Genomic DNA, 53,896 nt, shown 5'->3' on the forward strand with positions numbered 1-53,896 from the left:
TCCGGCTCATCAAACGTCAGTTTGGCTTTGTGAAAGCACGGTACAAGGGGCTGCGGAAGAACGACAACCAACTGGCGATGTTGTTTACGCTGGCGAATCTGTTTCGAGTGGAGCAGATGATACGGGGATGGGGTAGCTGCGTCCAAAATGCGAGGTAAGCCCCGAAAAGGGGGGGGTAATGGAACAAAAAGTCAGATTTGGGAGTAAATACGTCCGAATTTTGAAGTAATGAAATTTTAAAATGTGGGCATATTACTCATGATGAAGGTGCGATCCACTTGTTCGCACCTTCCCTAGTTTTTCCGGCTCGCCGTGGTCGCAACAAGGATGATCCCATGCCGTCAGCAACCCTCTCTTCGCCCGTCGGGGCCGAGAGTACCCGCGCGCTCTGGTGGCGCGCCTCCATCGATATTCTGCCGCTCTCCGTCTCGGTGATCCCCTGGGGGATCCTGTGCGGCGCCCTGGCGCTGCAGGTGGGGCTGAGCCCGCTGCAGGCCCAGCTGATGTCGCTGCTGGTCTATGCCGGCGCAGCCCAGCTCTCGGCCACCACCCTGTTCGGGGCGGGGACGCCACTGCTGCCGATCATGGGCTCCACCTTCGTCATCACCTCCCAGCATCTGCTCTACGGCTTCACCTTTCGCCGCGACGTGCTGCCGCTCTCCCTGCGCTGGCGCGCCAGTCTGGCGTTCTTTCTGACCGACGAGATGTTCGCGGTGGCGCTCAAAGACCGGGAGCGCAGCGGTCGCTTCGATCCGGCCTACGCGCTCATTGCCGGCTTCGTCTTCTATCTGTTCTGGAATGCGGCGACCCTGCTCGGCATCGCTGCCGGTCAGTACATCGACGGGCTGGATCAGATGGGGCTGGACTTCGCCATTGCCGCCACCTTCATCGCCATGACCATTCCCGCCATGAAGAACCTGCCCATGGTGGCGGCCACCCTGGTGAGCGGTGCCATGGCGCTGCTCACCAAGCCGCTGCTGGCGGAGGTCTACATCATCATCTCGGCGCTCTCCGGCATGCTGGTGGGCTATGTACTGCACCGGATGAGGAGGTAATCATGAGCTGGCTGATGATAGGCCTGCTGGCCCTGATCACCTTTTTCAACCGCTTCGCCTTCTTCTCGCGGCTGACCCGCTATCAGCCGGGCGCCGAGATGGGGGCCTTCCTGAGCTTCTCGGCCCAGTCGGTGCTGACCGCCATCTGGTTGCCCATCGTCTTCAGCTACCAGCCGGGCATTGGGCTGAGCTGGGATCCGGACTATCTGGTCGCCACCCTGCTGGTGACGGCGCTGACCCTGCTGCGGCTGCCGACCCTGCTGGTGGTGGTGGTCGGCATGGGGGGCTTCTTCCTGCTGCGCTGGCAGGGGGGCGTGGCCCAGCTGCTGCCCTGGCTGGGCTAGGCCCGTGATCCTGCATGGCGGATGTCTTCATTGGATATCCGCCATGTTGTGAATGTCACTTCAAAAAACACCTCTAAAGTGTGAGGATTTAGCTCCCATCCGTCGAGGAGCGAGCCATGTCCTTCACCGAAACCTGCCAGCGCATCGTGCGCGATCCCCTGTTGTCACCAGCCCAGAAGAGCCATGCCCTGGCGCTGGCCGCCGAGAATGCGCTGCCCTATCCCGCGCTGCCCGCCGAGGTGAGCGAGGCGATGGCCAAGGGCTTGGTCTGCGACATGTTCGAGGGGCACGCTCCCTACAAGCCGCGCTATGTGCTGCCGGATTACGAGAAGTTTCTGCGCCAGGGCTCTGCCTGGCTGGAGCTGGCACCGCCGCAGGATTTCGATGAGGCGCTCGATGCCCTGCGCATCCTCTACCACCACGTGCCCTCCGTCACCGGCATGCCGGTCTGGCTGGGCCGGCTCGATCAGCTGCTGCTGCCCTTCGTCGGTGAGCTGGATGACGAGGCCCTCTATCGCAAGCTGAAGGGGTTCTGGATCTACCTGGACCGGGTGCTGCCGGATGCCTTCATGCACGTCAACATAGGGCCGGATGACAACCGGATCTGCCGGCTGATCCTGCGCATCGACGGCGAGCTCAAGCAGGTGGCCCCCAACCTCACCCTGTTCCACGATCCGGCGCAGACCCCGGACAGCCTGCTGCTGCAGGGGGTACAGAATATAGCGGCCTGCAGCAAGCCTCATATCGCCAACTACCCGCTGCATCGCAACACTTTCGACGAGCGCGGCTTCGGCATCGTCAGCTGCTACAACGCCCTGCCCCAGGCGGGTGGCGCCAACACCCTGGTGCGGGTCTCCCTCAAGCGGGTGGCCGAGCAGGCCCACGGCATCGACGACTTCCTGGGCTGCCTGTTGCCCCACTACTGCCGCCTCGCCTCCCGCCTGATCGAGGCGCGTGCCGCCTTCCTGCACCAGGAGTCCGGCTTCTTCGACAGCTTTTTGGTGCAGGAGGGGCTGCTGGAGGAGGATCGCTTCGTGCCCATGTTTGGCATCTACGGCATGGCCGAGGCGGTCAACCTTCTGATGGACAAGGAGAATCTGCCGGAGCGTTACGGCCGGGACGAGGAGGCGAACCAGCTGGGCTATCGCATCTCGGCCCAGCTCGCCCGCCACGTGAGCGAGACGCCGCAGCGCCACGCCTGGGGCGGCCGCGCCCTGCTCCACTCCCAGGGCGGGCTCAGCGTGGATCGCGGGGTGACCCCCGGGGTGCGCATTCCCTATGGCGAGGAGCCGGATCCCGCCAGCCATGTGCTGGCGCTGGCCCCTCACCACGGCTTCTATCACTCCGGGATCAGCGAGATCCTGACCCTGGATCCCACCATCCGCCAGAACCCGCAGGCGCTGCTGCAGCTCTGCAAGGGGGCGCTCGCCATCGGCATGCGCGAGTTCACCGCCAACGTGGCGGACAGCGACCTGGTGCGGGTGACCGGCTACATGATCCGCAAGAGCGACGTGGCCCGCTTCGCGGCAGAAGGCTCGCGCCTGCAGACCACCTGCCTCGGCGCCGAGGCGAGCGAACTGACCGGGATCCGCCAGCGGGCGCCGCGGGTGGTGGGGCGCGAGGCAACCCTGTGTGACTACTGAGTGCGGCAGGCGGGCAGGGGCGACGCGCAGCGCGACGGTGAGCCGCTGGCTGCCCTTCTCCTGCGTGGACGGCCCCGGCAACCGGCTGGTGCTGTTTCTGCAGGGGTGCAACTTCGCCTGCCCCGGTTGTCACAACCCGCACACCATCGGCCTCTGCGATCACTGCGGTGAGTGCGTGCCCGGTTGTCCGAGCGGGGCCCTGACCCTGCAGGAGGGGCGGGTGAGCTGGCAGGCGGCACGCTGCACCGACTGCGATGCCTGTCTCGATGTGTGCCCCCGCAGCGCCAGCCCCAAGACCGCCACCATGACGGTGGCCGAGGTGCTGGCCCTGCTGCGTCGCTACGGCCCGCTGCTGACCGGCATTACCGTCTCCGGCGGTGAGGCCACCACCCAGCTGCCGTTCGTGATCGCGCTGTTCATGGCCATCAAGGGGGCGCCGGATCTGGCCCATCTCGGCTGTCTGCTCGACAGCAACGGTTCACTCGCCGAGGCAGGCTGGCAGCGGCTGCTGCCGGTGCTGGACGGCGCCATGATCGACCTCAAGGGGTGGCGCGACTCTGTGCATCACACGCTGACCGGCTATGGTCGCGAGCGGGTGCTGGCCTCGCTGCAACTGCTGGCGCAGGCGGGCAAGCTGGCGGAGGTGCGCCTGCTGCAGGTGCCGGGGCAGAGCGATTATCTCGCCGCCGACGGCAGGCTGGATGGCGGGCTCGCCGCCTTCTTGCGCGCTCTCGGGCCCGTGCCCATCCGCCTCAACGGCTTTCGCCATCACGGCGTGCGCGGGGCGGCGCAGGGCTGGCCACAGGCGACGCGAGAGGCGCTGGAGCAACTGGCTGCTGCGCTGGCGGCGGCGGGGCTTGGCCCCGTCACGCTGCCGCCTCTGCTCTGAGTAGCCGGATGCTAATTAGCTGATCGCAAAGGGATTTAATACTACAAGGCAAGATTGGGCGGCGAACTGACCGGTTCGGCGTGGCTTTTTTGCTGCCTGAGTCTTGAGATGACGTAACTGTGATTGCTGTCTATTTGAGCTGTGCGAGGGGGCGGCTAGAATGGGTCAATCGCCCACCATCAACAGACGAACATGAGTGAATCCAACGCCTTATATCGAGTGCAGTTCATTTGTCACAACGAGCGTTACGAAGTCTATGTCAGGGAAGTGAGCCAGGGTCAGCTGTTCGGCTTTATCGAGATCGCCAACTTCGTGTGGGACAACCACACGGCGCTTATCGTCGACCCCAGCCACGAGAAGTTGAAGAGTGAGTTTGCCGACGTCAATCGCACCATGATCCCCATGCACCACGTGCTGCGGGTCGATCAGGTGCGCAAGCAGGGGGCTGCCCGCATCACCGAGCTGGGCAGCAACGTCTCTCCTTTCCCCGGTCCCATCTACACCAAGAAACCCTGAGTACGGTCGTACCCGGCACAGGTTGTGCCGGGTACGGCCCTCATCATGCCAGCTCGCGGGCCAGCTGCAGGATCCGCTGGCGAAACCAGCGCCGCGCCGGCTCCTCTCCGGCCGGGCCGTACCACACCAGGCTGTGGGTGACGGCGCCGTAATCAAACGGTACCGGCTTGCTCACCAGATCGTGCGGGGCCGCCTGCTCGGCCCAGCCGTTGACGGCGGTGAGGATCAGATCGCTCTGGCGCAGCAGGGTCGCCGCACTGCCAAAATCGGGCAGGATGGCGGCGATCTGCCGGCGCACCTGCAACTGGGCCAGGCTCTGCTCGAAGAAGGGGTTGGCCAGCTCCTGATCGCGAATGGCGATATGGCGCCAGCTCAGGTAGGCATCGAGATCCCAGGGCCGCGCCAGCGCCGGGTGATCCGCGCGCAGCAGGCAGACCAGCTTGTCCTCTCGCAATGTCTCCCACACCAGCCCTTGCTGGCGGGGCAGCGGCTGGCTCTGATCGTGGGGCAGGATCACGAAGTCCAGCTTGCCCGCCGCTAGGGCCGCCAGCCCCTGCTCATCCTTGTTGCGAATGTCGGGCACCAGGCCCGGCACCTCGCGCATCAGCTGCGCCAGAATGGGTCCCATGGGCCAGACCATGCCGCTCTCGCGCAGGGCGAATTTCAGCTGCCCCTGCCAGCTGGCAGGATCGAAGCCGCCCTGGCCGGTGAGGCCGTTCAGCTCGCTCAGCAGCCGGTGCAGGGTGGGGCCGAGCCGCTCGGCGAACGGGGTCAGCAACAGCTGGTTGCCCTGGCGGTAGAGCAACTGATCGCCGAGCAGATCCCGCAACTGGTTGAGGGTCTTGCTGACGGTGGAGGGGGTAGTGCAGAGCCGCTCGGCGGTGCGGGTGACGCTCTGGCTGTCGAGCAGCAGATGCAGGGTAACCAGATGGCGGCCGCCGAGGCGGGAGAGGGCAATGAGATCCATAAGGGTTCCACGAGCAAACGGGACAAACAAAAAGCCCCGCCTGAGCGGGGCTGCGGGCTTAGCCCTTGAGCACGGCGGCCATGGCGTCGGCCACGTAGTCGACGTTGCGGCTGTTGAGGCCCGCCACGCACATGCGGCCGGAGCGCACCAGATAGACGGCGAACTCTTCGCGCAGGCGATCCACCTGCTCCGGGGTGAAGCCGGTGTAGCTGAACATGCCGCGCTGGTTGATGAAGTAGCCAAAATCGCGGCCCGGCACCTTGGCGCTCAGCACCTCGAACAGCTTCTGGCGCATGGCCTTGATGCGGGTGCGCATCTCGGTCACCTCGCCGACCCACATGGCGTGCAGGTCGGGCTGGCTCATCACCGCCGCGGTGATCTGGCCGCCATGGGTGGGGGGGCTGGAGTAGTTGCGGCGCACGGTGGCCTTCATCTGGCCCAGTACCCGACCTGCCTCTTCGGCATCCTGGCAGATGACCGACAGGCCGCCGCAGCGCTCGCCGTAGAAGGAGAGGTTCTTGGAGAAGGAGTTGCTGACGAAGAAGCTGACGCCGGCGGCCACCATGGCGCGAATGGCGTAGGCATCCTCTTCCAGCCCGTCGCCGAAGCCCTGGTAGGCGATATCCATAAAGGGGATCAGCTGGCGTTCAACCACGAGTGTGATGACCTGGTCCCACTGGGCGCGGGAGAGATCCACCCCGGTCGGGTTGTGGCAGCAGGGGTGCAGCAGCACGATGCTTTTCGCCGGCAGAGCGCTCAGGCAGTCGATCATGGCGTCGAACTGCACGCCGCCGGTGGCCGCGTCGTAGTAGGGGTAGTCGTGCACCTTGATGCCGGCGCCCTCGAACATCGCCTTGTGGTTGTCCCAGGTGGGATTGCTGACCCACACCTCTGAGGTCGGGAAGTAGCGCTTGAGCAGGTCGGCGCCGATCTTCAGCGCGCCGGAGCCGCCGATGGTCTGGATGGTGGCGATGCGACCGGCCTTGACCGCTTCGTGCTCGGCACCGAACAGCAGGTGCTGCACCGCGGTGCGATAGTTGGCGGCGCCTTCCATCGGCTGGTAGGGGCGCGGGGCCGGGGCGGCGGCGCGCTGCGCTTCGGCCTGCTGCACCGAGGCCAGCAGCGGGATGCGGCCCTGCTCGTCGTAATAGAGGCCGATCCCCAGGTTCACCTTCTGCTCGCGGGTGTCTTTGTGAAAGGTCTCGACCAGGGTCAGGATGGGGTCGCCAGCATAGGCATCGACGTGTTCAAACATGGGGGGTCCTTGCGAAATGGAATCCAGGGTATGGCGATCAATGATCGGCGGTCATCATGGCGTAAAGCCGGCGAGGGCTCAAGTCTGAAAGGGGCGGGGGCTGGCGGAGCGATGCTGCCCAGCCGTAAACGGGATGATGCGGGCCGCGCGCGGCCCCTCCACCGGCCTTACTTCAGATAGGATCGCAATACCCGCACCACCTGATCCTGGTCCTCCAGCCGCTCGGCCGGGGTCGCCTCTTCGGCGCCGAGATGCTCGCGCATGTGCCCCTCCAGCACCTCCAGCATCAGGCCGTTGACGGCGCCGCGAATGGCGGCGATCTGCTGCAAGATGGCGGCGCAGTCGCTCTCCTGCTCCAGCGCGCTCTCCAGTGCCCCTGCCTGCCCCTTGATGCGGCGTACCCGCGCCAGCAGCTTCTTCTTGTCGTGGATGGTGTGTGACATGCAGGATCCTCTCGATCAATAAAACTATACTGGGGTATAGTATATCGCATTGTCGTTCTCAGGAGAAATCCATGTCCTCTTTAGTCTCATCCCATTGCCACCAACCCGTCGTCCACGAAGGGAATCCGCTGGCGGAACAGAAGACCCGCTGGGCCGTGCTGCTGACCGTCATCATGATGGTGGCGGAGATCGGCGGCGGCTGGTTCTACAACTCCATGGCGCTGCTGGCCGACGGTTGGCACATGAGCTCCCATGCGCTGGCGCTCGGCCTGTCGGTGCTGGCTTACCGTGCCGCCCGCCACTTCGCCCGCGACCACAGATTCAGCTTCGGCACCTGGAAGATCGAGGTGCTTGGCGGCTTCACCAGCGCCCTCTTGCTGGTGGGGGTGGCCGGCATGATGCTGTTCGAGTCGGTGTTCCGGCTGCTGGATCCCAGCCCGATCCGTTATCAACAGGCCATCGCCATCGCCCTCGTCGGCCTGCTGGTGAACCTGGCCTGTGCCTGGCTGCTCAAGGACGATCACGGTCATCACCACCATCACCACGACCATCAGGATCTCAACCTGCGCGCCGCCTACATCCACGTGCTGGCGGATGCGGCCACCTCGGTGCTGGCCATTCTGGCGCTGGTGGGGGGCATGCTGTGGGGGGCCGACTGGCTCGATCCCCTGATGGGCATAGTGGGCGCCGTGCTGGTGGCGGTGTGGGCCTGGGGGCTGCTGCGCGACTCCGGCCGGGTGCTGCTGGATGCCGAGATGGATGCGCCGCTGGTGGCAGAGATCCGCGAGGTGATAGCCGACTTGCCGGAAACCGAGATCCGCGATCTGCACGTCTGGCGGGTGGGCCAGCAGCAGTATGCCTGCGTGCTCTCCCTGCTGATGGCGGCGCCGCTCTCCGCCAGCGAGATCCGCGCCCGGCTCGCCATTCACGAGGAGCTGGTGCACGTCACCATAGAGGTGGGCACCCCCTGATCCTGGCCGGTTGGCCGCAACAGCAGGAAGGGGCCAAGGCCCCTTTCTGTTTGTCCGGCTCAGTGCGGCGGGCCCTGCACATCGTCCGGTTTGTGCTGCCAGATGGCGCCAAGCAGCAGCTTGAGCAGCAGCCCGGGTGGATTGTCCAGCAGCCGGCCCGACTCCAGCTGCAACTGGCCGTCGGGATGAAAGCCGAGGCTGGCGTGGACGGTGCCATCCTCGCCGCACACCTGGATGAGACCGCTCAGGCTGCCGCGCTCCCCCGGCTGGCAGCGCAGCCGCAGCTCCCGTGGCTCCCCCAGCAGGGTGAAGGCGCGGGCGAGGGGCGGGGTATCCTCGTAATCCGGCCAGTTGAAGAAGTGGTACTGCTCGGCCAGGGTGCCCGCCTGCTGGCAGAACTGGTCGAACAGCTGGGCAATCCCCTGATACTCCTGATCCAGCCGCCTGGCCTGCTCCTCAATCCGTTTCATCTCCGGTTGCTCCTTTGCTCGCTCTTGTTCACTTATCCATTTGATCGGAAATCTTTTTTTCCGAAGTTGGACGTGCCTTCCGCTGGTATGGGCCGAAACGGACGACGGGTCTGTGAGCCCGATCCGATTTTCGTTATGAAAACGTTATCTTGTTGAAAGAGGTTAACTTTTTTGCCTTCCTGCTCACATTTGAAACGATTTCAGCTGATTAATATGGCCCCGCTCGGCAATGACCGGGTACTCGAATATCGAGACTAACTACAGCGGGAATTATAAAAAAATGGATATGAAAAAGACCAAGGTGGCGCTGGTAACAGCCTCACTGCTCGCGCTTTTGTCCGGCTGCAATGACAACGGCTCTTCCCCCACCCCGGAACCCTCGGACGGCCCAGTCGCCCGTCTGCCCAATGTACAACCCCCGGCCGAACAGCTGGTGGCAGGGCCCGATCAGGCGGTGATCGCCCTGGTGGATACCCAGACCAGCGCCGCCCGCGGGGTCACTGGCCCCTTCGCCAACTACAGCCTGCACCTGTGGAACAACGACGCCTGCAACGCCACCGCCGAGAGCGGCCTCAACGCGGGCTGGGACGACAAGGCCAACACCCCGGCCGCGGTCGACGGCTTCGGTCCGAGCTGGGTGGTGCCCCTCAGCAAGGTGGAAGGGTGCATCAACTTTATCGCCCGCAACGGCGATCTGGCCAACCTGACCGGCAGCGACATGAAGGTGGTCTTCAGCGATCACCCGGATCGCACCGTGGCCATCGTCGCCGGCAAGAACGAGATCTTCGGCAGCCGGGCCGAGGCCTTCACCGCCGCCTTCGGCGTGGCGGGGGCCAGTGCCCACCTGATCGACGGCAACACCCTGATCTGGCAAGGGGGCAAGGACAAGCCCCATGTCCGTCTCTATTACACCGACTCCGGCACCATCAAGGCCAACGCGGAAGGGGTGTTCGACTTCCCCTACATCACCCTTACCCCGACCAGCCTGACCGCCGAGCAGCAGGCCAAGTATCCGCATCTCAAGGATGCCGCCGCCTTCGCCCTGCCGGCCGGCAAAGATCTCAAGCCGCTGCTCAAGGGTGAGCTGGTGGCCATCGGCACCGACGCCGACGGCATTCTGCAGGGGGCGACCCTGGTGCAGAGCGCCGGTGCCCTCGATGCCCTCTACAGCGAGGCGGCCACCAAGCTGACCTATGGCGCCGTGGTGGAGGGGGGCAATGTCACCTTCCGGCTGTGGGCGCCGACCGCAAGATCGGTCAAGCTGGCGCTGTTCGACGAGCAGCACAAGTCGCTCGGCGAGCGCACCATGACCCTGGACGAGGCCAGCGGCAGCTGGAGCGTGCAGGGCGGCAGCGAGCTGGTGGGCAAGTTCTACCGCTACGACATCCAGGTCTATCACCCGGTCAGCCGCAAGCTGGAATCCTATCAGGTGACCGACCCCTACTCCCTGAGCCTGGCGATGAACTCCGAGTTCAGCCAGGTGGTGGATCTCGACGATCCGGCCCTCAAGCCGGAAGGGTGGGACAGCCTGAAGGCGCCCCACAGCCAGCAGAACCCGGCCGACATCACCATCTATGAGGCCCATGTCCGCGATCTGACCGGCAACGACGACTCCACCCCGGCCGAGCACCGCGGCAAATTCCTCGGCCTGACCGATACCGACACGGCGCCGGTCAAGCACCTGCAGGCGCTGGCCAAGAGCGGCGTCAGCCACCTGCACCTGCTGCCGGTGTTCGACATCGCCACCGTCAACGAGGATCCGGCCAAGGTCGCCAACATCGGCGACGACTTCGGCAAGCTGTGCCAGGTCAACCCCGAGGTGCAGAACTCCAAGTTCGCCGGCTACTGCAGCAGCGGCCAGACCATCGAGGCCGTGCTCGGCGATCTGCAAGGGGGCGACCGCAAGGAGAACCCGCAGGTGCAGGAGCTCTACGGTTACCTGCGCGGTGTCGACTCCTTCAACTGGGGTTATGACCCCTACCACTACACCACCCCAGAAGGCTCCTACGCCACCAACGCCGAGGGCAGCCAGCGCATCCTGGAGTTCCGCGAAATGGTCAAGGCCATCAAGCAGAACATCGGCATGAACGTGGTGATGGACGTGGTCTACAACCACACCAACGAGGCGGGCCTGGGGCCCAAGTCGGTGCTCGACAAGATAGTGCCTTGGTACTATCAGCGCCTCAATCCGGAGACCGGCTCGGTGGAGAACTCCACCTGCTGCTCCAACACGGCGCCGGAGCACGCCATGTTCGCCAAGCTGATGGATGACTCGCTGGTCACCTGGGCCCGCGACTACAAGATCGACGCCTTCCGCTTCGACCTGATGGGCCACCACCCGAAAGATCAGATGGTGCAGGCGCTGGCCGCGGTGAAGCGGGTCAACCCCGAGATGTACTTCTACGGCGAGGGCTGGAACTTCGGCGAGGTGCAGGATGACAAGCGCTTCGTGCAGGCGACCCAGAAACACCTGGCCGGCACCGGTATCGGCTCCTTCTCCGACCGGCTGCGGGATGCGGTGCGCGGCGGCAGTCCGTTCGACGGCGGCGACACCATTCGCAAGACCCAGGGCTTTGGCAACGGTGCCCTGGTGGATGCCAACGAGATGGACGGTGTCGATCGCGCCACCGCCCTGCATCAGAGCGACCTGGTGCGCCTAGGCATGGCCGGCAACCTGAAGGACTTCATTCTGACCGACAAGGACGGGATGCCGAAGAAGGGGGCCGACATCGACTACAACGGTCAGCCGGCGGGCTATGCCCAGGATCCGACCGAAATCCAGAACTACGTCGACAAGCACGACAACCAGACCCTGTTCGACAACCTGATCTACAAGGCGCCGCAAGGGGCCGATCTGGTGCGGATGCAGGGGGTATCGCTGGCCACCGCCATGCTGGGGCAGGGCATTCCCTTCACCCACGCCGGTGTCGAGCTGCTGCGTTCCAAGTCCATGGAGCGGGACAGCTACGACTCGGGTGACTGGTACAACCGGGTCGACTATACCCTGGCCGACAACAACTTCGACAAGGGGCTGCCGCGCAAGGACAAGGATGGCGACAACTATCCGCTGATCGAGCAGGTGCTCGGCAAGCACGTCAAACCGAGCGGTGCCGACATGGCGACCATGGTGGGCTTCTATCAGGAGCTGGCGGAGCTGCGTCAATCCTCCCGTCTGCTGCGTCTGGGCAGCGGTGCCGAGGTGATCAAGCGGGTCGATTTTCGCAATACCGGCCCGGATCAGGTGCCCGGCCTCATCGTGATGACGGTGGATGACGGCGTCAATGCGGGTGCGGATCTGGATCCGGCCATCGACGGCCTGGTGGTGATGATCAACGCCACCAATGCTCCCCAGAGCATCGGTGACTTCCGTGACGGCAACGATCAGCCCATCGACCTGACCAGCCTGCAGCTGAGCCCGGCCCATCACGCTGGCGAGAGCATCGCCCGCGATGCGGCCGTCAATGGCGGTACCCTGACCCTGGGGGCCTGGTCAGCGGCGGTGTTCGTCAAGCCACAGAGCGGTGCCCAGGGCAGCGGCCTGCCGGTCGGCAAGAAGACGGATCTGAGTACGTTACCGCCGTTCGGTGACACCGCCGTCTATCTGAAGGGGTTCCTCGATGAGTGGGGCAACACCAACCAGATGACCTTCAGCAGCAACTTCATGTACGAGTTCACCACCGAGGTGAGCAGCGACAAGCTGGGCACCACCAATGTCAAGATCGCGGACGCCAGCTGGGGTCCCCTCAACTACGGCAGCTGCAACGCCGGTGACAAGCTGGTGGTCGGCACTCCGCTGACCCTCTGCAAGGGTGGCGATACCGGCAACATCGGGCTCGATCTGGCCAAGGCGGGCAGCTACAAGTTCGTCTTTACTGCCATGAACAAGGAGAAGCCCACCCTGAGCGTCAGCTTTACCGAGCCGGTGCAGAGCTGCAAGGTGCTGGACACGGTAGCGGGCAATCCGCTCGGCTACAACCTGTTCGTCAAGGGTGAGCTCTCCGGCTGGAATGCTCAGCCCCAGTACCAGTTGAGCTACAAGGGAATGGATGGCGATCTGGCCATCTATCAGGCGGCCTTCAACTACAACGGCAGCACCGAGTTCAAGGTGGCCAACGAGGACTGGAGCAAGGAGTACCTGCTCAACGGCGGCGGCGCGCTGAAGGCGGAGACCGGTTACCCGTTCGCCTTCTCCCAGGCGGGCAGCGCCAACAACAGCATCACCTTGCCGCAAGGGCTGTGGAGCGTGCTGGTGAAGGTTGACCCGGCCGGTGCCAAGGCCGGTACCGCCGTGATCCAGGAGTGCAGCGCCAAGTAGTCATTCCCATCGAGCCCGGGGCTGGCTCGGCAGCCCAGGGTTGAATTCCACCTCGCCAAGGGTGGGATAACACCGAGAGAGTAAGCAAAGCGCGACTGCCGACCGGCAGCCGCGCTTTTTCTTTGCTCGTGGGCGAGGAAATAAAAAAGCCGCCCCGTTGGGGCGGCTGTTGGTTGTGCCGTCAACGGCCGGCTTAGCGCTTGCGCAGCAGGCGCAGGGCGTTGGCGGTGACCAGGGCGGTGGCGCCGGTGTCGGCCAGCACCGCAATCCACAGGCCGGTGATGCCAAGCAGGCTGGTGACCAGGAAGATGGCCTTGAGCCCCAGCGCCAGCGCTATGTTCTGGTGGATGTTGGCGAGGGCCGCGCGGGAGAGCCGGATCATGGCGGCGACCCCGCCGAGCTGGTTGTGGGTCAGCGCCGCATCGGCGGTCTCCAGCGCCACGTCGGTGCCGCCCCCCATGGCGATGCCGATGCTGGCCCGCTTCATGGCCGGCGCGTCGTTGATGCCATCGCCGATCATCGCGACCTTTTGCGTGAGGCCGAGCTTGGCGATCTCATCGACCTTGCCCTCCGGCAGCAGGCCGGCGCGCCAGCCCATGCCGAGCTCGCCGGCGATGGCCTCGGCGGCGCGGGGGTTGTCACCGGTCAGCATGATGCTTTGCAGGCCAAGCTCGCTCAGCTCGCGCAGGGCCGGGGCCGCCTCGGGGCGGATCTGGTCGCGCAGAGCCAGCAGGGCGGCCGGAGCGGCATCAGGCTGACCGAGCACCACCACCGTCTTGCCTTGCTGCTCCAGGGTGGCAACCCGGGCCTGCATCGCCGCATCCAGGGTGGCGACCCGGCTCGGTGCCAGCAACTGCCAGAGGGTGCCGTCGATGCGACCCTCCACCCCCATGCCGGGCAGGGCGCGCAGATCCTGGGCCGCAGCGGGGCTGAGGCCCCGTTCGCCGGCCGCCATCACCACGGCGCGGGCCAGCGGGTGGTGGGAGCCCTGCTCGATGGCCGCTGCCAGTACCAGCAGTTCGGCCTCAGGCTGGCCATTGAGGCTCACCAGTTCGGTCAGCTGCGGCTTGCCCAGGGTCAGGGTGCCGGTCTTGTCAAAGGCCAGGGTATCGATGTGGGCGAGGCGCTCCAGCGCGGCGCCCCCCTTGATGAGGGCCCCCTGCCGGGTGGCTGCCGCCAGCGCCGAGGTGACCGCCGCCGGAGTGGAGATGACCAGGGCGCAGGGGCAGCCGATCAGCAGCAGCGCCAGCCCGCGATAGACCCACTCGTCCCAGCTCTGGCCGAAGGCGAGCGGCGGTACCAGCACCACCAGCAGGGCGACCAGCATCATGGCCGGGGTATACCAGCGGCTGAAACGGTCGATGAAGCGCTCGATGGGGGCGCGCTGGGTCTCGGCCTCTTCGATGAGATGCAGGATGCGGTCGATGGCGTTGTTGCCGGGCTCGGACACCACCTCGAGGCGCAGCACCCGATCCGCCGCCAGGCTGCCGGCGGGCACCTTGTCACCCTGGCGGCGCTCCACCGGGATGGATTCGCCGGTCAGGGCGCTCTCGTCAAAGGCGCCGAGGGCGTCGAGCAGGCGGGCATCGGCCGGCAGACGGGCGCCCGGGGCGATCTCTATGATGTCGCCTGGACGCAGTTCATCGGCGGCCACCTCTTCCCGCACCTCGCCTTCTGTCGTGGTGCGGATGCGCAGCGCCTTGTCGGGCACCAGCGCCATCAGGGCGGTGACCCCGGCGCGGGCGCGGCCGGCGGCGTAGGCCTCCAGGTGTTCGCCCAGCATGAACAGCAGCAGCACCATGGCCGCTTCGGCGGTTTCACCGAGGAACAGGGCGCCCACGGCGGCGACCGTCATCAGGGTCTCGATGGCGAAGGGGGAGCCGCTTCGGGTCAGTGCCCACGCCTTGCGAGAGATGGGCCACAGGCCCCAGAGGGTGGCCAGGGTAAACAACGGCTGGCCGATCTGGCCCGGCAGCAGGGCCGCCACCAGCATCAGGCCGGCCAGCGACAGCGGTTGCCAGTATTTGCCGAGAATGTTCATCAGCGGACTGCTCGGGGCGCTGTGTGCCGCGCTCTGAGCGACGCCCTTGAGCTGGAAACCGGCGGCCAGCACGGCGGCGGTGACGGGATCGGGGGAGAGGCCGGGGGCCAGATCCACCACCAGCTTCTCGGTGGCAAACAGCACGCGGGCCTGTTGCACGCCGCTCACCCGGCTGACGGCCGTATCTATCTTGCGGGCGCAGCTGGGGCAGTCCATCCCCAGCACCTGCCAGCTGTGGCGGCGGCTGTTCTGCTCGGGGGCGTCCAGCGGCGGCTCGTCTGCGGTGGAGGCGTGATCGTGCGCATGACCCTGCTCATGGTGATGGTCGTGTTTGGTGTCGGTGCAGCAGCCCCCTCTGGGGGGCTCTTCGTCGCCGGGGACGTCGGCGACCCCGCGCGCCTGATGATCGTGGGGAGCCGTGGTGGCCGCGCAACTGGCCGTTGCCGTGTTGTCACAGCAATGGCTGGTGTGGCTGTGCTCGGCCTGGGAGGCGGCCGCCTTGCTGACGGCCTTGATGGGGGCGGCGTGCTGATGGCTGCAGCAGGATTTGCTCATGGTGCGTTCCTCTTGAGGGACCCCGCCCCTGAGGGATCCTGGATGACTGAGCCGAGTGTAAACCTTGGTGTTAAGTCCAAGGTCAACCCCCTTTCTCTCTGCTCCTCCAGACGGGTGCTTTGGCGATCCTATATCCCTGTGCTTGGCGGGTGTTTGTCCCCGCCCGGCGGGCCTATACTGGAGGCCCTGATCCTCCCTCGATAATCAAGGACATAACATGAGCAATACCGTTACTCTGCAAGGCAACCCGGTTTCCGTCGCCGGTCACTTCCCGGTTGCCGGCGAACAGGCCAAGCCTTTCTCCCTGGTGGCCAAGGATCTCTGTGACGTGACCCTGGCGAACTTCGCCGGTCAGCGCAAAATCCTGAACATCTTCCCGAGCGTTGACACCCCGACCTGTGCCACCTCAGTGCGCAAGTTCAACGAGCAGGCAAGCAGCCTGAACAACGCCGTGGTGCTGTGCATCTCCGCCGACCTGCCGTTCGCCCAGGCCCGCTTCTGCGGCGCCGAGGGTCTGGACAAGGTGGTGAACCTGTCCACCCTGCGTGGTGTTTCCTTCCTGCAGGACTACGGTGTGGCCTTCTCCTCCGGCCCGCTGGTGGGTCTGGCTGCCCGTGCCATCGTGGTGCTGGATGAGCACGACAAGGTGCTGCACAGCGAGCTGGTGGCCGAAGTGGCCGACGAGCCGAACTACGCCGCCGCCCTGGCCGTGCTGTAATAGCATCGGGTCGACAAAAATCCCGCCGGGGCCATGCCCCGGCGGGATTTTTTTATGGGCGGTTGCCGTCAGGGGGAGGTGGCGACCGGCTGTGATGGGGGCTTGGGTTGCCACTCCACATAGGGGCGGTGCAGCCTGGCGTAGATCTCGGCCAGCTTGCCGGAGGCGGCGAGCCGGTCAATCGCCTCGCCGAGGAAGCGATCCATCTCGTCGCCGGCGGGCCCCTTGGCGATGATGAAGACATCCTCGAAATCCCCCAGATGTTCCCGGTGGATGTTGGTGAGCTTGAGCCGGCGCAACATCAGGTCGGCCTCCTCCTGGGCCCAGATGAAGGCATCGATGCGACCGCGGGAGAGCTTGCGCAGGGACTGCTCTATGCTCATCGACCGCTGCAGCGGAATGGGCAGAAAGCCGGGGGTGGCCTCGATCAGCAGATCCCGCTTGGTGGGCACTATGCCGTAGGCCATGTCGGGGGTGACGATGTGGTCGGTATTGCTGTAGAGCACGTGGGTCACCTTGCCGAAACTGCGGGTGCTGAAGCGATAGGGCAGCAGGTCGGCATCCTGCAGGTTGCGGATGGCGGGCAGGCTGAAGTCGGCGGTGCCGGCGATCACCCCGGCCATGGCCCGGGCGAGGGGATAGATAGTGATCCGGATGCTGATATCCGGATAGAGATCGTCGATGGCGCGCACCAGATCGACGAAAGGACCCGTCTTGTCGGCATTGATCAGCCCAGGCAGCTCGCCGAGGTGGGCGTTGATGATGCGCACCGGTTTGGCGGCGGGGGCGGCCTGGGGATCGGCGCGGGAGAGCCCCAGGCTGGTCAGCCCCAGCAGGGCGAGCAGCAGCAAGAGGGGCAGGGTGGGGGATCGGGTCATGGTCGGGTAGCTCCGCCTTGAGAGGTTTTCTGAAGTGTAGCCAGCGGCACCCTGTCGCGGCGGGGCGGCCCGGAACCGGCACCTGGGTGGATTGGGTTTTACTTATGGGCCCCCGCTCACTAGACTTCGCCCTCCCACTTGTTTATCCGTACCGTGCCATGACCTTTGACCAACTCGCCCTTGCCCCCGCCTTGCTGGCGGCTCTGCCAACCAATCTTCAGCACCCGACCCGAGTACAGCAACTGGCCATTCCCGCCGCGCTGGCGGGACGGGATCTGCTGGCGCTGGCCCGCACCGGCAGCGGCAAGACCCTGGCGTTCGGCTTGCCGCTGCTGCAGCGGCTGGATCCCGCCCTGGCAGAGGTGCAGGGGCTGGTGCTGGTGCCGACCCGCGAGCTGGCGGTGCAGGTGAGCGAGGCGTTGCAGGGGCCGGCCGCCGGGCTGGGTCTGCGGCTGGTGACCCTGTGCGGCGGGGTGGAACAGGCGCAGCAACAGGCCGAGCTGGCGCTGGGGCCGCAGCTGCTGGTGGCGACCCCGGGGCGGCTGCGGGATCTGTTGGGCCAGCAGCTGCTGACCCTGGCCGGCCTGCGCACTCTGGTGCTGGACGAGGCGGACCGCCTGCTGGAGATGGGGTTCTGGCCCGATATTCAGTGGCTGATGAAGGCGATGCCGGACGTGCGGCAGCAGATGCTCTTCTCCGCCACCCTGTCGGCCGAGCTGGAGGCGTTGGCCACCGGTCTGTTGAAAGAGCCCGCGCGGGTGGAGGCGGATCCTCGCAACAGCGTGGCCGACGACATCGAGGAGCGGCTCTATCTGGTCAACAAGAGCAGCAAGGTGCCGGCGCTCATCAGCCTGCTCAAGGCTCACGAGTGGCCGCAGGTGCTGGTCTTCATCAGCGCGCGGGACGACGCCGACGGGGTGGCCCGCAAGCTGGCCAAGGCGGGCATCGCGGTGGCGGCCCTGCACGGCGAGAAGGAGCAGGCGGTGCGTGAGCAGGCGCTTGGCGACTTCAAGGCGGGCAAGGTGCGGGTGCTGGTGGCCACCGATCTGATGGCGCGCGGCATTCACGTGGAGGCGCTGCCGCTGGTGATCAACCTGGACTTGCCCGCCAGTGCCCCCGTCTACGTGCACCGTATCGGCCGCACCGCCCGGGCCGGGCGCAGCGGGCTCGCCATCTCCCTCACCTGCCATGGCGAGGCCGACACCCTGGCGGCGATCCGCACCCTCACCGGGCGTGAGCTGCCGCTGGCGGCGCTCGCCGGCTTCCCGGTGACCGACAAGCCAGCCAGCGGGGAGGGCAAGCGCGCCCCCCGCGACAAACAGGCCAACCGTCGCACCCAGGCCAAGCGCAGCGTCAAGCAGTTCAAGGGCAAGGCGTAGCGCTCCCCGCCATAGCCGGTGTGACAGGCCGGTTCATCGCAGCGCCAAACAGAAAGGGTCGGGGCCAAACCCGGCCCGCTCTGTTTGCCCACCTGGTCACTATCAAATAGTGGTCGCTTCGCTATGCTCCATGGGTTTCACCATGGAGGGATGACGAATGACCAGTCTGGTAATGGGCCCTCTGCTGGGCCTCGAGTCAGAGACCGAGTACAGCATCTGTTTTATGGCGCAGGCCAGCGGCAAGAGTGCTGCCGTGCGGATCAACGGCGAGCTGCTGGCCGCCAGCAAGCAGGCGGATACCCCGAGAGGCGGCTTCTGGCGGCTGGTCTGGCAGGCCAGTCCCAAGAGCAAGGCCGGCACCCCCGTCGACTACGAGGTCCTGCTGGACAACAAGCCGGCGCAGGATCTGGCGGGATACGACAAGTGGCAGTTCCATCTGCCGGGCAAGAAGGAGCCGGTGCGGATAGGCTACGCCTCCTGCAACGGCTTCTCCGACTTCAAGCTGCTTACCTCCACTCCGGCCCCCTACGTCATGTGGGACAAGCTGGCCGCGGAGCACAAGGCCCATCCCTTCTCCCTGTTGCTGATGGGAGGAGATCAGATCTATGCGGACTCCCTCTGGACGAGCGTGCCGACCCTCAAGGCCTGGAACGAGCTGGACCGGGCAGAGAAGGTCAAGCGCAAGGCGACCCGGGCCATGGTGGAGCAGCTCGACCGCTTCTATTGCGATCTCTATTGCAAACAGTGGGGCCGCCTCGAGGTTGCCTTCATGCTGGCCCGGGTGCCGAGCGCCATGATGTGGGACGACCACGACATCTTCGATGGCTGGGGCAGCTACCCCGAGGATCTGCAGCGCTGCGAGGTCTATCAGGCCATCTATGCCGCCGCCACCAAGTACTTCCGGCTGTTCCAGCTGCGCACCGGTGCCAACGGGGCGCTGCTGGACAAGACGCTGAATCACCACTCCTGGCGGCTCGGTTTCAGGGGCTACCAGATCCTGGCGCTCGACAACCGGGCCAACCGCACCCGCGACCAGGTGATGAGCCCGTCCCAGTGGGATCAGGTCAACGCCGCGCTGGCGGCCTGCGACACGGGCCACCTGCTGGTGCTGGCGGGGGTGCCCGTGGTCTATCGCGACTTCTCCTTCACCGAGGCGGCGTTCGATGCCACCCCCTGGGAGGAGGAGCTGACCGACGATCTCAAGGATCACTGGCGGGCCAAGGCCCATCAGGGGGAGCGGGCCCGCCTCATCATGCGGCTGTTGGACAACGCCAGGCAGCGGCGCCAAAAGGAGCCTGGCTGCAAGACCCTGATCCTCTCAGGCGACGTGCACGTGGGTTGCCTCGGGGTCATTCAGGACAAGCGGGAGGGGCTCAACGTGCACCAGCTGGTCTCCTCCGGCATCGTCCACCCCTGTCCCACCCAGTTCCAGTGGATGGGGATCCTGGCCATGACCAACGACGATCCCGAATACCTCGACGAGAGCCGGCTGATCCGCGCCGAGCTTATCAAGCCGTTCGGCGCCCCCGTCTACCTGCGTACCCGCAACTTCGCCACCCTGCTGATGGGCAGCGATGACAAGTTGTGGGCCAACTGGCATTGCGAGAACGGACTGGCGGCCAGCTACCCGCTGGCCTGATGGCCGGGGAAATACGAAGGGCCCGTCAGGGCCCTTTTTTCATTGCGTTGGTGTGGCGGTGTCACGGGCGAAGAAGTCGCGCCGGAACTGGCCGAGCACCGCCTCCCTGTGCTGCTGCCAGCTCGCCTCGTCCATGTTGCCCCGGCTGGCTGCCAGCTGCTGCTCGAGCTCGGTCAACTGCTGCTGGTAGCGGCTGCGCTGATCCAGCTGCTGCTGGCGGCTGGCGGCAAACTGCAGGGTCGCCTCGGCCTGTGCGGCTGGCAGGAAGTGGCGGGCCAGGGTGGCGAGCTCCTCGTCCCCCCACAGCTGGCGCGCCTGCTGCAGCCGGGCCGCCGGGTTGAACAACTCAGTCGCCAGATCCGGGTGCTCCGCCACCCACTCATCCTGCAAGCGGGTGAGGGCATCCAGCCGCTCGGCCAGCGGCAACTGCTCGCTCTCCTGCGCCAGCTGCTCGAGCGCCAGGGCGTAGCGCCCCTGCAGCCGAAACAGACTCTCCCCCTCGCCAAGCCAGCTGGCCTCAGCGCCTTCCAGATTGGCGAGCCGCTCGGCCAGCGGCAGATCGCTGTCGCTTACCTCGCTGGCGAGCTGCTGGCTCAGCGCCTCCGGCATGGCCCGCCAGCTGGCGGGAGGCGGCTCGGAGCCGGCCTGTGTGGCGGCAACCGGCAGGGCAACCGGCGAGGCGAGCGCCGGGGAGCCTGACAGCTGTGTCGGCACGGGTGCAGCAGCGCCCGATGGGGCCTGGCTGGTGGGGGCCGAGCGCGCCGGTTCCTCCTGTGCGCCCAGGTTGAGCAGCAACAAGGCCAGCAGCGCCAGCGCCAGCAAGCCGTAACGGCGCTTCATCGGCTGATCTCTCCCTTGACCGGGAAGTGATCGGAGAGGTTGCTGGCAGGCCAGAGGCTGCCGTCGCTGCTGCGCGGGATCCAGACGCTGTTGAGGTTGTGGCTTGCGGCGCCGTACTCCCGGCTCACCACCAGATAGTCGAGGTACTCCACGTTGGCGCCGCCGGAGAGTGGACCGCCGGCATAGGGGTTGATCCTGGGATCGAAGGTGGCCTCGGTGTAGCCGCCGTAGGCCGGCTCGTCGGCGTCGAGATTGGCCAGCATGCCGGCGTAGTCATCGGTAAACTTGCGCTTGTTGACGTTGAAGTCGCCGCCGTAGATGACGGTGTCACTAGCGGGAATATTGAGGCTGGCGGCCAGGGTGCGCATCTGGCCGAACTGGATCTGGCGCAGGCGGCGCGCCTCGTCGGTGTCGAAGCTGGCGGTGTGTGTGGCGAACAGGTGCCAGGCCTTGCCCCCCTTGATCACCTCCGCATACATCACCCCCTTGTCGGCGAAGCAGTCGGTGCCGGTGCACTGGGGATAGACCAGCTGGGCCTCGCGCACTATGGGGTAGCGGCTAACGATCACCACGCCGCCGTCGTGGATGTTGACCCCCGGCTTGTCGAGCACCTTGGTCTGGTAGGGGTACTCTTTGGCCAGCGCCTGCAGGAAGCCCTCGCGGCGGCCGTCGAACACCTCCTGCAGCAGCAGGGCGTCATAGCCCTTGAGGTGTTCGGGCAGCAGCGCCAGCCGCTCGCCGATGCTGGAGGCGATCACCGGCAGCGCCCAGACGTTGTAGCTGGCCACCTTCAACCTGGTTTCGGCAGGTTCGGGCTGCTCCACCTGCTTGGGCGGGGTCAGCATGTAGTGCAGATCGTCGTAGCGGCCGGTGAACTTGGCGGCGAAGGCCAGCTCCTGCGGCCCGTTCAGGCGGTGGATGGCGCGATCGCTCTGCCAGCCTGAGCTGTCTGCCGGCGTCTCGCCGCCGTGTTGCAGGGTGCTGTTCCACCAGGTGCCCTCCATCCGCTGGTTGAGGCGATAGGTGTCACCGTTGGGGGTGGTGACCCGGGTTTCGAACAGATAGCTCTTGCCCGCCTTCACCCCCTCGTAGCGGTTGAAGCTGAGCACCATGGCGCTCTCCCAGGGGCCCAGCTCAGTCCTGTGCTGGATCCACTGGCTGCCGGCCTGCAGCTCGCCGGAGCCGCTCTGGCGGATCTCCAGCTGGACCGGATCCGGGCTGTTGTTGGTGAGGTAGACATCGGTATCGGCCAGCGCCTGCAGCGGAAACTGGCTGGCCAGCAGCAGGGCGGCATAACTGACGGGCTTGTGCATCATGAAGTCCTTTTGGTTGAGACACGCAGGAAAGTGACTGTTATGGCGGGCACAGAGGTCATTTCATTTACATTTTTGTTACAAATAAATGAAAGGCCCCATATGGGGAGGCAGGGCGAGCGGACAGGTTGGCGAAGAGGCGGGGCGTGCCGGTTGGCACGCCCCCGAGGGGATCAGCGGCTGGCCAGCGGGTAGGTAAAGAGGGCCAGGTGAGCGAAGTTGAACAGGAAGTGGATCGCGATGGCGACGCTGAGGCGCCCGCTCAGCAGGAACGCCAGGCCATAGCAGGCCCCCGCCAGCGCGGCGAACAGCACCAGCAGCGGGCCGCCGGCCAGGTGGGCGGCGCCGAACAGCAGGCTGGCTACCAGCACCCCAAGCCAGCGCCGGCTGTGTGCGGCGATCCCCTGCTGCAGGAAGCCGCGAAACAGCGCCTCTTCCGCCACGCAGGTGAACAGCAGGTTGTTGATGGCAAACAGCCACCACCAGCCGGGCAGGCCCACTTCGGGCTTGAGGGCTCCCAGCTGCCAGGCGGCGATCAGCAGGGCCGCCAGCGGCACCAGCAGCAGTGCCAGCCTGCGCCACTGAACGGCGCCGCCCGGGCCCAGCAGGGCGGGCCATGCCAGCAGCAGGCCGAAGAAGACCAGCGGCTTGTCGAGGTTGAGGTACATGTTGAAGGGCACGCTGGCGGGGCCGGCCTGCACCTGATCCAGCACCTTCAGGTTGGTGAAGCCGGGGATGAGGTGCAGCATCAGCGCCACCGCCCACAGCAGCACGGCGCCCAGGGCGACGGCGCGCCATGGCTGGGGCAGGGAGGGGGTGCGCCAGGCCAGCAGCAGGCCCGCCGTGCTGGCCAGCACGGCGATTGGGCTCAGGTGGCCGAGGCCGAGAGCCGCCAGCAGGGCGACCGCCAGCATGATGACGCCGGGCAGACGCTGCCGGGCCAGACAGAGCAAGACGGCCAGCGCCAGTGCTCCCCAGATGAGTGAATCAGGTAGAGGTAACATTGAGTCTCCAGGGCCGATGAAAGTGCCGCACCTTAACAATGGGACATCCCATGAGACAAGGCTCAATAAGCTGGTCGGATCCCCGCGCGGCAGGAGGGAGCAGGCGAGCAACCATAAAAAAACCGGAGCTGGGCTCCGGTTTTGGCAAGGGTGCGACGCTATCAGCGGCCGGATTCGGCGATCACCCGAGCGATGATGTCGGCCCGCAGGTTGGCGTCCAGCTCGCCCAGGGCGATCAGGCCGGCCTTGAAGATCACGTTCTTCGGCAGGCTGACGTCGTCCAGGGTGGTGATGGCCTCCACGTGCAGGCCGTTCAGGCGGCTGGCATCGCGCGGGCTCAGGTTGACCTGGGTGTTCAGCACCTGCTTGCCCTTCTTCTTGGGCTGGGCGGGTTTCTTCGGCTGCTCTTCCAGCTCGTCTTCCGGCAGTTCGTCATCAAAATCGTAAATAGACATAGTCAATCCTGTTGGTTGGGCGAGGGGCCTTGAGCCCGACGTGGTTGCTCCGATGGGGTCAATCAGCCCATATCCTCGTTGCGGATAAAGGCGCGCCAGGAGACGAGCACCTGGGCAAAATCTTCCAGCCCGCACATGGCCAGCTGTTCATCATCGTAGTAGGCGAGATCGTCGAGATCCTCATCCTGCTCGATATTGAGGACGTTGGCCTTCACCTCGGCCTCCTCGTGGGTCAGCAGCAGGGAGTAGTCGCCGCCAAGCAGCCGGTATTCGGTGCGGGCCCGGCTGGAGAGCTGATCGATGATGGCGAACAGCTCGTCGAGTTTCTCCTCGTCCTTGCCCACTTCGTCGATCAGCCACTGACCGATGGCCTCGTGGCCCATGGAGAACCGGGCGCGATAACCGCCGAACGGGTCGCGGCGAAATTCATAATCCATAGTTCAGTCCATAGCGGAAGGGTGAGTCGTCATGGGCAGGGGAAAATCCTGCTCCATGGCGGGGCGCATATAGCGTAAAGTGGCCTATTCTAGCGAGCCCCCCCTCGCTTGTCTTGAAGATGTGGCATCTTTGCCCCGGTGCAGGCGCTTTGTGGCCGGTCCGGCCCCCGCTTTGGAGATGTGATGCAGCTAAACGATACCCTCGCACGCCAGATAGTCAGTCGAGCGATACAGATCCTCTCTGTTTCGGTCAAGGTGATGGACGAGCCACAGAGACTCATCATCGCCTCAAGCTATGCCCGGTTCGTTCAGCGGAGTACCTATGCAGCTCAATGACACCCTCGCACGGCAGATTGTCAGCCGGGCCATGAAGATCCTTTCTTTCTCGGTCAACGTGATGGACGAGCACGGCCTGATCATCGCGTCCGGCAACCCGGAGCGGCTCCATCAGCGCCATGAGGGGGCCGTGCTGGCGCTGACCGAGAACCGGGTGGTGGAGATCAGCGACGCCACCGCCCGCGAGCTCAAGGGGGTGCGCCCCGGCATCAACCTGCCCATCGCCTATCAGGGAGAGCTGCTCGGGGTCATCGGCATCTCGGGCGATCCGGACGAAGTGCGTGCTTACGCCGAGCTGGTGCGGATGACCGCCGAGCTGATCCTGGAGCAGGCGGCGCTCACCGAGCAACTGCAGTGGGACAAGCGCCACAAGGAGGAGCTGGTGCTGCAGCTCATCCGTGGTGAAGGGCGCGAAGATCAGCTGCAGTAGGCGGCCCGCTTCCTCGGGCTGGATCTGGCCCAGCCGCGGGTGGTGGCTGGGCTGGCGCTGGAGGAGGCCGACCCGGCCCGGCTGCGGGAGCTGGTACACCTGCTGGAAAACCCGGAGCGGGACAATCTGGTGGCCATCAACGGCCTGGACGAGATAGTGGTGCTCAAGCCTGCCCAGCTCAGCGACGGCGTCTGGCAGTCAGAGCAGGAGCGCAGTCGCATCAAGCAGTTGCTGGCCCGCATCCCCCACTTTCGGGTGCGCATCGGGGTGGGTGATTACTTCGCCGGCACCGACGGGCTGGCGCGATCCTACCAGACGGCGCGGGACACCTTGCGCCGCGGCATGCGGCAGGCGCCGCGCAAGCAGGTCTATTTCTTCGAGGATTACCGGTTGCCGGTGCTGCTCGGCAGTCTGGCGGACTCCTGGCAGGCGGATCAGCTGCGGGCTCCGCTGCACAAGCTGGCGCAGGAGGATACAAAGGGAACACTGCTGAAGACGCTGCGCCAATATTTCTTGCAGGATTGTGATCTGCATCCCTGTGCCGAAGCCCTGTTCATCCACCCCAATACCCTGCGCTATCGGCTGACCCGGATCGAGCAGATAACCGGGTTGAATTTCAACAAGTTAGATGACAAGTTTCTGCTCTATCTCGGGCTCAATCTCGACAGCTGATTTGTTCATATATACAGAAAGTTGCATTTTTAAAAGCTGATATTTGGTTTTTTGACCAAAGCATTCCGATCCCGGATCACCATAATGGCCACCATTCACTCACTAGAAAGGTGCCCGTCATGACCCCGGTTACAGCCCTTGGCGCCCTCGCGGCGCTCTCCATCGCCATCTTCCTGATCCTGAAGAAGGTGCCACCCGCTTACGGCATGATCGTCGGCGCCCTGGCCGGCGGCCTGATCGGCGGTGCCGATCTGACCCAGACCGTCGCCCTGATGATCGGCGGCGCCCAGGGGATCACCACGGCGGTGATGAGGATCCTGGCGGCGGGCGTACTGGCCGGCGTGCTGATCGAATCGGGCGCCGCCACCACCATCGCCGAGACCATAGTCCGGAAGCTGGGCGAAACCCGCGCCCTGCTGGCGCTGGCGCTGGCCACCCTGATCCTGACCGCGGTCGGCGTGTTCGTGGACGTGGCCGTCATCACGGTCGCCCCCATTGCGCTGGCCATCGCCCGCCGTGCCGATCTCTCCAAGGCGGCCATCCTGCTGGCGATGATCGGCGGCGGCAAGGCGGGCAATGTCATGTCGCCCAACCCCAACGCCATCGCGGCGGCGGACGCCTTCCACCTGCCGCTCACCTCTGTGATGGCGGCCGGCATCATCCCGGGCCTGTTCGGGCTGGTGATGGCCTACTGGCTGGCCAAGCGCCTCAACAACAAGGGCAGCAAGGTCGCCGCCGACGAGGTGGTGAGCTTCGATGGCAGCAAGCTGCCGGGCTTTGCCGCCGCCATCAGTGCGCCCCTGGTGGCCATCCTGCTGCTGGCCCTGCGCCCCATCGCCGGCATCGTTGTGGATCCGCTCATCGCACTGCCTCTCGGTGGTCTGGTAGGTGCCCTGATGATGGGCAAGTTCGGCAAGGTGAACCAGTTTGCCGTCTCCGGTCTCGCCCGCATGGCGCCGGTGGCCATCATGCTGCTGGGTACCGGTACCTTGGCGGGCATCATCGCCAACTCCGGCCTCAAGGATGTGCTGATCAGCGGCCTGACCGCCTCCGGCCTACCCTCCTACCTGCTGGCCCCCATTTCCGGTGCCCTGATGTCGCTGGCGACCGCCTCGACCACCGCTGGTACCGTGGTAGCCTCCAATGTGTTCAGCGCCACCCTGCTCGAGCTTGGTATCAGCAGCCTGGCGGGGGCCGCCATGATCCACGCCGGTGCCACCGTATTCGACCACATGCCCCATGGCTCCTTCTTCCATGCCACCGGCGGCAGCGTCCACATGGGCGTGGGTGAGCGGCTCAAGCTCATCCCCTACGAAACCGCAGTTGGTCTGACCATCGCCGTTGTCTCCACCCTGATGTTCGGCGTGTTTGGCCTCGCCTAAGGAATTGATATGAAAATTGTTATCGCCCCCGATTCATTCAAGGAGAGCCTGAGCGCCATGGCGGTGGCCGATGCCATCGAGGCCGGTTTCAAGCAGGTGCTGCCGGATGCCACCTACGTCAAATTGCCGATGGCTGATGGCGGCGAGGGGACTGTGCAGTCCTTGGTGGATGCCACCGGTGGCCGCATTCTGCCCTTCCATGTGACCGCACCCCTTGGCAACAAGGTACAGGGCTTCGTCGGTCTGCTGGGGGATGGCGAGCGTGCGGTCATCGAGATGGCGGCGGCCTCCGGCCTGCATCTGGTGGCGCCTGAGCTGCGCAATCCGCTGCACACCTCGAGCAGCGGCACCGGCGAGCTGATCCTGGCGGCCCTCGACATGGGGGTGAAGCATCTGATCCTCGGCATCGGCGGCAGCGCCACCAATGACGGCGGTGCCGGCATGATCCAGGCGCTCGGCGGCAAGCTGCTCAAGCGCGACGGCACTTCCATCGCGCCGGGCGGCGCCGGTCTGGCCGAGCTGGCCAGCATCGATCTGAGCGGGCTCGATTCACGCCTCGCCAAGATCACCATCGAAGTGGCCTGCGATGTGGATAACCCGCTGTGCGGGCCGAAAGGGGCCTCCGCCGTGTTTGGTCCGCAGAAGGGGGCGACCCCCGCGATGGTGGCGCAGCTGGACGCCAACCTGGCCCACTACGCCGACTGCATCGAGCAGGCGCTTGGCAAGCAGGTGAAGGAGATTGCGGGGGCGGGCGCCGCCGGTGGCATGGGGGCGGCCCTGGTGGGCCTGCTCGGCGCCGAGCTCAAACCCGGCATCCAGATCGTCATCGAGGCGTTGAAGCTGGCCGAAGCGGTGGCCGACGCAGATCTGGTCATCACCGGCGAGGGGCGCATCGACAGCCAGACCATCCACGGCAAGACGCCAATCGGTGTCGCACGCTGTGCCAAGCTGTTCGGCAAGCCGGTGATCGGTATCGCGGGTTGTCTGACCGACGACTGCGGCGTGGTACACGAGCACGGGCTGGATGCGGTGTTTGCCGTGGTCAACCGCGCCATGTCCCTGCCGGAAGCGCTGGCCACCGCCACCACCAACCTGCAGCTCACGGCCCGCAACGTGGCGGCGCTCTATCTGTTGCGATCCTGACTCTCTTCTGGCCGCTGCCTGGCGCCGGCCAACCCCGCCCCGTGTCGCGGTGACGACCTGCCCCGCTGCAGGTCTGCCCGAAACACCTTGCCGATCAGATGATCGGCTTTTTTCATTATCCTGCTGTATCCCCAGTGCTTTTCTGCGGTTTCTGTATTCTGGCCGCCGACTTTGCGGCATAGTGATCCCCCATAGTACAAGGAGCGACCCATGATCTTGCTGACCCTGGGGGTACTGCTGTTTACCCTGACTCACCTCTATCCCTGCTTCGCGCCCGACCACAGGATCCGGCTGCGCGAGCGGTTGGGGGAGCATCGCTACAAGGGACTCTTCTCGCTGGTGCTGTTCATCGGCATCGCCTGCATCATTGCCGGCTGGCGCACCTCCAGCCCCTTGCCGCTCTATTTTCTGCCCGCCTGGGGACCGACCCTGATGATGGCGGTGATGCCCATCGCCCTGATCCTGTTCTGCTCCGGTCAGGGCCCCAACCACCTGCGGCGCTGGCTGGTGCATCCCCAGCTGCTCGGTACCCTGCTTTGGGCCGGCGCCCATCTGGCGGTCAACAGCGAGGCCCGCTCCCTGGTGCTGTTTGGCGGCATCGGCCTGTGGGCACTGGTGAGCATCGTCTGGATTTCGGTGCGGGACTGGCAGCGCCATCCCCGTCCGGCGGCCAACTGGTACGGCACCGGGCTCAGCGTGGGGGCCGGGCTGGCGCTCACCGCCCTGCTGATCTTCTGGGGACACGGCATGCTCACCGGCATCCCCCTCTATTGAGCCGGTGAACCGGCCGGCGTGTTCGCGCGTATGTCATTCATCTGCCTGACAGGAGTCACTCGATGAAAAGGATTGTCTTGTTGCTGACGCTGGCATCCGGCATGGCCGGCGCTGCCTGCCCCGACTACTTCAACGTGGAGATGCGGGAGCTCAACAGCACCCAGCGCCACAACCTCTGCCAGCTGACCGAGGGCAAGGTGGTGCTGGTGGTCAACACCGCCTCTTATTGTGGCTACAGCGGCCAGTTTAGGGATCTGGAGCGGCTCTATCAGGGCTACAAGGAGCAGGGACTGGTGGTGCTGGGCTTCCCCTCCAACGATTTTTGGCAGGAGGCGGGCAACGAGAACAAGACCGCCGAGGTGTGCCGGCGCGACTACGGGGTCACCTTCCCCATGTTCAATCGGGTGGCGGTGCGGGGTTCGGATGCGGTACCCCTGTTCAAGGGGTTGGCGGCGGCAGCCGATGGCGATGCCCCCAACTGGAACTTCCACAAGTACCTGGTGGGGCGCGACGGCAAGCTCATCGGCAGCTACGGTGCCAACCAGAATCCGGCGGACGATCCCCTGCAACAAGAGGTCAAACGAGCGCTCGGCCTTTAGCGCTACCCCGCGGCGGGCCGCTCTGGAATAATGGGGGCCCGCTCTTCTCTCTGGTAATCCCGTGCTGCAACGTCTGCCCCAAATGGTGATCTTCGATCCCTGGTCCGTGAACAGGGGATCTCTGCCGCCGCCCGGCGGCTCGGCGTTTCCAAATCCCACATCAGCAAGCAGCTGGCCCAGCTCGAGGCAGAACTCGGTGCCCAGCTGGTGCAGCGCACCACCCGCCGCTTCTCCCTCACCGAGCTCGGTCAGGAGTATGCCCGCCACTGCCGTGCCCTGGTGGCGGTGGCGCTGGAGGCGGACTCCATGGTGGCGGAGCGGCGCGGCAAGGTGAGCGGCGTGCTCCATCTGGGGGTCGGTCAATCCTTCGGCCGGCTGCACGTGATCCCGCGCCTCAAGGCGTTTCAGGATCGCTACCCCGAGCTGGAGCTGGAGGTCTCCCTGTTCGATCACCGCACCAATCTGGTGGATGAGGGGCTGGATCTCTGGATCACCACCTACGAGGACAAACCCGAGGCACTGGTGGGGCAGCGGCTGGCGGACATCGGCTTCGTGCTGGTGGCCTCGCCGGACTATCTCTTGAGCCACGGCACCCCGCTCCATCCCAAGGATCTGGCCCAGCACAACTGCATCACCTACCAGAGTCGGGAGCGGCGCTACCACGAGTGGTCGTTTCGCCAGGGCAAGGAGCGCCAGACGGTGCAGGTGGCCGGCAACTACCGGGTGGATCTGGCGGAGGCGGTGCGCGACGCCGCCTTGGCCGGGCTCGGCATCGCCTACGTAGCCAATTACCTGCTGGACAAGGAGCTGCAGTCCGGCCTGCTGATCCCGCTGTTGCCCCAGTGGCGACCAAACCAGAAGATGGCGGTACACGCCGTCTATGCCAGGCGCGAGCACCTGGATCCCAAGATCCGGCTGTTCATCGATTTCCTCAAGGAGGGTTTCGGCCCCCATCCCTACTGGGAACAGCGGCTGGCCCCCTGGCTCGGCGGCAAATTGTCCGGTACAGAGGAATAATCGTTTCCATATAAGAACACTGGCTTTCGCTTGATACCAAAATCGAGCCAAATCAGCCAGTTGCCGCAACCGGTATCGTGAAAACGTTTTTGCTAACAGGGCTGTAACCAACTGGACTTGCAGTGGCGAGGCAGGGAGCGCAGAATCCGCGCCCATCTTTTGCCCCACCTGATGGAGTCCCTATGATTGCCCTGCTCGGCATCCTGAGTATCCTGGCCCTGGCCACGCTCTGCTCTGATAATCGTCGTCGTATCCCGTTGCGAACAGTGGGCCTGGCCCTCTGCCTGCAGATCCTCTTCGCCGGCCTGGTGCTCTGGCTGCCCGCCGGTCAGCACGTGCTGAACGGGGTGAGCGAGAGCGTGAGCAGCGTGATCGGTTACGGTCAGGAGGGGATCGCCTTCCTGTTCGGCGATCTGGCCAAGTTCAAGCTGGGCTTCATCTTTGCCTTCAACGTGCTGCCGGTCATCATCTTCTTCTCCGCGGTGATCGCCATCCTCTACCACATCGGCCTGATGCCGAAAGTGATCGCCCTGCTTGGCGGCGGCCTGCAGAAGCTGCTGGGCACCGGCCGCGCCGAGAGCCTCTCCGCCACCGCCAACATTTTCGTCGGCATGGTGGAGGCGCCGCTGGTGGTCAAACCCTATCTCTCCAAGATGTCCGATTCCCAGTTCTTCGCGGTGATGAGCTGCGGCCTCGCCTCCGTGGCCGGCGGTACCCTGGTGGGTTACGCCAGCATCGGGGTCGAGCTGAAATACCTGATCGCGGCGGCCTTCATGTCGGCACCGGCCGGTCTGGCCATGGCCAAGATCCTGGTGCCGCCTGCCGCCGAAGAAGAGGACCATCATCAGGACGTGGTGATCCCGCGTGCCACCAACGTGATTGAAGCGGCCGCCGATGGTGCCATGTCCGGTCTCAACATCGCGGTTGCCGTGGGGGCCACCCTGCTGGCCTTCGTCGGCGTGATCGCCATGCTCAACGGCCTGCTGGGCTGGGCCGGTGACCTGGTGGGGCTGGAGCTGAGCTTCCAGATCATCCTGGGCTGGCTGTTCGCTCCCGTCTCCTGGTTGATCGGCATCCCCTGGGAGCAGGCTCAGGCCGCCGGCGCCCTGATCGGCACCAAGATAGTGGTGAACGAGTTCGTCGCCTTCATCGCCCTGGTGCAGGATCAGACCCTGAGCGAATCGAGCAAGGCCATCGTCACCTTCGCCCTGTGCGGTTTCGCCAACATCTCCTCCATGGCGATCCTGATCGGCGGCCTGGGTGCCATGGTGCCGGAGCGCAAATCCTTCATCGCCCGTTACGGCATGCGCGCCATTCTGGCGGGGGTGCTGGCGAACCTGATGAGCGCCTCGCTGGCCGGCCTGTTCCTCGCCCTCTGATTGACCCCAGAAGTTAGCACCTTCCGGTCAGAGCCCGCTTCGGCGGGCTTTTTTGCGCCCGTCTGCCGGCAAAAAAAAAGCGCCTCAGGGAGGCGCGGGGAAAAAGACAGATTGGAAGCGTCACATGGGTGCCACTTGAATGAGGGATGAGCCATGCCATCCAAGTGTGAAGCCATGATGCCTGAGGCTGTCTGAAGCCCTTCTGAGGCGATTCTTCATACTATGTTCATTTTGCTAAACGCAATGCGGGCTGGCTGGTCAGTGGCTCAGGGAGGCAGCGCGACGTTGTCTGCGGTCTGCTGTTCCAGCGCCGGCAACCAGATTGCTAACGGGATGCCGGCCGCGGCTCAGGGGGTCAGCACAAAGTGATCGGCACTCTGCTGCTCCAGTGCCAGCAGCCAGCGCTTGATGGGGATGCCGCCGGCATAACCGGTCAGCTCGCCGCTGCGGCCGATCACCCGGTGGCAGGGCACTATGATGCTGAGCGGGTTGCGGCCGTTGGCGGCACCGACTGCCCGTACCGCCTTGGGATTGCCGATGGCCTGGGCTATCTCGAGGTAGCTGACGGTCTCACCGTAGGGAATGTCGCCCAGGGCGCGCCATACCGATTGCTGAAAAGGGGTGCCCCGGGCGGCGAGCGGCAGATCGAAGCGGCGCAGGCGACCGGCGAAGTAGGCAGCGAACTGCTCGACGAAAGGGGCGAGCGCCTGATCGTCCCGCTGCCACTGGTCGGTCGGGGTCACCGGCTGCTCGCCTCGCACGAACTCCACGTAGCGCAGCCCGTCCCGATCGATGGCGATGAGCAGGGGGCCGTGGGCGCTGTCGCAAAAACTGTATTGCATGTCGTCATCCTCGGGTGTCGGGCAAGGGCCCGGTTAGTCAACTACCGGCTTGCCGCGGGTCGATTTGATCTCCCCCTTGCGCTTCTTGGCATCGACCCGCTTGCGCTGGGAGCTGCGGGTCGGCTTGGTGGCGTGGCGGGCCTTGGGGCGCCATGCTGCTTTTTTCAGCAGCTCCACCAGGCGGCTCATCGCCTCCTTGCGGTTCATGTCCTGACTGCGATGGGTCTCGACCCGGATCAGGATGAAGCCGTCGTGAACACGGCTGTCGCTCAGCTTGTCGAGCCCCTCCTTGTAAAGCGGGGTGAGGCTGGGGGAGCTGCGGTAATCGAAGCGCAACCAGACGGCGGAGTCGGTCTTGTTGACGTGCTGGCCGCCGTTGCCCTGTGCCCGCATGGTCTGGAATTGCAGCTCATGCCAGGGCAGGGTGACGCTGTTGGAGATGACTAACATACTGCTGTGCTCTTGTTTGGTGCAGCGGCGCTGGCTGGTTCAGCTTGGTGCCTCATAATGGGGCGAGCTGCGCTCCCTTGGTGATGTCGGGAGAGTCCTGCTCCAGACGTAAATGCTATCTTTTTGAAATTAAACAATAAAAAGACTTGGCACAAGAATTGATTCCCCATTCATGACATACCATGGATTGGGAGCAACCAGATGAAGCTGATTACTGCGATTATCAAACCCTTCAAATTGGATGACGTGCGCGAGGCCGTCGCCATCCTGGGGGTCGAGGGTCTGACCGTGTCCGAGGTCAAAGGGTTTGGCCGCCAGAAGGGGCACACCGAATTATACCGGGGAGCCGAGTATCAGGTCGACTTCCTGCCCAAGGTCAAGCTGGAGATCGCCACCGCCGATGACAACGTCGAAGGGGTGATCGAGGCGATCTGCAAGGCCGCTTACACCGGCAAGATAGGTGACGGCAAGATCTTCGTCTACGACCTGCTGCAGGCCGTGCGCATCCGGACCGGCGAGAACGACGACGAGGCGCTCTGACGGCCCTGACGGGGCTGGTGGTCGATGGGGTGTCGCTGATTGACTCCATGGTGGGGCTGGATAGGATTCTATCCGGCCCCTTTGTTTGAACGGCGTTTAAATATGTGATCCCGCAACGTCAGGATTTCTTGATCCCGCTGTCGAGCTCAATGCAAAATGCAAACAGCAATGGTTCTCACTCGATATAGCAACTCAAGGAATGGATGATGAAAATGAAGATGTTGGTACTGGCTTTCTCTGCGTTGGCGGCTCAGTCGGCGTTTGCCGCAGGGGAAGTGAATGTCTACTCCAACCGCCAGGATGAGCTGATCAAGCCCATCATCCAGCAGTTCGAGAAAGAGTCAGGCATCAAGGTCAACGTGGTGTTCGCCAAAGAGGGTCTGAACGAGCGTCTGGAGCGGGAAGGCAAGCTTTCCCCGGCGGATCTGATGCTGACCGTCGACATCAGCCGGCTGACTGATCTGGTGGACAAGGGGCTGGTGCAGCCGGTGGACAGCAAGATCCTGCAGGAGAACATCCCCGCCATCTATCGCGATCCGGACAACCGCTGGTTCGCCCTGACCACCCGCGTGCGCGCCATCTATTCCAGCAAGGATCGCCTCGGCAAGCTGGACACCATCAGCTACGAAGATCTGGCCAAGCCTGAATTCAAAGGAAAAATCTGCACCCGCAGCGGCAAGCATGAGTACAATGTGGCGCTGGTCTCCTCCATGATCGCTCATCACGGCATGGCGGATGCAAAAACCTGGCTGGAAGGGGTCAAGGCCAACCTGGCGCGCAAGCCGCAGGGCAACGACCGTGATCAGGTCAAGGCGATCAAGGATGGTATCTGTGACCTGTCGCTCGGCAACAGCTACTACCTGGGCGCCATGCTGAAGGATCCGGCGCAGAAGTCCTGGGCCGATGCCGTCTACATCAACTTCCCGAACCAGGGGGATCGCGGTGCCCACGTCAACGTGAGCGGCGTGGCCATGACCAAGTATGCCAAGAACAAGGCCGAGGCCCAGAAGCTGATGGAATTTCTGGCCGGCGACACCGCCCAGCACATGTATGCGGACGTGAATGCCGAGTATCCGGTCAAGGCCGGGGTCGAGCCTTCCGCCATGGTCAAGTCCTGGGGCAGTTTCAAGTCTGACCCCATGCCGGTCAGCGATTACGCCAAGCACCGCAAGGACGCCTTGCAGCTGCTGGATGAAGTGAAATTCGACTTGTAATCAGATGGGGCCAACGGCCCCATCAACCTCTGTGGTCTCATGAAAAATTTTGGATGGATTACCGGCAGCTGGGCCAGCGCTCTGCTGCTGGCCTTGCCGGTGCTTGCTCTGGTCTTCTCCGCCTTCTCGGCCGACGGAGATCTGTTTAGCCACCTCGCCGATACCGTACTGTTCGACTATCTGACCAATACCCTGGGGCTGGTGGTCGGGGTGGTGCTGCTCAGCCTGCTGTTCGGCGTGCCGACCGCCTGGCTGGTGGCCATGTGCCAGGTGCCGGGTCGCCGGGCCCTGCAGTGGGCGCTGATGCTGCCCATGGCCATGCCCTCCTATATAGTCGCCTACGTCTACACGGATCTGCTCGACTACTCGGGCCCGCTGCAGGCGGGGCTGCGCACCCTGTTTGACTGGCAATCCCCCGCCGATTACTGGTTTCCGGCCATCCGCTCCCTTGGCGGCGCCGCCTGGGTGCTGGCGCTGGTATTGTTCCCCTACGTCTATCTGCTGACCCGCGCCTCCTTTCTGGAGCAGTCGGTCAGCCTCATTCACTCCAGCCGCCTGCTCGGTTGCAGCCCCTGGCAGAGTTTTCGTCGCCTCAGCCTGCCGCTGGCACGTCCCGCCATCATGGTGGCGGTCTCCCTGGTGGCGATGGAGACGTTGGCCGACTTTGCCACCGTCCACTTCTTTGCCATCAACACCCTGACCACTGCGGTCTACGACACCTGGCTCGGCTACGGCAGTCTGGCCACCGCCGCCAAGCTCTCCTGCCTGATGCTGCTGGCGGTGGTGCTGCTGATCGCGTTGGAGCGCCGCTCCCGTAGCCGGCAGCAGGTGTTCCAGAAGTCGATGGGCCATGAGCAGCCGCTGCGCTACCCGCTCAAGGGCGCGCGGCGTTGGCTGGCTGCGATCTGGTGCTGGGGGCTGGTGCTGGCCGGCTTCGGCCTGCCGTTCGTCATCCTGCTGGACTACGGGGTGCGCTACTTCGAACTGTCGTGGACGCCGGAGTTTGTCCGCTTCGCCGGCAACAGTCTGCTCATCTCGGCGCTGACCGCCCTGCTGGCCATGGGCATCGCCCTGTTGCTCGGCTTCTGCCGTCGTCTCGATGGCGGGCCCAAGAGCCTGTTGCCCCTGCGCATCGCTGCCATGGGTTACGCCATGCCGGGTACCGTGCTCGCCATCGGGGTACTGGTGCCGCTCACCGCCCTCGACTTTGCCATCAACGATCTGGCCGAGTGGCTGGGGCGTCAGGGGCCTGGGTTGCTGCTGACCGGCACCCTCACCGCCATCGTGTTCGGCTATCTGGTGCGCTTCGTGGCCATCGCCATCGGTTCGGTGGAGAGCAGCATGGGCAAGATCTCCCCCAGCCTCGACATGGCGGCCCGATCCTTGGGGCAGGGGGATGGCGCCATGTTGCGGCGGGTGCACCTGCCACTGGTGCGGCGCGGCCTGTTTGCCGGTGCCATGCTGGTGTTCATCGAATCCATGAAGGAGCTGCCCGCGGCCCTGCTGCTGCGGCCGTTCAACTTCGATACCCTGGCGACCCACGTCTACCAGTTCGTGTCGGACGAGATGCTGGAGCGCGGCGCGCTCGGCGCCATCGTCATCGTGCTGGTGGGCCTGTTGCCGCTGATCTGGGTCAACCGCAACCTGGATGGGGCGGGGCACTGAGTTTGCCCATCCTGGAATGTTGTCTGGCCGCCGGTCGGTCTGGTTCAAAAGAATATGAGGAAGTCAGCCTTGTCCTGTTTGCAGGTTGAAAATGTCAGTTGCCGTTACAACGGCCGCAATGTGTTGGAACAGCTCTCCCTGACGGTGGCAGACAACGAGATCGTCTGCCTGCTGGGGGCGAGCGGCTGCGGCAAAACTACGCTGCTCAAGGCCATCGCTGGCCTGCTGCCGTTGGCGGAGGGGGCTATTCGCCTCGGCGATACCCTGCTCGACGGGGCGGGTGCCAGCATGCCGCCCGAGGCGCGCAACATCGGCATGATCTTTCAGGATTACGCCCTCTTCCCCCACCTGACGGTGGCGGACAACGTCGGTTTCGGTCTGACCCGGCTCGATCGCCGTGTCCGCCAGCAACAGGTGGACGAGGCGCTGGCGCTGGTCAATCTGCAGGGGCTGGGGGATCGCTATCCGCACCAGCTCTCCGGCGGCCAGCAGCAGCGGGTGGCCATCGCCCGCGCCCTGGTCTGCAAGCCGCGGCTGATGCTGCTGGACGAGCCCTTCTCCAACATCGACACCCAGGTGCGGATGAAGCTGATCCTCGAGATCCGCGCCCTGCTCAAGCAGCAGGGGATCGGCGCCATCTTCGTCAGCCACAGCAAGGAGGAAGCCTTTGCCTTCGCCGATCGGCTGGCACTGTTTCGCGCGGGTCACATCGAGCAGGTGGGCCAGCCGGAGCAGCTCTATCGCCGCCCCCAGAATCGATTCGTGGCGGAGTTTCTCGGCGGGGTCAACTACCTGGCGGCCGAGGTGGTGGACAGCCACTGCGTGCGCACGGTGCTCGGGGTCATCTGCGGCAGCGAGCCCCATGGCCGGGCAGTGGGTGAGCTGCTGCAACTGATGCTCAGGCCCCAGCAGCTGCTGCTGGAGAGTGCCGCGGATGGCGAGCTCAAGGTGGTGGAACAGCAGTTCCTCGGCCACCACTGCCGGGTGCTGTTCGAGAGCGGTGAGCTGCGGCTGGAGGCGAGCATCGGCGAGCCGCTGGAGGGGGCGCGGGCGCGGGTCAGGGTGACCCCTCACGCCCTGGTGTTGTTTGACCCTTTACCCTGAACGCGTGATATCGTTGTGAAATCAATGAACTGGAACCGCGCTGGTTTATAATCGCGCAACGCTATCCGCCCATATCGCCAATGCCTGTTTAGGGGAGAGATATATGAAAGCCCAAGCCGGGATCTGTGCCGAGCCCAATCTGCACGCCCTCTATCTGATGTTCAACCGCACCGGTGACGCCGCCGAACTGGTGGCCCGTCTGGCTAGGTTGCCGGCCCTGTGGGAGGCGGTGGCCGCCGATTTCCCCGCTGCCGGCTTCAGCGGTCTGGTGGCCGTCGGCGCCGACGCCTGGGATGGCCTCTATCCTGCCGCCCGTCCGCCCCAGTTCCGCAGCTTTATGGCGCAATCCGCCAACGGTCAGGAGGCCCCCAATACCCCGTTCGATCTGTTCGTGCAGTTGCGCGCCGATCGGGTCGATGTGCTGCATCACGCCGGTCAGCGCGTGATGGCTCTGCTGGCCGGGTTGGTAGATCTGGCGGAAGAGGTGCGCGGTTTTCGCAACCTCGACTGCCGCGATCTGACCGGTTTCGTCGACGGCACCGAGAACCCGCAGGATGAGCACCGCGCCGAAGTGGCGCTGCTGGCCGATGGCGAGTTTGCCGGTGGCTCCTACATCCACGTGCAGCGCTGGGTCCACGCCATGAGCGACTGGGAGAAGCTGGCGCTGAAGGAGCAGGAAGACATCATAGGTCGCACCAAGGTCGACAATATCGAGTACGAGTCTGCCGACAAGCCGCTGACCGCCCACATCAAGCGGGTCAACCTCAAGACCCCGAAGGGGGAGTCCATGGAGATCCTGCGCCAGAGCATGCCCTGGGGCACCATGACCGAGCAGGGGCTCTACTTCATCTCCTGCTGCCGCACCCCGCAGCACTTCAACGCCATGCTGGCCAGCATGTACAAGGGGGAGGGCAGCCACTTCGATCACCTGCTGCGCTTCACCAGAGCGGTGACCGGCGCAGCCTTCTTCGCTCCTTCAGAAGATTTTCTGGTGGGGCAGGGCAAATAAGCTCGACCCGCAGATAACAAAAATCCCGGCCTTGGCCGGGATTTTGCGTTCTGGAGCAACCGCCACGGGGCGGTTGCCGCCCTTACGGCGTCTGTTCGAACAGCTCGAGGGCGGAGAGATAGAGCTCCTCGATGTCGGTGTCGCTGGTCGGGGTGATGAAGATGGTGTCGTCACCAGCGATGGTGCCGAGGATCCCTTCGGCTTTGCCGAGGGAGTCGAGCAGGCGGGCGATCAGCTGGGCTGCACCCGGGCTGGTGTGGATCACCACCAGGGCGCCGTTGTGGTCGACATCCAGCACCAGATTCTTGAGCGGGCTGGAGGTGGTGGGCACGCCCAGTTCCACCGGCAGGCAGTAGACCATCTCCATCTTGGCATTGCGGGTGCGAACGGCGCCGAAGCGGCTCAGCATGCGCGATACCTTGGACTGGTTGATGTTTTCGAAGCCCATCTCTTGCAGGGCAGTCACTATCTCTGCCTGGGAGCCAAATCGTTCTTCTTTCAGCAAGGCTTTAAAGGCCTTGGCCAGTTTTTCTTGCTTGTCGTTATGCTTCATCTTGGACTCACGAATGAGGAGGTTTGGCTGCCTGTCACGCTCAGGCGGCAGATATGAACAGCGTGCCCATTTTGCATTCATATGCCTATTTTTGCAAGGAAGCGGCGCTTGTTCTGCATATTGATTCAAATATAGCTTGCATCCACCCATGCCAGCGTTAGAATCAGGACGAAATATTGAAAACTTATTCAATTGGGCTGTATGGGTATTGAATTAATCGGTATCGAAAAATCCTGGCACAAGGTGCCGGTACTGCAACAGGTCAGCTTTCGGACCGCTCCCGGTGAAACCTTGGTGCTGCTGGGCCCGAGCGGTGCCGGCAAGAGCTCTCTGCTGCGCATGATGAACCTGCTGGACACCCCGGATGCCGGTGTTCTGCGCATCGGTGAAAGTGAATTTTCTTTCCCCTCCAGCCTCTCCACTGCCGAGTTCAACCGCCAGACCCAGGCGCTGCGGCGCAAGGTGGGCATGGTGTTCCAGCAGTACAATCTGTGGCCCCATCTCACCGTGATGGAGAACCTCATCGAGGCGCCTGTCAAACTGCTCGGCATGAGCAAGGCGGCGGCCATGGAGAAGGGGGGCTATCTGCTGGCCCAGCTGCAGCTGGCCGACAAGCGCGACGCCTGGCCGGCGCGGCTGTCCGGCGGTCAGCAGCAGCGGGTGGCCATCGCCCGCACCCTGATGATGGATCCCCAGGTGCTGCTGTTTGACGAGCCGACGGCGGCCCTCGACCCCGAGATCACCAAGGAAGTGGCGGAGATCATCCGCAACCTTGGCCAGACCGGTATCACCCAGGTGGTGGTGACCCACGAGGTGGAGTTCGCTCGCAAGGTGGCCAGCCAGGTGATCTATCTCGAGAAGGGGCGGATCATCGAAGCGGGCTCCGCCGCCATTTTCCAAGCCCCGCAAACCAGCCGGTTTGCCGAATTCTTGATGCATTGATATTCAAATCGATAAGGAAGCTGTCATGAAAAAGAGTCTGTTGCTGATCGCGGCCATGGGCCTGCTGAGCACCCAGGTGCTGGCGAAAGAGATCAAGTTCGCCACCGAGGCCACCTACGCACCGTTCGAATACCTGGACGACAAGAACGAGTTCCAGGGGTTTGACATCGATCTGGCCCGCGCCATCTGTGAACAGGCCAAGCTGGAGTGCAGCTTCCACAACCAGGCCTTCGACAGCCTGATCCCCAGCCTGAAATTCCGTCGCTACGACGCCGCCATCGCCGCCATGGACGTGACCCCGGAGCGGGCCGCCTAGGTCGACTTCTCCGACATCTATTACCAGAACTCCGCCGTGTTCGTGACCAAGAAGGACACCTTCAAGGGGCCGGAAGACCTGGTGGACAAGACAGTCGGCGTGCAGAACGGCAGCTCCCACCAGTCCTATCTGGTGGATAACTGGGTGAGCAAGGGGCTGCTGACCGTGCCCTATGCCAGCTACCAGAGCGCCTTTCTCGACATGATGAACGATCGCACCGACGGCGTGTTTGCCGATACCGCGGTCGCCGCCGATTGGCTCAAGCAGCACAAGGAGTATGCCGTGATCGGCACGCCGGTGACTGACGCCAAGTACTTCGGTACCGGTTTTGGCATCGCGGTGGCCAAGGGCAATCAGGAACTGCTGACTCAGCTGAACAAGGGGCTGGCCGACATCAAGGCCAACGGCACCTATCAGAAGATCTACGACAAATATTTCGCGCACTAAGCCATGTTGAGCCTGTTGTTGGATGCAGCCTGGATGACCCTCGGGCTGGCCCTGGCCTCCCTGGTCGGGGGCATGGTGCTGGCATTGGCGTTCAGCGCCGCCGAGCTGAGCAAGCAGCGGTGGCTGGTGTGGCCGGTGGCCACCCTCACCACGCTTATTCGCGGGTTGCCCGAGTTGCTGGTGGTGCTGTTCATCTACTTCGGCTCGACCCAGGTGCTGTTCCTCATCACCGGCGAGTACGTGGAGTTCAGCCCGTTCGCCTGCGGCGTGCTGGCGCTCTCCCTGCTGTTCGCCAGCTACGCCACCCAGACCCTGCGGGCCGCCCTCAATGCGGTGCCCGCCGGGCAGCGGCTGGCGGCGCTGGCGCTCGGCCTTGGCAAGCGCCACATCTTCTTTCGCATCGTGCTACCCCAGGCGTGGCGGCACGCCCTGCCGGGGCTAGGCAACCAGTGGTTGGTGCTGCTCAAGGACACCGCACTGGTCTCCCTCATCGGGGTGAACGAGATGATGCGCCAGGCCCAGATGGCCTCGGCCAGTACCTATCAACCCTTCACCTGGTATGCCGCAGCGGCTCTCATCTACCTGGCCATCAGCCTGGTGAGTGAGTTCGGCCTCAAGCAGGCAGCCCGCTATACCCGCCGTTACGGAGGCTGATCATGCAGGATTACCTGATGACCCTGTTGGGTGGCCTGGCGATTACCCTGCAACTGACCGCCGGCAGTCTGCTGCTGGGCGTGCTGATGGCGGCGGCCATGACCTGGGTGCTGGAGCGCCGCATCCCGGTGGCGACCCAGCTGGTGCAGCTGTGGGTGCTGATCTTCACCGGCACGCCGCTGCTGATCCAGATCTTCCTCATCTACTACGGGCCGGGCCAGTTTGCCTGGCTCAAGGAGGGGCCGCTCTGGCCGCTGCTCAAGCAGCCCTGGTTCTGCGCCGTGCTGGCGCTCGGCTTCAATACTGCGGCCTACTCCACCCGGCTGTTCAAGGGGGCGCTCGATGCCATCCCGGCCGGTGAGGTAGAGGCCTGCCGCGCGCTCGGCTTCTCCGCCGGCCAGACCCTGTGGATGAAGGTGCGTCACGCCGCCCGCCGGCTGGTACCCGCCTACTCCAACGAGGTGATCCTGGTACTCAAGGGGAGTTCGCTCGCCAGTACCATCACCATCATGGATGTGATGGGGCTGGCCCAGCGCCTCAATGCCCAGACCTATGACACCCTGGCGGTGTTCACCGTGGCCGGTGCCCTCTACCTGACCATGAACGGATTGTTAACAATTGGTTTTCGTTGGTGTGAACGCAGGGCGTTGGCCTTCCAGGGCTGAAGTCGGTAGATCTACCTATTAATGGTGAGGGGAAGTGCAGGAAATCTGTGCTTCCCCTCCAATTTTTTGCATTTTCCCCCATTTTTATTCGCCGCCTGTTTATTGGCTCACAGAACCTGTGATTACAACTGTTATCAGATTGTTTTTTAGGGGGGGATCCTTTAAGGTTGGGCGCACAACAAGAAACAACCTTAAACCTACGCTTAAACATGGAGTTGATCATGAAAGTTGCCGTTCTGGGTGCCGCCGGTGGCATCGGCCAAGCCCTCGCTCTGCTGTTGAAAAACCGTCTGCCTGCTGGTTCCGAATTGAGCCTGTATGACATCGCTCCGGTGACCCCGGGCGTGGCGGTCGATCTGAGCCATATCCCGACTGACGTGAAAGTAAAAGGTTTCTGCGGTGAAGATCCGAGCCCGGCTCTGGTCGGCGCCGATGTCGTGCTGATCTCCGCCGGCGTGGCGCGCAAGCCCGGCATGGATCGTTCCGACCTGTTCAACATCAACGCCGGCATCGTCAAGAATCTGGTGGAAAAGTGCGCCGCCTCCTGCCCGAAAGCGCTGATCGGCATCATCACCAATCCGGTCAACACCACGGTCGCCATCGCCGCCGAAGTGCTGAAGAAAGCCGGTGTCTATGACAAGCGTCGCCTGTTCGGCGTCACCACCCTGGACGTGATCCGTGCCGAGACCTTCGTGGCCGAGGCCAAGGGTCTGAACGTCGACAAGGTGCGCGTCAACGTAATCGGTGGCCACAGTGGCGTGACCATCCTGCCGCTGCTCTCCCAGATCGAAGGTGCCAGCTTCACCGCTGACGAAGTGGCCGCCATGACCAAGCGTATCCAGAACGCCGGTACCGAAGTGGTAGAAGCCAAGGCCGGTGGCGGTTCCGCTACCCTCTCCATGGGCCAGGCGGCCTGCCGTTTCGGTCTGTCGCTCATCAAGGGCCTGCAGGGTGAAGCCAACGTCATCGAGTGCGCCTACGTGGAAGGCGACGGCAAACACGCCACCTTCTTCGCCCAGCCCATCCTGCTTGGCAAGAACGGCGTCGAAACCGTGCTGGACTACGGCAAGCTGAGCGCCTTCGAACAAGAGGCGATGGATGGCATGCTGGCCACCCTGAAAGCCGATATCCAGCTGGGTGTCGACTTCGTCAAGTAAGGCGTCCGGATGGACAGCAAGGGGAGCTTCGGCTCCCCTTTGTCGTTATGGGCAGGCGGTGCCGGACTAAGGAGATGCCGCCGGCTGCCGATAACAGGGTGCTGCAGGAGATCCTTATGATGAAACCCATTACCCTTGTCGGCCTGCTCTGTTTGCTGACGCCCCCATTGCTGACGGGCCAGGCGCAGGGGGCCGAGCCTTCCACCTCTGCCGCCACCGCGACGAGCGGGGCCACGCCGTCGACCAGTGCGCCGGCACAGCCGGAGGTTGCCACTCAACCTTCTGCTGCTCCCGCGCTGGAGGCCGTGCCAACCACGGCAGCGCCAGCCACCAGCTCGGCCGCCCCTGCTGCACCGGTAGCAACAGAGAGTGCAACACCCGCCGCTGCGCCAGCGGCAGCACCCATTCCCGCGCCTGTCGCTGCAGAGGGCGATCGCTCACCGAACAATCGTCCCATGACCAGCACCCCGGCCAGCGGCCTGACCGTGGACAGCGGTGCGCTGCAGGCGGTACCGCTCTATCGTCAGGACGAGCTGCTCAACTGGATTGAACAGGGCCGTCATCTGCAGCAGGTCAAGCAGGACAGGTGCCAGCTTACCCAGGATATCGAGGTGCGGGCCGAGGTGATGAAGATCCCCTCTTATCAGTTTCTGTGGGGCGATATGCTGGCCTGGGGGGTCTGCATCAAGCCCAATGCGGAGCTGGGGGTGAAATTCATGTGGGATGCGGCCAACCAAGGGCTGGCGCCGGCGCTGGAGCAGCTGGGTCGCTACTACTGGAAGGGCACCCTGGTGCAAAAGGACCTGCTCAAGGCCGAGACCCTGATGCGGGAGGCCGCCAGCCTGGGCTTCCAGCGGGCGCAGATCGAGTGGGTGGAGATGCTGTTGCAGGGGATGGGCAGCCCGCTCGACTATGAAGAGGCCTACCACTGGCTGCACAGCACGGTGATCGGCGACAAGGCGCTGCACCAGAAGGCGACCGGTCTGTTGAGCCGGCTCGGCAACCGGATGCCGGCCAATGCCATCGCCCGTGCCAAGGCGATGCACTGACTCAAAAAATGACCCACGGATCTGCATCCGTGGGTCGGGAGGGGTCGGCCGCCGTGCCGTGACAGGCTGGCCCCTCATCAGGTTATAGTGATCCGCTCGTCTTACAGATCTTGGTGGGGACCAAAAACTTCGTAATGGAGCTGGCCGGCCGGAATACCCGCCGCGATCAGCTGCTGCTTGACTGCCTGCATGAAGCCAAGAGGGCCGCAGAAGTAGTAGTGGGCCTGCGGCGTGATGCGCTCCTGCACGGCACTCAGATCCATGGTGCCGGCATGATGGTACTCTTCGCCCTGCACGTCACTGGCCTGTGGCTCCCGATACCAGACCCGGCTCAGCAGGTTGGCATGCTGGTGGGACTTCTGTTGAATATCCTCCCTGAAGGCATGCACGGCGCCCTGTTCGCAGGCGTGCAGCCAGGTGATTTCGGCCTGATGCCCGTTCGCCAGCAACTGGTTGAGCATGCTCATCATCGGCGTGACACCCACACCGGCCGAGAGTAGTACCACCGGGGTATGGCCATCGGCTTTCAGGTAGAAATCGCCGGTGGGCGGCATCAGCTCCACTTGATCGCCCTCCTGCAGATGATCGTGCAGCAGGTTGGAAACCTGGCCCTGCGGCTCGCGCTTGACGCTGATGCGGTAGTGCTGGCCGTTGGGGGCATCTGAGAGGGAGTACTGGCGGATCTCCTGATACTCGAGCTCGGGGTGGACCAGCTTGATGCTGAGGTACTGGCCCGGCTTGAAGCCCAGCACCGGTTTGCCATCCACCGGCGCCAGCAGGAAGGAGGTGATGAGCTCGCTCTCGACTCGTTTTTCCTTTATCAGGAAGGGGCGGGAACCCTGCCAGCCACCGATCTCGTTCGCCTTCTCCTGATAAATCTCGCTCTCGCGGCCGATGAAGATGCTGGCGAGCACGCCATAAGCCTTGCCCCAGGCATCCAGCACCTCGTCGGTGACTGCACTTCCACCCAATTCTTTGAGCGTGGCCAAGAGATGACTACCTACAATGTGATATTGTTCTGGCTGGATCAGGAAACCCGTGTGTTTGTGGGCGATGCGTTCCACGGCACCGGCCAGTGCCCCCAGGTTGTCGATGTTCTTGGCGTAGGCCGCCACCGCATTGAACAGCGCCAACGGCTGACCACCGCTGCGCTGGTGCGCCAGGTTGAATATGTCCTTCAGCTCCGGATTATGGCTGAACATGCGCTGGTAGAAATGCTGGGTGAGTGCGGGGCCCGCGGATTCGAGCAAAGGGATGGTGCTTTTGATGACGGCGATGGTGGCTTGGTCTAACATAGGGGTTCCTTGCTAATTGAACATCTAGAATGTCACTTAATAGGCTGCATCCTAGATGTTTATTTGATCTGAATCAATAATCAATTTCTGCGTGATGCGACACAGGCACTATGAGACTAACTAGCTATACCGATTTTGGATTGAGAGCCCTGCTCTATCTGGCGACCCTGCCGGAGGGCGAATTGTCTAGCGTGGCCAAGGTCTCCGCCTTGTATGACGTCTCCCGCAACCACATGGTGAAGGTGGTGAACCAGCTGGTGAAACTGGGCTACCTGCAGTCCCAGCGCGGCAAGAATGGCGGTATTCGCATGGCCTGCGCGCCGGAGAGCATCAACATCGGCCAGGTGATCCGGGCGCTGGAAGGGAACCTGGACGGCATCGACTGCAACTCGCCGGCCTGCCACATCGTCTCTGTCTGTCTGCTGAAGAGTGCCCTGAAAGAGGCGATGAACGCGTTTCTGGCGGTGATGGACAGCTACACGCTGCAGGATCTGCTGGCCAATCGCGACGAGCTGCAGCAGGTATTCGGCGAGTTGATCCCGACCCTGGTGCTGGAGCCTGGCGACGAAGATGAGTGAGCCGATCGCCGGCCAATGACGCAATAGAAAAAGGCTGCCATCGGCAGCCTTTTTTCAATCTTCCAGTCCCGACTCGTTTCGGTACAACGCCGGCATGATCCGCGCCATCTTCACCATGTTGTTCTCCACTTCCAGGATCTCGATGGGGTAACCCGCCAGCCGCAGGCTGATGTTGGGCTGGGGGATCTCCTCCAGATATTCGAGGATGACACCGTTGAGGGTACGGGGCCCGTCGATGGGCAGCTGCCAGTTCATCTCCTTGTTGAGCTCGCGGATGCTGGCCGAGCCCTCCACCAGGAAGGAGCCATCAGGCTGGGGATGGATCTCGTCGCTGGGCGCCGGGGTCATGGAGGTGGTGAAGTCGCCCACTATCTCTTCCAGGATGTCGTCCAGGGTGATCAGCCCCTGAATGTCGCCATACTCGTCGACGATGAGGCCGATCCGCTCCTTGTTGCGCTGGAACTTGGCCAGTTGCACGTTGAGGGGCGTCCCTTCCGGAATGAAGTAAATCTCGTCCACTTCCCGCAGCAGGCTCGACTTGTTGAACTGATCCTTGGCCATCAGGCGCAGCGCGTCGCGGGCGTGCAGAAAGCCCACCACGTCGTCGATGTTGTCGCGATAGAGCAGGATCTTGGTGTGGGCGCAGTGGGCCAGCTGGCGCAGTATGGTCTTCCAGTCATCGTTGATGTCGATGGCGTAGATCTCGCTGCGCGGCACCATGATGTGCTCCACTGTCATCTTGTCCAGATCCAGGATGCTGAGCAGCATCTCCTGATGGCGCTGGGGGATCAGACTGCCCGCCTCGTTGACGATGGTGCGCAGCTCCTCGGTGTTGAGGGAGTCATCCTTGTTCGGATTGATCTTCAGCAGCTTGAGCAGGCCGCTGGTGATGCCATTGATCATCCAGACGAAGGGGGCAAGCGGCACCATCAGCCCCTTGAGCACCCAGGAGGCGGGATAGGCGACTTTCTCCGGGAACATGGCCGCCAGGGTCTTGGGAGTCACTTCGCCAAACACCAGCACGATCAGGGTCAGGCCGAAAGTGGCGATGGCCACCCCCAGATCCCCGAATAGACGAATACAGACGATGGTGGCGATGGCCGACGCCAGGATGTTGACCAGGTTGTTGCCGATCAGGATCAGCCCCAGCAGGCGGTCGGGCCGGGAGAGCAGTTTCTCCACCCGACGGGCAGCCTTGTGCTTGGTCTGGGCCAGATGCCGCAGCTTGTAGCGGTTGAGCGACATCATGCCGGTTTCAGAACTTGAGAAGAAGGCAGACATGAGGATCAAGATAACGAGAACAATCAGCAATGTACTCGTTGAGATACTGTCCAAGAAGGGCTCCTGTGGGACTGGGTGATGAAGAAGTAGTGGGCGATCAGCTCAGCAGCACTTCTTTGACGAAGCGGCTGCCGAAGTAGGCCAGGGTCAGAATGAAGCTGCCGGTCAGGCTCAGGGTGATCACCTTGCGACCGCGCCAGCCACGGGTATGGTGGCCCCACAGCAGCAGCACGTAGACGCACCAGGCCAGGATCGAGAGGATGGCCTTGTGGGATTTGCCCTGGGCGAACATGTCTTCGAGGAAGAAGAGGCCGGAGGCAATGGAGAGGGTCAGCAACAGGACGCCGGCCGAGATGAGCTGGAACAGCCGCTTCTCGACCGTCATCAGAGGTGGCATGGCCGGCAGCTGGCTGATCTTGCGCGTCTTCAGTTGCCGGTCCAGACAGGCAAGTTGCAGCGCAAACAGGCAGGCGATCATCAATACCGAGTAGGCCATCAGCGCCAGGCCGATATGCAGCAGCAGCTGGGGATGGGCCTCCAGGTGGGTGATGTAGCGACCGGGAATGAGGGCGCTGGCGGCCAGCAACAGGGCCGAGAAGCTGTATACCACCGGCAGCAGGATCCAGCCGTTGAAGCGGCGGGTGACGCAGGTCATGAAGCAGCTGATGATGAGGCTGACCAGCGAGGCCACGTTGAGCATGCTCAGATTCTGCCCGGAGTGGGTCACCAGCACCTCGCCGGAGAGGGCGGCGCCATGGGCGATCAGGGCCAGTCCGATGCAGGCAAACAGGGGGGCTTGTCCCACTGGTTTGGCACTGAGCAGCAGGTGCAGAGAGGCGATGATGGCCAGCAGATAGAACGCCAGGGCCAGAACAGAGATCACGATCATAACCGGGTCGTTGTCGAGCAAGCGATTGGGAATAGGAAGGGCAGTATACCTTGCACAAGATGTGCTCGCCAGTTGTGCTGCCGCCGATCTGCCCATATATAGGCAGCATGTTGGGTCAGCCGCACAGGGCTGACCGCAGCCGAGTGCGGCGAATAATCGTCCTCATCGTGCGAGTGAGGTATAATGCCTCCCATTTGTTACGCCAAGAACCGGAATGCGTCATGTTTGAGAATTTGACTGAACGACTCTCGCGCACCCTGCGCAACGTCAGCGGCCGTGGCCGCCTGACCGAAGAGAACATCAAGGATACCTTGCGCGAAGTTCGCATGGCGCTGCTCGAGGCGGACGTCGCCCTGCCGGTGGTGCGTGACTTCGTCGCGCGTGTCAAGGAGCGGGCGGTGGGCCAGGAAGTGGCCAAGTCCCTGAGCCCGGGCCAGGCCTTCATCAAGATTGTGCACGGCGAACTGGTCTCCGTGATGGGGGAGGCCAACGAGCAGCTCAATCTGGCGGCCCAGCCGCCGGCCATCATCCTGATGGCGGGTCTGCAGGGTGCCGGCAAGACCACCACGGTCGGCAAGCTGGCCAAGCTGCTCAAGGAACGCAACAAGAAGAAGGTGCTGGTGGTCAGTGCGGACGTCTACCGCCCGGCGGCTATCAAGCAGCTGGAGACCCTGGCCGGCGACATCGGCGTCGACTTCTTCCCGAGCGATGCCAGCCAGAAGCCGGTGGACATCGCCAACGCGGCCATCGATCAGGCGCGCAAGAAGTTCTATGACGTGGTGATCGTCGATACCGCCGGTCGTCTGCACGTCGATGGCGAGATGATGGAGGAGATCAAGCACCTTCACGCCACCATCAAGCCGGTCGAGACCCTGTTCGTGGTGGATGCCATGACGGGTCAGGATGCCGCCAATACGGCCAAGGCGTTCAACGAGGCGCTGCCGCTCACCGGCGTGATCCTCACCAAGGCGGACGGCGATGCCCGCGGCGGTGCCGCCCTGTCGGTGCGCCACATCACCGGCAAGCCGGTCAAGTTCATCGGTATGGGCGAGAAGACCGACGCGCTGGAGCCGTTCCACCCGGATCGTCTCGCCTCCCGCATCCTCGGCATGGGCGATGTGCTCTCTCTCATCGAGGAGGTGGAGCGTACCGTCGATAAAGAGAAGGCCGCCAAGCTGGCCAGCAAGGTCAAGAGTGGCAAGGGCTTCGATCTGGAAGACTTCCGCGAGCAGCTGGCCCAGATGCGCAACATGGGCGGCATGATGGGCATGCTCGACAAGCTGCCGGGCATGTCCGGCCTGCCGGACAACGTCAAGGATCAGATGGATGACAAGCTCACCGTGCGGATGGAGGCCATCATCAGCTCCATGACCCCCAAGGAGCGTGCCCACCCCGATCTCATCAAGGGCTCCCGCAAGCGCCGTATCGCCGCGGGCTCCGGCATGCAGGTGCAGGACGTCAACAAGCTGCTCAAGCAGTTCACCGAGATGCAGCGCATGATGAAGAAGATGTCCGGCAAGGGCGGCATGCGCAAGATGATGAGCCAGATGAAGAACATGCTGCCTCCCGGCTTCGGTGGCGGCCGCGGTCCGTTCTGATTATTCGGGCTGACGTAGCGAGTGAGGGTCTGCCAGCGGCAGGCCCTTTTCATTGCGGCTCTGCGCAAAAAATGGCTGGCTTGGTTGCAATTATTACGAATCCAAGTAGAATTATGCGGCTTATTTTAAGCTAGGGTCCGCGTGTTTGCGGGCCTTGTTCATTAGATGTTAATGAGGACGATATGGTAACCATTCGTTTACAACGTGGTGGCGCGAAAAAGCGTCCGTTCTACCAGGTAGTAGTTGCTGACAGCCGTAACGCCCGCGACGGTCGTTTCATCGAGCGCGTTGGTTTCTTCAACCCGGTTGCTTCTGGTAACGCTGAAAAGCTGAACCTGGACCTGGCTCGTATCGAGCATTGGGTTGCTACTGGTGCCGCTGTTTCTGACCGCGTTGCCAAGCTGATCAAAGACGCTGCCAAAGCTGCTTAATCAGCCAAACGGTAAGGAGTTAAGGTGGAAAAACCTGTAGTTCTGGGCACCCTGGGTACCGTTTACGGCATCAAGGGTTGGCTTAAAGTGAACTCCTTCACCGATGTTGCCGAAGCGATTTTCGATTACAACCCCTGGCTGATCAATCAGAACGGGGCGTGGCGTGAAATTCGGGTTTCGTCCTGGAAGCGTCACAACAAGGGTCTGATCTGCAAACTCGATGGTATCGATGTGCGCGAGGATGCCCTGGCATTGACCAATGTCGAGATTGGCGTAGCCGCCGATCTGTTGCCTGCGTTGCCTGAGGGCGAGTTCTACTGGCGTGACCTGATTGGTTGCTCGGTAGTGACCACCAAGGGATACGACATGGGCAAGGTGACCGAATTGATGGAAACCGGCTCCAACGATGTGTTGGTGGTTGAGGCCAATGTAAAAGATGCCTTTGGTGCAAAGGAGCGGTTGATTCCGTTTCTGGAAGAGCAGGTGATCAAGAATATTGATCTGACTGCTCGAACAATCGAAGTTGATTGGGATCCTGGTTTCTAGTTTCCCGCGGTAACACGAGTGCCGGAGGTTTCTTATGTGGATTGGGGTGATTAGCCTCTTCCCTGAAATGTTCCGAGCCATTACCGAGCACGGGGTAACGGGTCGGGCCGTCAAGAGTGGCCTGCTGCAGATTGAGTGCTGGAACCCCCGGGACTTTACCCACGACAAACACCGTACGGTCGATGATCGTCCTTATGGTGGTGGGCCCGGCATGCTAATGATGGTTCAGCCGCTGCGTGACGCGATTCATGCAGCCAAGCAAGCGGCGGGAGACGGGGCGAAAGTCATCTATCTCTCTCCTCAGGGACGCAAGCTGACTCAAGCGGGCGTAACCGAGTTGGCGACGAATCAGAAACTGATTCTGGTAGCCGGTCGATACGAAGGTATCGATGAACGCGTGATACAAACCGAAGTCGACGAAGAGTGGTCTATCGGGGATTACGTGTTAAGTGGTGGCGAGTTGCCTGCCATGACCCTGATCGATGCGGTTTCGCGTCTGGTTCCAGGAGTCTTGGGTGATCAGGCCAGTGCCGAGCAGGACTCCTTCACGGACGGTCTGCTGGATCATCCCCACTATACTCGGCCGGAGGTGTTGGATGGGTTGGCGGTGCCCGAGGCGCTGACAAGCGGCAATCACGAAGTGATTCGGCGCTGGCGTCTCAAGCAGTCGCTCGGACGAACCTGGCAAAGAAGGCCGGAACTTATTAACAACCTAGCTCTGACTGACGAGCAAGAATCACTTCTTGCCGAGTATGTCCGCGAAGTGCGTGACAGCGTTAAGTAGAGTTTTCAGTTTATCCTAGGTAAGGAAAGACAATGAGCAAGATTATTCAGCAGCTTGAACAAGAGCAAATGCGTACCGACATCCCGGCTTTTGCCCAGGGCGACACCGTACGTGTTCAAGTTCGTGTTAAAGAAGGTGGTAAAGAGCGTCTGCAGGCTTTCGAAGGCATCGTGATTGCCAAGCGTAACCGCGGTCTGCACTCTGCTTTCACCGTTCGCAAGATCTCCAACGGCGAAGGTGTTGAGCGTGTATTCCAGACTCACTCTCCGCTGATCCACAGTGTAGAACTGAAGCGTCGTGGTGATGTTCGCCGCGCCAAACTGTACTACCTGCGCAACCTGTCCGGTAAAGCTGCTCGTATCAAAGAGAAGCTCAACTAATTCGATTCGAATTAGTGTCGATATGTCGGCGAAATGCTCGACAGGTAGTGAAAAGGCTCGCCAATGGCGAGCCTTTTTTGTATCCACTTCGGGTGTACCGGCTCAACCTGGCTGGCTGACCCGCACCACAGAGTTGTCTCGCCCGAAGGGGCCGGGTACGTAGTCATCCGCCGCCCAGTCGTTGTCGTAGCGGGTCTCTCCGTTCGGCTGAACCAGCTGATAGCAGTATTCGAAATGACTGGGGCCATCGGTCGGCAGGTTGAGGGTGGTCTTGAACTCACCGCTCTTCATCCGCTTGAGCTCGATGGGTTGCCACTGGCTGAACTCTCCCAGCAACAACACCTGCTCGGCTTCCCCTGCGGCCTCTCTTTCCACGGCAAAGGTCACCTTGACCTCGGGGCGGGACTTGAGAAATTGCTTGTTGATCGGCATGACGCCTCCTTGTCCTGATTGCGAAAAATAGCGACTGTCTATTTTTATATCACTTTATGGCAAGGATGTTGATAACGGAGATCAAGCGGGCAGGACAAAGTGGCGTTGTAGCAGGCCGTGGGTGAAACCTATCTTAAGGTAAAAACCGCGGGGCAGGGTCAGGATCGGCTGGCCGTTGCGGCCGATGGCCCGGGTCAGCGCCTTGTTGTTGGCCGCCTTGGGGCGCAGTTGCAGCACCTGGCCGTGGCGGGCGCTGATCTGCTCCACCTCTCCCAGCACGATCATGTCCATCAGCTCTTCCCAGTCCTGGCGCAGCAGCATCTCCTCCTCTTCATTCGGGCTCCACAGCAGCGGCATGCCGATCCGGCGCTCCCCGATGGGGATCTCTCGGCTGCCCTCCACCGGGATCCAGAGCACGCGGGAGAGCTTGTTGCGCACGTTGGACTCCTCCCAGCGCTGGCCGCTGACACCGATCAGCGGTGCCACGCAGACGAAGGTGGTTTCCAGCGGCTTGCCCTGAGGATCGATGGGGATCGTCTTGAGCTCGATGCCGAGATCCGGGAAGTCCTGCTCCGGCTTGCTGCCGGCGCTCGCTCCCAGCTGCCACTCGATCAGCTGACCGACCCAGCCCTTGTCCCGACGCAGATCCGCCGGCACGGCGATGCTGGCGTCGGCGGCCAGCTGGGCCAGGGTGAAGCCGGCCATGGCGTAGGCGCGGGCCAGCAGTTCCTGTTCGGAGCGGGGGTTGGCGGGCATGAGTGACTCCTGCAAAGAGGGATTATTCTAACAACTCTGATCCTCCCTGAGGATCGCTGTTTTTATAACCGATCCTGGCAGGGGTATGCACAGGGAGGGGAGTTTTATGTGTAAGTGCTTATCGTAATGATTTAAAAGGAATTTGTCTCCAATTTATCGATGGGCGTTGCGCTGGATCCTGCCTTGAAATAGTTGTCCAAGGGTTTGCTCGCGCTGTTTCACACAGTTATCCACAGAAATCTTGGATAACTGCTTAAAAGTAGGAATAGTCACCCTGTTGTTACAAAAAAATGTGAAACGGCACCGATTTTTGCGGCGATATCGGGGCAGATAGTGTGCCACTCCTGTGGATAAAATAGCCGTGGTGGATCTTTGAACAGTCGAACTTGTTCACAATCCGGATCCCGGATCGCCGGCGGTAAAAGACATGGATCTTGATCCAGCATTCTTTGTTTAACAC

Annotated in this window: 51 protein-coding genes and 3 pseudogenes; 34 read left to right on the top strand and 20 right to left on the bottom strand. The window is 63.3% G+C overall.

From position 1 onward, the window contains the following. Window positions 1–335: 335 nt before the first annotated feature. The 5 genes from CAK78_RS02840 to CAK78_RS02860 all read left to right on the top strand — a co-directional run bounded on the left by CAK78_RS02840 (window position 336) and on the right by CAK78_RS02860 (window position 4,447). Entirely contained in the window at window positions 336–1,055 is a 720-nt protein-coding gene (locus tag CAK78_RS02840; RefSeq protein WP_094696306.1) for an AzlC family ABC transporter permease, read from the top strand. Window positions 1,056–1,057: 2 nt separating this feature from the next. Continuing rightward, complete coding sequence (locus CAK78_RS02845) at window positions 1,058–1,399, top strand: AzlD domain-containing protein (protein WP_017408987.1); 342 nt, start codon at window positions 1,058–1,060, stop codon at window positions 1,397–1,399. Window positions 1,400–1,515: 116 nt separating this feature from the next. After that, window positions 1,516–3,042 (top strand): YjjI family glycine radical enzyme, encoded by a 1,527-nt coding sequence (locus tag CAK78_RS02850; RefSeq protein WP_094696307.1) that lies wholly within the window; start codon window positions 1,516–1,518, stop codon window positions 3,040–3,042. A gap of 37 nt (window positions 3,043–3,079) precedes the next feature. Continuing rightward, window positions 3,080–3,931, top strand: a complete 852-nt coding sequence (locus tag CAK78_RS02855) for a YjjW family glycine radical enzyme activase (RefSeq protein ID WP_094696308.1) — start codon at window positions 3,080–3,082, stop codon at window positions 3,929–3,931. Between the two features lie 192 nt (window positions 3,932–4,123). Continuing rightward, window positions 4,124–4,447: a DUF1820 family protein gene (locus tag CAK78_RS02860; protein ID WP_043169320.1), complete on the top strand. Its 324-nt coding sequence runs from the start codon at window positions 4,124–4,126 to the stop codon at window positions 4,445–4,447. A 43-nt stretch (window positions 4,448–4,490) separates the two neighbouring features. Here CAK78_RS02860 and CAK78_RS02865 read toward each other — a convergent pair whose 3' ends face one another. From CAK78_RS02865 to CAK78_RS02875, 3 genes are all read right to left on the bottom strand, one after another. After that, window positions 4,491–5,414 (bottom strand): LysR family transcriptional regulator, encoded by a 924-nt coding sequence (locus CAK78_RS02865; RefSeq protein ID WP_094696309.1) that lies wholly within the window; start codon window positions 5,412–5,414, stop codon window positions 4,491–4,493. A 58-nt stretch (window positions 5,415–5,472) separates the two neighbouring features. Next, complete coding sequence (locus CAK78_RS02870; protein WP_094696310.1) at window positions 5,473–6,669, bottom strand: amino acid aminotransferase; 1,197 nt, start codon at window positions 6,667–6,669, stop codon at window positions 5,473–5,475. 167 nt (window positions 6,670–6,836) lie between these two features. Further along, on the bottom strand, window positions 6,837–7,112 hold the full coding sequence (locus CAK78_RS02875; protein ID WP_094696311.1) for a metal/formaldehyde-sensitive transcriptional repressor: 276 nt from the start codon (window positions 7,110–7,112) through the stop codon (window positions 6,837–6,839). Between the two features lie 71 nt (window positions 7,113–7,183). Here CAK78_RS02875 and dmeF point away from each other — a divergent pair, with 71 nt between their 5' ends. Continuing rightward, window positions 7,184–8,083 carry a CDF family Co(II)/Ni(II) efflux transporter DmeF gene (gene dmeF / locus CAK78_RS02880; RefSeq protein ID WP_094696312.1) on the top strand — a complete coding sequence of 300 codons (900 nt, stop codon included), beginning with the start codon at window positions 7,184–7,186 and terminating at the stop codon, window positions 8,081–8,083. A gap of 59 nt (window positions 8,084–8,142) precedes the next feature. Here dmeF and CAK78_RS02885 read toward each other — a convergent pair whose 3' ends face one another. Further along, the gene (locus CAK78_RS02885) at window positions 8,143–8,553 is read right to left on the bottom strand and encodes a hypothetical protein (protein WP_005308618.1); all 411 of its coding nucleotides are present in this window, start codon (window positions 8,551–8,553) and stop codon (window positions 8,143–8,145) included. A gap of 280 nt (window positions 8,554–8,833) precedes the next feature. On the opposite strand from CAK78_RS02885, the gene pulA reads away from it, so the two are divergent. Next, on the top strand, window positions 8,834–12,868 hold the full coding sequence (gene pulA / locus CAK78_RS02890) for a pullulanase-type alpha-1,6-glucosidase (protein WP_094696313.1): 4,035 nt from the start codon (window positions 8,834–8,836) through the stop codon (window positions 12,866–12,868). A gap of 193 nt (window positions 12,869–13,061) precedes the next feature. On the opposite strand, the gene CAK78_RS02895 is transcribed toward pulA, so the two are convergent. After that, complete coding sequence (locus CAK78_RS02895; RefSeq protein ID WP_094696314.1) at window positions 13,062–15,464, bottom strand: zinc/cadmium/mercury/lead-transporting ATPase; 2,403 nt, start codon at window positions 15,462–15,464, stop codon at window positions 13,062–13,064. Window positions 15,465–15,681: 217 nt separating this feature from the next. Here CAK78_RS02895 and tpx point away from each other — a divergent pair, with 217 nt between their 5' ends. Then, window positions 15,682–16,182: a thiol peroxidase gene (gene tpx / locus CAK78_RS02900; RefSeq protein ID WP_005308624.1), complete on the top strand. Its 501-nt coding sequence runs from the start codon at window positions 15,682–15,684 to the stop codon at window positions 16,180–16,182. Window positions 16,183–16,250: 68 nt separating this feature from the next. Here the strand turns inward: tpx and CAK78_RS02905 are convergent, their stop codons facing one another. Continuing rightward, window positions 16,251–17,060: a transporter substrate-binding domain-containing protein gene (locus CAK78_RS02905; RefSeq protein ID WP_094696315.1), complete on the bottom strand. Its 810-nt coding sequence runs from the start codon at window positions 17,058–17,060 to the stop codon at window positions 16,251–16,253. A gap of 158 nt (window positions 17,061–17,218) precedes the next feature. Here CAK78_RS02905 and CAK78_RS02910 point away from each other — a divergent pair, with 158 nt between their 5' ends. Both CAK78_RS02910 and CAK78_RS02915 read left to right on the top strand, forming a co-directional pair. Further along, a complete protein-coding gene (locus tag CAK78_RS02910; protein ID WP_094696316.1) occupies window positions 17,219–18,439 on the top strand; it encodes a DEAD/DEAH box helicase in 1,221 nt (406 codons plus the stop codon). A 157-nt stretch (window positions 18,440–18,596) separates the two neighbouring features. Further along, entirely contained in the window at window positions 18,597–20,078 is a 1,482-nt protein-coding gene (locus CAK78_RS02915; protein ID WP_094696317.1) for an alkaline phosphatase D family protein, read from the top strand. A gap of 39 nt (window positions 20,079–20,117) precedes the next feature. Here the strand turns inward: CAK78_RS02915 and CAK78_RS02920 are convergent, their stop codons facing one another. The 5 genes from CAK78_RS02920 to CAK78_RS02940 all read right to left on the bottom strand — a co-directional run bounded on the left by CAK78_RS02920 (window position 20,118) and on the right by CAK78_RS02940 (window position 24,127). Next, window positions 20,118–20,918: a hypothetical protein gene (locus tag CAK78_RS02920; protein WP_094696318.1), complete on the bottom strand. Its 801-nt coding sequence runs from the start codon at window positions 20,916–20,918 to the stop codon at window positions 20,118–20,120. Continuing rightward, window positions 20,915–22,231: a sphingomyelin phosphodiesterase gene (locus tag CAK78_RS02925; RefSeq protein WP_094696319.1), complete on the bottom strand. Its 1,317-nt coding sequence runs from the start codon at window positions 22,229–22,231 to the stop codon at window positions 20,915–20,917. Before CAK78_RS02925 ends, CAK78_RS02920 begins: the two co-directional genes overlap by 4 nt. A gap of 173 nt (window positions 22,232–22,404) precedes the next feature. Further along, on the bottom strand, window positions 22,405–23,235 hold the full coding sequence (locus CAK78_RS02930; protein WP_094696320.1) for a CPBP family intramembrane glutamic endopeptidase: 831 nt from the start codon (window positions 23,233–23,235) through the stop codon (window positions 22,405–22,407). 161 nt (window positions 23,236–23,396) lie between these two features. After that, entirely contained in the window at window positions 23,397–23,690 is a 294-nt protein-coding gene (locus tag CAK78_RS02935; protein WP_005308637.1) for a hypothetical protein, read from the bottom strand. A 62-nt stretch (window positions 23,691–23,752) separates the two neighbouring features. Beyond that, the gene (locus CAK78_RS02940; RefSeq protein WP_005308639.1) at window positions 23,753–24,127 is read right to left on the bottom strand and encodes a YacL family protein; all 375 of its coding nucleotides are present in this window, start codon (window positions 24,125–24,127) and stop codon (window positions 23,753–23,755) included. 322 nt (window positions 24,128–24,449) lie between these two features. On the opposite strand from CAK78_RS02940, the pseudogene CAK78_RS02945 reads away from it, so the two are divergent. From CAK78_RS02945 to CAK78_RS02975, 7 genes and pseudogenes are all read left to right on the top strand, one after another. Then, window positions 24,450–25,565, top strand: a pseudogene (locus CAK78_RS02945) (sugar diacid recognition domain-containing protein). A gap of 119 nt (window positions 25,566–25,684) precedes the next feature. Continuing rightward, the gene (locus CAK78_RS02950) at window positions 25,685–26,947 is read left to right on the top strand and encodes a GntP family permease (RefSeq protein WP_094696321.1); all 1,263 of its coding nucleotides are present in this window, start codon (window positions 25,685–25,687) and stop codon (window positions 26,945–26,947) included. Window positions 26,948–26,956: 9 nt separating this feature from the next. Continuing rightward, a complete protein-coding gene (locus tag CAK78_RS02955) occupies window positions 26,957–28,090 on the top strand; it encodes a glycerate kinase (RefSeq protein ID WP_094696322.1) in 1,134 nt (377 codons plus the stop codon). Window positions 28,091–28,300: 210 nt separating this feature from the next. Further along, a complete protein-coding gene (locus tag CAK78_RS02960; protein WP_010635161.1) occupies window positions 28,301–28,864 on the top strand; it encodes an NnrU family protein in 564 nt (187 codons plus the stop codon). A gap of 62 nt (window positions 28,865–28,926) precedes the next feature. Next, a complete protein-coding gene (locus CAK78_RS02965) occupies window positions 28,927–29,463 on the top strand; it encodes a glutathione peroxidase (RefSeq protein WP_094696323.1) in 537 nt (178 codons plus the stop codon). An 82-nt stretch (window positions 29,464–29,545) separates the two neighbouring features. Next, window positions 29,546–30,480, top strand: a pseudogene (locus tag CAK78_RS02970) (LysR family transcriptional regulator). Between the two features lie 182 nt (window positions 30,481–30,662). After that, the gene (locus CAK78_RS02975; protein WP_005308649.1) at window positions 30,663–31,859 is read left to right on the top strand and encodes a NupC/NupG family nucleoside CNT transporter; all 1,197 of its coding nucleotides are present in this window, start codon (window positions 30,663–30,665) and stop codon (window positions 31,857–31,859) included. 347 nt (window positions 31,860–32,206) lie between these two features. Here CAK78_RS02975 and CAK78_RS02980 read toward each other — a convergent pair whose 3' ends face one another. Both CAK78_RS02980 and arfB read right to left on the bottom strand, forming a co-directional pair. Further along, window positions 32,207–32,701, bottom strand: coding sequence for a methylated-DNA--[protein]-cysteine S-methyltransferase (locus CAK78_RS02980; protein ID WP_094696324.1), 495 nt, complete (start codon window positions 32,699–32,701; stop codon window positions 32,207–32,209). A 33-nt stretch (window positions 32,702–32,734) separates the two neighbouring features. Next, window positions 32,735–33,151: an alternative ribosome rescue aminoacyl-tRNA hydrolase ArfB gene (gene arfB, locus CAK78_RS02985; RefSeq protein WP_094696325.1), complete on the bottom strand. Its 417-nt coding sequence runs from the start codon at window positions 33,149–33,151 to the stop codon at window positions 32,735–32,737. Between the two features lie 201 nt (window positions 33,152–33,352). Between arfB and glnK the strand changes: the two genes are divergently transcribed. The 5 genes from glnK to CAK78_RS03010 all read left to right on the top strand — a co-directional run bounded on the left by glnK (window position 33,353) and on the right by CAK78_RS03010 (window position 38,683). Beyond that, window positions 33,353–33,691: a P-II family nitrogen regulator gene (glnK, locus tag CAK78_RS02990; protein WP_005308655.1), complete on the top strand. Its 339-nt coding sequence runs from the start codon at window positions 33,353–33,355 to the stop codon at window positions 33,689–33,691. 206 nt (window positions 33,692–33,897) lie between these two features. Continuing rightward, window positions 33,898–34,905 carry a Fe(3+) ABC transporter substrate-binding protein gene (locus CAK78_RS02995; protein ID WP_094696326.1) on the top strand — a complete coding sequence of 336 codons (1,008 nt, stop codon included), beginning with the start codon at window positions 33,898–33,900 and terminating at the stop codon, window positions 34,903–34,905. Window positions 34,906–34,944: 39 nt separating this feature from the next. Then, complete coding sequence (locus CAK78_RS03000) at window positions 34,945–36,570, top strand: ABC transporter permease (RefSeq protein ID WP_094696327.1); 1,626 nt, start codon at window positions 34,945–34,947, stop codon at window positions 36,568–36,570. A 69-nt stretch (window positions 36,571–36,639) separates the two neighbouring features. Continuing rightward, complete coding sequence (locus CAK78_RS03005) at window positions 36,640–37,674, top strand: ABC transporter ATP-binding protein (RefSeq protein WP_094696328.1); 1,035 nt, start codon at window positions 36,640–36,642, stop codon at window positions 37,672–37,674. A gap of 103 nt (window positions 37,675–37,777) precedes the next feature. Continuing rightward, window positions 37,778–38,683 carry a Dyp-type peroxidase gene (locus CAK78_RS03010; RefSeq protein WP_094696329.1) on the top strand — a complete coding sequence of 302 codons (906 nt, stop codon included), beginning with the start codon at window positions 37,778–37,780 and terminating at the stop codon, window positions 38,681–38,683. Between the two features lie 82 nt (window positions 38,684–38,765). Here CAK78_RS03010 and argR read toward each other — a convergent pair whose 3' ends face one another. Further along, window positions 38,766–39,236, bottom strand: coding sequence for a transcriptional regulator ArgR (gene argR / locus CAK78_RS03015; RefSeq protein WP_005308670.1), 471 nt, complete (start codon window positions 39,234–39,236; stop codon window positions 38,766–38,768). Between the two features lie 201 nt (window positions 39,237–39,437). Between argR and CAK78_RS03020 the strand changes: the two genes are divergently transcribed. The 6 genes and pseudogenes from CAK78_RS03020 to CAK78_RS22760 all read left to right on the top strand — a co-directional run bounded on the left by CAK78_RS03020 (window position 39,438) and on the right by CAK78_RS22760 (window position 44,466). Then, entirely contained in the window at window positions 39,438–40,178 is a 741-nt protein-coding gene (locus CAK78_RS03020) for an ATP-binding cassette domain-containing protein (protein WP_005308671.1), read from the top strand. Between the two features lie 25 nt (window positions 40,179–40,203). Continuing rightward, window positions 40,204–40,941 (top strand): annotated as a pseudogene (locus tag CAK78_RS03025) (transporter substrate-binding domain-containing protein). A gap of 3 nt (window positions 40,942–40,944) precedes the next feature. Continuing rightward, window positions 40,945–41,595, top strand: coding sequence for an arginine ABC transporter permease ArtQ (gene artQ / locus CAK78_RS03030; RefSeq protein ID WP_017765288.1), 651 nt, complete (start codon window positions 40,945–40,947; stop codon window positions 41,593–41,595). A 2-nt stretch (window positions 41,596–41,597) separates the two neighbouring features. Continuing rightward, the gene (gene artM, locus CAK78_RS03035; RefSeq protein ID WP_017785577.1) at window positions 41,598–42,260 is read left to right on the top strand and encodes an arginine ABC transporter permease ArtM; all 663 of its coding nucleotides are present in this window, start codon (window positions 41,598–41,600) and stop codon (window positions 42,258–42,260) included. 221 nt (window positions 42,261–42,481) lie between these two features. Then, the gene (gene mdh / locus CAK78_RS03040) at window positions 42,482–43,417 is read left to right on the top strand and encodes a malate dehydrogenase (RefSeq protein ID WP_005308680.1); all 936 of its coding nucleotides are present in this window, start codon (window positions 42,482–42,484) and stop codon (window positions 43,415–43,417) included. Window positions 43,418–43,872: 455 nt separating this feature from the next. Beyond that, on the top strand, window positions 43,873–44,466 hold the full coding sequence (locus tag CAK78_RS22760; protein ID WP_005308682.1) for a tetratricopeptide repeat protein: 594 nt from the start codon (window positions 43,873–43,875) through the stop codon (window positions 44,464–44,466). 101 nt (window positions 44,467–44,567) lie between these two features. Here CAK78_RS22760 and hmpA read toward each other — a convergent pair whose 3' ends face one another. Beyond that, complete coding sequence (gene hmpA, locus CAK78_RS03050) at window positions 44,568–45,761, bottom strand: NO-inducible flavohemoprotein (protein WP_094696330.1); 1,194 nt, start codon at window positions 45,759–45,761, stop codon at window positions 44,568–44,570. A gap of 110 nt (window positions 45,762–45,871) precedes the next feature. Here hmpA and CAK78_RS03055 point away from each other — a divergent pair, with 110 nt between their 5' ends. Further along, entirely contained in the window at window positions 45,872–46,339 is a 468-nt protein-coding gene (locus CAK78_RS03055; RefSeq protein WP_005308686.1) for an Rrf2 family transcriptional regulator, read from the top strand. A 54-nt stretch (window positions 46,340–46,393) separates the two neighbouring features. On the opposite strand, the gene CAK78_RS03060 is transcribed toward CAK78_RS03055, so the two are convergent. Continuing rightward, window positions 46,394–47,674, bottom strand: coding sequence for an HlyC/CorC family transporter (locus CAK78_RS03060; RefSeq protein WP_005308688.1), 1,281 nt, complete (start codon window positions 47,672–47,674; stop codon window positions 46,394–46,396). Between the two features lie 43 nt (window positions 47,675–47,717). Then, window positions 47,718–48,509 (bottom strand): cytochrome C assembly family protein, encoded by a 792-nt coding sequence (locus CAK78_RS03065; RefSeq protein WP_094696333.1) that lies wholly within the window; start codon window positions 48,507–48,509, stop codon window positions 47,718–47,720. Window positions 48,510–48,730: 221 nt separating this feature from the next. Here CAK78_RS03065 and ffh point away from each other — a divergent pair, with 221 nt between their 5' ends. The 5 genes from ffh (at window position 48,731) to rplS (ending at window position 52,248) form a co-directional block, all read left to right on the top strand. After that, complete coding sequence (ffh, locus tag CAK78_RS03070; protein WP_005308693.1) at window positions 48,731–50,107, top strand: signal recognition particle protein; 1,377 nt, start codon at window positions 48,731–48,733, stop codon at window positions 50,105–50,107. 182 nt (window positions 50,108–50,289) lie between these two features. Further along, window positions 50,290–50,538: a 30S ribosomal protein S16 gene (rpsP, locus tag CAK78_RS03075; RefSeq protein ID WP_005308695.1), complete on the top strand. Its 249-nt coding sequence runs from the start codon at window positions 50,290–50,292 to the stop codon at window positions 50,536–50,538. Window positions 50,539–50,562: 24 nt separating this feature from the next. After that, window positions 50,563–51,084, top strand: coding sequence for a ribosome maturation factor RimM (rimM, locus tag CAK78_RS03080; protein ID WP_021469844.1), 522 nt, complete (start codon window positions 50,563–50,565; stop codon window positions 51,082–51,084). 34 nt (window positions 51,085–51,118) lie between these two features. Then, complete coding sequence (trmD, locus tag CAK78_RS03085) at window positions 51,119–51,868, top strand: tRNA (guanosine(37)-N1)-methyltransferase TrmD (protein WP_005308699.1); 750 nt, start codon at window positions 51,119–51,121, stop codon at window positions 51,866–51,868. A gap of 32 nt (window positions 51,869–51,900) precedes the next feature. Further along, window positions 51,901–52,248 (top strand): 50S ribosomal protein L19, encoded by a 348-nt coding sequence (rplS, locus tag CAK78_RS03090; RefSeq protein WP_005308701.1) that lies wholly within the window; start codon window positions 51,901–51,903, stop codon window positions 52,246–52,248. Between the two features lie 102 nt (window positions 52,249–52,350). Here the strand turns inward: rplS and CAK78_RS03095 are convergent, their stop codons facing one another. The 3 genes from CAK78_RS03095 to CAK78_RS22955 form a co-directional block, all read right to left on the bottom strand. Beyond that, the gene (locus CAK78_RS03095; protein WP_005308703.1) at window positions 52,351–52,680 is read right to left on the bottom strand and encodes an isoamylase early set domain-containing protein; all 330 of its coding nucleotides are present in this window, start codon (window positions 52,678–52,680) and stop codon (window positions 52,351–52,353) included. 81 nt (window positions 52,681–52,761) lie between these two features. Next, a complete protein-coding gene (gene mutH / locus CAK78_RS03100; RefSeq protein WP_094696331.1) occupies window positions 52,762–53,436 on the bottom strand; it encodes a DNA mismatch repair endonuclease MutH in 675 nt (224 codons plus the stop codon). 269 nt (window positions 53,437–53,705) lie between these two features. Beyond that, window positions 53,706–53,896: hypothetical protein (locus CAK78_RS22955; RefSeq protein WP_217900808.1), on the bottom strand; the 191-nt coding region annotated here is incomplete at its 5' end.

Origin of the sequence: Aeromonas sp. A35_P, assembly GCF_002259925.1 — a bacterium.
Lineage (GTDB): Bacteria > Pseudomonadota > Gammaproteobacteria > Enterobacterales > Aeromonadaceae > Aeromonas > Aeromonas dhakensis.

Excerpts from the sequence above, each read along its gene's own strand:
- CAK78_RS02840 (WP_094696306.1), top strand. The coding sequence starts at position 336 with ATGCCGTCAGCAACCCTCTCTTCGCCCGTCGGGGCCGAGAGTACCCGC.
- CAK78_RS02845 (WP_017408987.1), top strand. The coding sequence starts at position 1,058 with ATGAGCTGGCTGATGATAGGCCTGCTGGCCCTGATCACCTTTTTCAAC.
- CAK78_RS02850 (WP_094696307.1), top strand. The coding sequence starts at position 1,516 with ATGTCCTTCACCGAAACCTGCCAGCGCATCGTGCGCGATCCCCTGTTG.
- CAK78_RS02860 (WP_043169320.1), top strand. The coding sequence starts at position 4,124 with ATGAGTGAATCCAACGCCTTATATCGAGTGCAGTTCATTTGTCACAAC.
- CAK78_RS02865 (WP_094696309.1), bottom strand. The coding sequence starts at position 5,414 with ATGGATCTCATTGCCCTCTCCCGCCTCGGCGGCCGCCATCTGGTTACC.
- CAK78_RS02870 (WP_094696310.1), bottom strand. The coding sequence starts at position 6,669 with ATGTTTGAACACGTCGATGCCTATGCTGGCGACCCCATCCTGACCCTG.
- CAK78_RS02875 (WP_094696311.1), bottom strand. The coding sequence starts at position 7,112 with ATGTCACACACCATCCACGACAAGAAGAAGCTGCTGGCGCGGGTACGC.
- dmeF (WP_094696312.1), top strand. The coding sequence starts at position 7,184 with ATGTCCTCTTTAGTCTCATCCCATTGCCACCAACCCGTCGTCCACGAA.
- CAK78_RS02885 (WP_005308618.1), bottom strand. The coding sequence starts at position 8,553 with ATGAAACGGATTGAGGAGCAGGCCAGGCGGCTGGATCAGGAGTATCAG.
- pulA (WP_094696313.1), top strand. The coding sequence starts at position 8,834 with ATGGATATGAAAAAGACCAAGGTGGCGCTGGTAACAGCCTCACTGCTC.
- CAK78_RS02895 (WP_094696314.1), bottom strand. The coding sequence starts at position 15,464 with ATGAGCAAATCCTGCTGCAGCCATCAGCACGCCGCCCCCATCAAGGCC.
- tpx (WP_005308624.1), top strand. The coding sequence starts at position 15,682 with ATGAGCAATACCGTTACTCTGCAAGGCAACCCGGTTTCCGTCGCCGGT.
- CAK78_RS02905 (WP_094696315.1), bottom strand. The coding sequence starts at position 17,060 with ATGACCCGATCCCCCACCCTGCCCCTCTTGCTGCTGCTCGCCCTGCTG.
- CAK78_RS02910 (WP_094696316.1), top strand. The coding sequence starts at position 17,219 with ATGACCTTTGACCAACTCGCCCTTGCCCCCGCCTTGCTGGCGGCTCTG.
- CAK78_RS02915 (WP_094696317.1), top strand. The coding sequence starts at position 18,597 with ATGACCAGTCTGGTAATGGGCCCTCTGCTGGGCCTCGAGTCAGAGACC.
- CAK78_RS02920 (WP_094696318.1), bottom strand. The coding sequence starts at position 20,918 with ATGAAGCGCCGTTACGGCTTGCTGGCGCTGGCGCTGCTGGCCTTGTTG.
- CAK78_RS02925 (WP_094696319.1), bottom strand. The coding sequence starts at position 22,231 with ATGCACAAGCCCGTCAGTTATGCCGCCCTGCTGCTGGCCAGCCAGTTT.
- CAK78_RS02930 (WP_094696320.1), bottom strand. The coding sequence starts at position 23,235 with ATGTTACCTCTACCTGATTCACTCATCTGGGGAGCACTGGCGCTGGCC.
- CAK78_RS02935 (WP_005308637.1), bottom strand. The coding sequence starts at position 23,690 with ATGTCTATTTACGATTTTGATGACGAACTGCCGGAAGACGAGCTGGAA.
- CAK78_RS02940 (WP_005308639.1), bottom strand. The coding sequence starts at position 24,127 with ATGGATTATGAATTTCGCCGCGACCCGTTCGGCGGTTATCGCGCCCGG.
- CAK78_RS02950 (WP_094696321.1), top strand. The coding sequence starts at position 25,685 with ATGACCCCGGTTACAGCCCTTGGCGCCCTCGCGGCGCTCTCCATCGCC.
- CAK78_RS02955 (WP_094696322.1), top strand. The coding sequence starts at position 26,957 with ATGAAAATTGTTATCGCCCCCGATTCATTCAAGGAGAGCCTGAGCGCC.
- CAK78_RS02960 (WP_010635161.1), top strand. The coding sequence starts at position 28,301 with ATGATCTTGCTGACCCTGGGGGTACTGCTGTTTACCCTGACTCACCTC.
- CAK78_RS02965 (WP_094696323.1), top strand. The coding sequence starts at position 28,927 with ATGAAAAGGATTGTCTTGTTGCTGACGCTGGCATCCGGCATGGCCGGC.
- CAK78_RS02975 (WP_005308649.1), top strand. The coding sequence starts at position 30,663 with ATGATTGCCCTGCTCGGCATCCTGAGTATCCTGGCCCTGGCCACGCTC.
- CAK78_RS02980 (WP_094696324.1), bottom strand. The coding sequence starts at position 32,701 with ATGCAATACAGTTTTTGCGACAGCGCCCACGGCCCCCTGCTCATCGCC.
- arfB (WP_094696325.1), bottom strand. The coding sequence starts at position 33,151 with ATGTTAGTCATCTCCAACAGCGTCACCCTGCCCTGGCATGAGCTGCAA.
- glnK (WP_005308655.1), top strand. The coding sequence starts at position 33,353 with ATGAAGCTGATTACTGCGATTATCAAACCCTTCAAATTGGATGACGTG.
- CAK78_RS02995 (WP_094696326.1), top strand. The coding sequence starts at position 33,898 with ATGAAAATGAAGATGTTGGTACTGGCTTTCTCTGCGTTGGCGGCTCAG.
- CAK78_RS03000 (WP_094696327.1), top strand. The coding sequence starts at position 34,945 with ATGAAAAATTTTGGATGGATTACCGGCAGCTGGGCCAGCGCTCTGCTG.
- CAK78_RS03010 (WP_094696329.1), top strand. The coding sequence starts at position 37,778 with ATGAAAGCCCAAGCCGGGATCTGTGCCGAGCCCAATCTGCACGCCCTC.
- argR (WP_005308670.1), bottom strand. The coding sequence starts at position 39,236 with ATGAAGCATAACGACAAGCAAGAAAAACTGGCCAAGGCCTTTAAAGCC.
- CAK78_RS03020 (WP_005308671.1), top strand. The coding sequence starts at position 39,438 with ATGGGTATTGAATTAATCGGTATCGAAAAATCCTGGCACAAGGTGCCG.
- artQ (WP_017765288.1), top strand. The coding sequence starts at position 40,945 with ATGTTGAGCCTGTTGTTGGATGCAGCCTGGATGACCCTCGGGCTGGCC.
- artM (WP_017785577.1), top strand. The coding sequence starts at position 41,598 with ATGCAGGATTACCTGATGACCCTGTTGGGTGGCCTGGCGATTACCCTG.
- mdh (WP_005308680.1), top strand. The coding sequence starts at position 42,482 with ATGAAAGTTGCCGTTCTGGGTGCCGCCGGTGGCATCGGCCAAGCCCTC.
- CAK78_RS22760 (WP_005308682.1), top strand. The coding sequence starts at position 43,873 with ATGACCAGCACCCCGGCCAGCGGCCTGACCGTGGACAGCGGTGCGCTG.
- hmpA (WP_094696330.1), bottom strand. The coding sequence starts at position 45,761 with ATGTTAGACCAAGCCACCATCGCCGTCATCAAAAGCACCATCCCTTTG.
- CAK78_RS03055 (WP_005308686.1), top strand. The coding sequence starts at position 45,872 with ATGAGACTAACTAGCTATACCGATTTTGGATTGAGAGCCCTGCTCTAT.
- CAK78_RS03065 (WP_094696333.1), bottom strand. The coding sequence starts at position 48,509 with ATGATCGTGATCTCTGTTCTGGCCCTGGCGTTCTATCTGCTGGCCATC.
- ffh (WP_005308693.1), top strand. The coding sequence starts at position 48,731 with ATGTTTGAGAATTTGACTGAACGACTCTCGCGCACCCTGCGCAACGTC.
- rpsP (WP_005308695.1), top strand. The coding sequence starts at position 50,290 with ATGGTAACCATTCGTTTACAACGTGGTGGCGCGAAAAAGCGTCCGTTC.
- trmD (WP_005308699.1), top strand. The coding sequence starts at position 51,119 with ATGTGGATTGGGGTGATTAGCCTCTTCCCTGAAATGTTCCGAGCCATT.
- rplS (WP_005308701.1), top strand. The coding sequence starts at position 51,901 with ATGAGCAAGATTATTCAGCAGCTTGAACAAGAGCAAATGCGTACCGAC.
- CAK78_RS03095 (WP_005308703.1), bottom strand. The coding sequence starts at position 52,680 with ATGCCGATCAACAAGCAATTTCTCAAGTCCCGCCCCGAGGTCAAGGTG.
- mutH (WP_094696331.1), bottom strand. The coding sequence starts at position 53,436 with ATGCCCGCCAACCCCCGCTCCGAACAGGAACTGCTGGCCCGCGCCTAC.